This window comes from Streptomyces lonarensis (assembly GCF_012033735.1).
In the GTDB taxonomy this organism is placed as follows: Bacteria; Actinomycetota; Actinomycetes; order Streptomycetales; family Streptomycetaceae; genus Streptomyces; species Streptomyces lonarensis.
Genome location: NZ_JAAVJD010000016.1, coordinates 1 through 43,864 on the forward strand (window position 1 = coordinate 1; position 43,864 = coordinate 43,864).

Annotated in this window: 34 protein-coding genes and 2 tRNA genes; 13 read left to right on the forward strand and 23 right to left on the reverse strand. The window is 72.4% G+C overall.

Features of this window, described 5'->3' with window-relative positions; all coding sequences use genetic code 11:
• The first annotated feature begins 299 nt into the window (after window positions 1–299).
• The 6 genes from HCN56_RS04200 to era all read left to right on the forward strand — a co-directional run bounded on the left by HCN56_RS04200 (window position 300) and on the right by era (window position 7,066).
• Window positions 300–1,379: a PhoH family protein gene (locus HCN56_RS04200; RefSeq protein ID WP_167968104.1), complete on the forward strand. Its 1,080-nt coding sequence runs from the start codon at window positions 300–302 to the stop codon at window positions 1,377–1,379.
• A 15-nt stretch (window positions 1,380–1,394) separates the two neighbouring features.
• Window positions 1,395–1,889, forward strand: coding sequence for an rRNA maturation RNase YbeY (gene ybeY / locus HCN56_RS04205; RefSeq protein WP_167968105.1), 495 nt, complete (start codon window positions 1,395–1,397; stop codon window positions 1,887–1,889).
• A gap of 184 nt (window positions 1,890–2,073) precedes the next feature.
• Window positions 2,074–3,456: a hemolysin family protein gene (locus tag HCN56_RS04210; RefSeq protein ID WP_167968106.1), complete on the forward strand. Its 1,383-nt coding sequence runs from the start codon at window positions 2,074–2,076 to the stop codon at window positions 3,454–3,456.
• A 582-nt stretch (window positions 3,457–4,038) separates the two neighbouring features.
• On the forward strand, window positions 4,039–4,758 hold the full coding sequence (locus HCN56_RS04215; RefSeq protein WP_167968107.1) for a hypothetical protein: 720 nt from the start codon (window positions 4,039–4,041) through the stop codon (window positions 4,756–4,758).
• Window positions 4,759–5,205: 447 nt separating this feature from the next.
• Complete coding sequence (locus HCN56_RS04220) at window positions 5,206–5,553, forward strand: cytidine deaminase-like protein (protein WP_209312339.1); 348 nt, start codon at window positions 5,206–5,208, stop codon at window positions 5,551–5,553.
• Window positions 5,554–6,112: 559 nt separating this feature from the next.
• A complete protein-coding gene (gene era, locus HCN56_RS04225; protein WP_376770842.1) occupies window positions 6,113–7,066 on the forward strand; it encodes a GTPase Era in 954 nt (317 codons plus the stop codon).
• A gap of 372 nt (window positions 7,067–7,438) precedes the next feature.
• Here era and HCN56_RS26145 read toward each other — a convergent pair whose 3' ends face one another.
• The 3 genes from HCN56_RS26145 to HCN56_RS04245 all read right to left on the reverse strand — a co-directional run bounded on the left by HCN56_RS26145 (window position 7,439) and on the right by HCN56_RS04245 (window position 12,427).
• Window positions 7,439–8,491 carry a ribonuclease Z gene (locus tag HCN56_RS26145; RefSeq protein WP_312871041.1) on the reverse strand — a complete coding sequence of 351 codons (1,053 nt, stop codon included), beginning with the start codon at window positions 8,489–8,491 and terminating at the stop codon, window positions 7,439–7,441.
• A 12-nt stretch (window positions 8,492–8,503) separates the two neighbouring features.
• A complete protein-coding gene (locus HCN56_RS04240; RefSeq protein ID WP_167968109.1) occupies window positions 8,504–8,863 on the reverse strand; it encodes a histidine triad nucleotide-binding protein in 360 nt (119 codons plus the stop codon).
• Window positions 8,864–9,121: 258 nt separating this feature from the next.
• The gene (locus tag HCN56_RS04245; protein WP_167968110.1) at window positions 9,122–12,427 is read right to left on the reverse strand and encodes a S41 family peptidase; all 3,306 of its coding nucleotides are present in this window, start codon (window positions 12,425–12,427) and stop codon (window positions 9,122–9,124) included.
• A gap of 184 nt (window positions 12,428–12,611) precedes the next feature.
• Between HCN56_RS04245 and HCN56_RS04250 the strand changes: the two genes are divergently transcribed.
• Window positions 12,612–14,282: a sodium-dependent transporter gene (locus tag HCN56_RS04250; RefSeq protein ID WP_167968111.1), complete on the forward strand. Its 1,671-nt coding sequence runs from the start codon at window positions 12,612–12,614 to the stop codon at window positions 14,280–14,282.
• Window positions 14,282–14,416, forward strand: coding sequence for a methionine/alanine import family NSS transporter small subunit (locus HCN56_RS04255; RefSeq protein ID WP_167968112.1), 135 nt, complete (start codon window positions 14,282–14,284; stop codon window positions 14,414–14,416). Before HCN56_RS04250 ends, HCN56_RS04255 begins: the two co-directional genes overlap by 1 nt.
• A 348-nt stretch (window positions 14,417–14,764) precedes the next feature.
• Here the strand turns inward: HCN56_RS04255 and HCN56_RS04260 are convergent, their stop codons facing one another.
• The 3 genes from HCN56_RS04260 to hrcA form a co-directional block, all read right to left on the reverse strand.
• Complete coding sequence (locus HCN56_RS04260) at window positions 14,765–15,508, reverse strand: 16S rRNA (uracil(1498)-N(3))-methyltransferase (protein WP_167968113.1); 744 nt, start codon at window positions 15,506–15,508, stop codon at window positions 14,765–14,767.
• A 192-nt stretch (window positions 15,509–15,700) separates the two neighbouring features.
• Entirely contained in the window at window positions 15,701–16,828 is a 1,128-nt protein-coding gene (gene dnaJ, locus HCN56_RS04265; protein WP_167968114.1) for a molecular chaperone DnaJ, read from the reverse strand.
• A complete protein-coding gene (gene hrcA / locus HCN56_RS04270) occupies window positions 16,829–17,845 on the reverse strand; it encodes a heat-inducible transcriptional repressor HrcA (RefSeq protein WP_167968115.1) in 1,017 nt (338 codons plus the stop codon).
• Between the two features lie 221 nt (window positions 17,846–18,066).
• Between hrcA and HCN56_RS04275 the strand changes: the two genes are divergently transcribed.
• A complete protein-coding gene (locus tag HCN56_RS04275) occupies window positions 18,067–18,783 on the forward strand; it encodes an MBL fold metallo-hydrolase (protein ID WP_167968116.1) in 717 nt (238 codons plus the stop codon).
• Between the two features lie 54 nt (window positions 18,784–18,837).
• Window positions 18,838–19,665 carry a DUF3097 domain-containing protein gene (locus HCN56_RS04280; RefSeq protein ID WP_167968117.1) on the forward strand — a complete coding sequence of 276 codons (828 nt, stop codon included), beginning with the start codon at window positions 18,838–18,840 and terminating at the stop codon, window positions 19,663–19,665.
• Between the two features lie 175 nt (window positions 19,666–19,840).
• Here HCN56_RS04280 and hemW read toward each other — a convergent pair whose 3' ends face one another.
• From hemW to lepA, 3 genes are all read right to left on the reverse strand, one after another.
• Window positions 19,841–21,082 carry a radical SAM family heme chaperone HemW gene (gene hemW / locus HCN56_RS04285; protein WP_167968118.1) on the reverse strand — a complete coding sequence of 414 codons (1,242 nt, stop codon included), beginning with the start codon at window positions 21,080–21,082 and terminating at the stop codon, window positions 19,841–19,843.
• 204 nt (window positions 21,083–21,286) lie between these two features.
• Window positions 21,287–23,131, reverse strand: a complete 1,845-nt coding sequence (locus tag HCN56_RS04290) for an AMP-dependent synthetase/ligase (protein WP_167968133.1) — start codon at window positions 23,129–23,131, stop codon at window positions 21,287–21,289.
• 618 nt (window positions 23,132–23,749) lie between these two features.
• On the reverse strand, window positions 23,750–25,615 hold the full coding sequence (lepA, locus tag HCN56_RS04295; protein WP_167968119.1) for a translation elongation factor 4: 1,866 nt from the start codon (window positions 25,613–25,615) through the stop codon (window positions 23,750–23,752).
• Between the two features lie 287 nt (window positions 25,616–25,902).
• Between lepA and rpsT the strand changes: the two genes are divergently transcribed.
• Window positions 25,903–26,169, forward strand: coding sequence for a 30S ribosomal protein S20 (rpsT, locus tag HCN56_RS04300; protein ID WP_167968120.1), 267 nt, complete (start codon window positions 25,903–25,905; stop codon window positions 26,167–26,169).
• 336 nt (window positions 26,170–26,505) lie between these two features.
• On the opposite strand, the gene holA is transcribed toward rpsT, so the two are convergent.
• Window positions 26,506–27,513 carry a DNA polymerase III subunit delta gene (gene holA, locus HCN56_RS04305; protein ID WP_167968121.1) on the reverse strand — a complete coding sequence of 336 codons (1,008 nt, stop codon included), beginning with the start codon at window positions 27,511–27,513 and terminating at the stop codon, window positions 26,506–26,508.
• A gap of 46 nt (window positions 27,514–27,559) precedes the next feature.
• Here holA and HCN56_RS04310 point away from each other — a divergent pair, with 46 nt between their 5' ends.
• The gene (locus HCN56_RS04310; protein ID WP_167968122.1) at window positions 27,560–27,805 is read left to right on the forward strand and encodes a hypothetical protein; all 246 of its coding nucleotides are present in this window, start codon (window positions 27,560–27,562) and stop codon (window positions 27,803–27,805) included.
• Between the two features lie 131 nt (window positions 27,806–27,936).
• Here HCN56_RS04310 and HCN56_RS04315 read toward each other — a convergent pair whose 3' ends face one another.
• The 13 genes from HCN56_RS04315 to HCN56_RS04375 form a co-directional block, all read right to left on the reverse strand.
• Window positions 27,937–30,366, reverse strand: coding sequence for a ComEC/Rec2 family competence protein (locus HCN56_RS04315; protein ID WP_167968123.1), 2,430 nt, complete (start codon window positions 30,364–30,366; stop codon window positions 27,937–27,939).
• A 294-nt stretch (window positions 30,367–30,660) separates the two neighbouring features.
• The gene (locus tag HCN56_RS04320; RefSeq protein ID WP_209312340.1) at window positions 30,661–31,716 is read right to left on the reverse strand and encodes a ComEA family DNA-binding protein; all 1,056 of its coding nucleotides are present in this window, start codon (window positions 31,714–31,716) and stop codon (window positions 30,661–30,663) included.
• Window positions 31,717–31,931: 215 nt separating this feature from the next.
• Window positions 31,932–32,777, reverse strand: a complete 846-nt coding sequence (locus HCN56_RS04325; protein WP_167968124.1) for a DegV family protein — start codon at window positions 32,775–32,777, stop codon at window positions 31,932–31,934.
• A gap of 29 nt (window positions 32,778–32,806) precedes the next feature.
• Complete coding sequence (locus HCN56_RS04330) at window positions 32,807–33,439, reverse strand: hypothetical protein (RefSeq protein WP_209312341.1); 633 nt, start codon at window positions 33,437–33,439, stop codon at window positions 32,807–32,809.
• Between the two features lie 307 nt (window positions 33,440–33,746).
• Window positions 33,747–36,593 carry a leucine--tRNA ligase gene (gene leuS / locus HCN56_RS04335; protein WP_167968125.1) on the reverse strand — a complete coding sequence of 949 codons (2,847 nt, stop codon included), beginning with the start codon at window positions 36,591–36,593 and terminating at the stop codon, window positions 33,747–33,749.
• Window positions 36,594–36,833: 240 nt separating this feature from the next.
• Window positions 36,834–36,906, reverse strand: a tRNA-Ala gene (locus HCN56_RS04340).
• A gap of 39 nt (window positions 36,907–36,945) precedes the next feature.
• Window positions 36,946–37,018, reverse strand: a tRNA-Ala gene (locus HCN56_RS04345).
• A gap of 385 nt (window positions 37,019–37,403) precedes the next feature.
• The gene (locus HCN56_RS04350; RefSeq protein WP_167931795.1) at window positions 37,404–37,637 is read right to left on the reverse strand and encodes a hypothetical protein; all 234 of its coding nucleotides are present in this window, start codon (window positions 37,635–37,637) and stop codon (window positions 37,404–37,406) included.
• A gap of 480 nt (window positions 37,638–38,117) precedes the next feature.
• Window positions 38,118–38,765: a histidine phosphatase family protein gene (locus HCN56_RS04355; protein WP_167968135.1), complete on the reverse strand. Its 648-nt coding sequence runs from the start codon at window positions 38,763–38,765 to the stop codon at window positions 38,118–38,120.
• Window positions 38,762–39,220, reverse strand: a complete 459-nt coding sequence (gene rsfS / locus HCN56_RS04360) for a ribosome silencing factor (RefSeq protein ID WP_167968126.1) — start codon at window positions 39,218–39,220, stop codon at window positions 38,762–38,764. Before rsfS ends, HCN56_RS04355 begins: the two co-directional genes overlap by 4 nt.
• A 279-nt stretch (window positions 39,221–39,499) precedes the next feature.
• On the reverse strand, window positions 39,500–41,500 hold the full coding sequence (locus HCN56_RS27180) for a LytR C-terminal domain-containing protein (RefSeq protein ID WP_167968127.1): 2,001 nt from the start codon (window positions 41,498–41,500) through the stop codon (window positions 39,500–39,502).
• A 29-nt stretch (window positions 41,501–41,529) separates the two neighbouring features.
• Complete coding sequence (gene nadD, locus HCN56_RS04370) at window positions 41,530–42,168, reverse strand: nicotinate-nucleotide adenylyltransferase (protein WP_167968128.1); 639 nt, start codon at window positions 42,166–42,168, stop codon at window positions 41,530–41,532.
• A gap of 28 nt (window positions 42,169–42,196) precedes the next feature.
• Complete coding sequence (locus HCN56_RS04375; RefSeq protein ID WP_167968129.1) at window positions 42,197–42,349, reverse strand: hypothetical protein; 153 nt, start codon at window positions 42,347–42,349, stop codon at window positions 42,197–42,199.
• A gap of 131 nt (window positions 42,350–42,480) precedes the next feature.
• Here HCN56_RS04375 and HCN56_RS04380 point away from each other — a divergent pair, with 131 nt between their 5' ends.
• Entirely contained in the window at window positions 42,481–43,716 is a 1,236-nt protein-coding gene (locus HCN56_RS04380) for a M48 family metallopeptidase (protein ID WP_167968130.1), read from the forward strand.
• Window positions 43,717–43,864: the final 148 nt, after the last annotated feature.

A 43,864-nucleotide genomic window follows, 5' to 3' on the forward strand; every position in this document is an offset into this window, starting at 1 on the left:
GCCGTCAGCACGTCCTCCACGGCGCCGGCCCGCCGCCGGGCCGCCCCCACCCTCGGGTTCCGCTCCCGCGGCTGACCGGCCCCCGGCCCGCGCCGCGACCGTTCCCACCGCAGCGTCCGCCGCCCGCCTCCCCTGTCCCCGGCGGAGCGGCGGGTGAGCGGGCTCACCCGCCGCTCCCCGCCCGTCCCACGGAATCCGGCGCTATATTCCGATGGAACCGGCGCCGGGGCGTCGTAGTCTGGAGTCCAGTACCGGACACGACAGCGGAGAGGGATGACGAGGGCCGTCCGAGGCCGCCCATGACGCAAACATCCACACACCAGAACGCGGGGACCGACGGCAAGGCCACCGCTCGTTTCCAGGTGCCGGCGAAGCACCCGATGGTCACCGTTCTCGGCTCGGGCGACGCCCTGCTGCGCGTCATCGAGGCGGCCTTCCCGCGCACCGACATCCACGTACGCGGCAACGAGGTCCGCGCCACCGGCGACGCCGACGAGGTGGCGCTCGTCCAGCAGCTCTTCGACGAGATGATGCTGGTCCTGCGCACCGGCCAGCCCATGACGGAGGACGCCGTGGAGCGATCCATCGCGATGCTCCGCAGCGGCGAGGACGGCGGCAGCGAATCCCCGGCCGAGGTGCTCACCCAGAACATCCTCTCCAGCCGCGGCCGCACCATCCGCCCCAAGACGCTCAACCAGAAGCGCTACGTCGACGCCATCGACAGGCACACCGTGGTCTTCGGTATCGGCCCCGCCGGCACCGGCAAGACCTACCTGGCCATGGCCAAGGCCGTGCAGGCGCTGCAGGCGAAGCAGGTCAACCGCATCATCCTCACCCGCCCGGCCGTCGAGGCCGGCGAGCGGCTGGGCTTCCTGCCGGGGACCCTCTACGAGAAGATCGACCCGTACCTGCGGCCGCTGTACGACGCGCTCCACGACATGCTCGACCCGGACTCGATCCCCCGCCTGATGGCGGCCGGCACGATCGAGGTCGCCCCGCTCGCCTACATGCGCGGCCGGACCCTCAACGACGCCTTCATCATTCTCGACGAGGCCCAGAACACCAACCCCGAGCAGATGAAGATGTTCCTCACCCGCCTCGGGTTCGAGTCCAAGATCGTCATCACCGGTGACGTCACCCAGGTCGACCTGCCCGGCGGTACCAGGAGCGGCCTGCGACAGGTGCAGGACATCCTCGCCGACGTCCAGGACGTCCACTTCTCCCGGCTCGACAGCAGCGACGTGGTCCGCCACAAGCTCGTCGGCAGGATCGTGGACGCCTACGAGCGGTACGACGACCGCGAGGCGGCGACCGACGACAGGCGCGGCGGACGCGGCGGACGCCACGGCACCGACCGCGGCACTGGGCACGGAAAGTAGCTGAGCACCCCCACCATGGCCATCGAGGTCAACAACGAGTCCGGGATCGACATCGACGAGCGGGCGGTGCTCGACATCGCCCGCTACGCGCTCACCCGGATGCGCATCCACCCCCTGTCGGAACTGGCCGTCGTCGCGATCGACGCCGACGCCATGGAGCAGCTCCACCTCCAGTGGATGGACCTGCCCGGACCCACCGACGTGATGTCCTTCCCCATGGACGAGCTGCGGCCCGGCCGTGAGGACGAGGAGCCGCCCCAGGGCCTCCTCGGCGACATCGTGCTCTGCCCGGAGGTCGCCCGGCAGCAGGGCGCGGACGCGCCCACCGACCACTCCATGGACGAGGAGCTGCAACTGCTCACCGTCCACGGGGTCCTTCACCTCCTCGGGTACGACCACGAGGAGCCCGCCGAGAAGGCGGAGATGTTCGGCCTCCAGCAGGCCATCGTGGACGGCTGGCGCACGGAGCGGGGCCTCACCGGCCCCTCCCCGGCGCCGACCGTGACATGAGCGTCCTACCGAGGCGTGGCCCCGCCCAGCGGCGCGGCCACGCCTTGACCACCAGCCGGCGCACCCGCCCCAGGCGGCCCGTCCCCGACGGGTCGTCCCTTCGGCATGCCCCGAGACCGACCGGAGTTGACCAACCCACCATGACGCGACGACATCCCCACCCGAGTGTGCGAGTGCCGCTGCGATGACCACCTCTCTTCTGCTCGCCGTCGTCGGACTGGTCCTACTGGCCTGGCTGGCGTCCTGCGCCGAGGCCGGGCTCGCCCGCATCACCGCCTACCGCGCCGAGGAAGCCGTCCTGAACGGCCGCCGCGGCGCCGCCCTGCTGACCACGGTCGCCGCCGACCCGGTCCGCTACCTCAACCTGGCGCTGCTGCTGCGCGTCGCGGCCGAGAGCGCCGCGGCGGTCCTCGTCGCCTACACCTGCCTGGCGTACTTCGACAGCACCTGGCAGGCGCTGGCCGTCGCCTTCGCCGTGATGCTGCTCGTCTCCTTCGTCGCCGTCGGTGTCTCCCCCCGCACCATCGGCCGACAGCACCCGGTCAACACGACCACCGCCGCCGCCTACGTCCTGGTGCCGCTGGCACGGGTCCTCGGCCCGCTGACCCAGCTGCTGATCCTGCTGGGGAACGCCCTCACCCCGGGCAAGGGGTTCCGCAAGGGCCCGTTCGCCTCGGAGGCGGAGCTGCGCGCCATGGTCGACCTGGCCGAACGGCACCAGCTCATCGAGGACGACGAGCGCCGCATGGTCCACTCGGTCTTCGAGCTGGGCGACACCATGGTCCGCGAGGTCATGGTGCCCCGCACCGACCTGGTGTCGATCAGCCGCGAGAAGACCATCCGGCAGTCGCTGACGCTGGCGCTGCGCTCCGGCTTCTCCCGCATCCCGGTCACGGGGGAGAGCGACGACGACATCGTCGGCATCGTCTACCTCAAGGACCTCGCCGGCCGTGTCCACACCAGCCGCACCGCCGAGTCGGAGCTGGTGGAGGCGGCCATGCGTCCCGCGACCTTCGTGCCGGACACGAAGAACGCCGGTGACCTGCTGCGGGAGATGCAGCGGGACCACTCCCACGTCGCCGTCGTCATCGACGAGTACGGCGGCACCGCGGGCCTCATCACCATCGAGGACATCCTGGAGGAGATCGTCGGCGAGATCACCGACGAGTACGACCGGGAGCTGCCGCCCGTCGAGGAACTGGGCGAGGGCCGCTACCGGGTCACCGCCCGCCTGGACCTGGGCGACCTCGGCGAGCTCTTCGACATCACCCTGCACGACGAGGACGTCGAGACCGTCGGCGGCCTGCTCGCCAAGGAGCTCGGCCGGGTGCCGATCCCCGGCGCCACCGTCGAGGCACCGCTCGCGGAGGGCCCCGCCGACCAGGGGCTGCGGGCGCTGCGGTTGACGGCCGAGTCCCAGGCGGGCCGGCGGAACAAGATCATCACCATTCTGGTGGAGCCGCTGCTCCGGCCGCCGGCCGACACCGGGGACCCGGCGTCGGAGCACGGCCAGGACCGCCCGCGCGAGCACACCCCGCGTGCGGCGGACCACTCCGCCACCGACTGATCCGGCCCCCGCTCGGGCCCCGGGCACCGGGCCCCTGACCGCCGACACCGGCGTCAGGGGCCCGGTGCCTTTCGTGTCCCCCGCCCCCGTCGGGCCCCGGTCAGGGCGCCGCCGTCAGGGCCACGCCCGGTCAGGGCAGCGCCGGGTCAGGACACCGCCGGGTCAGGACACCGCCGGGTCAGGACACCGCCGGGTCAGGGCAGCGCCGGGTCAGGACACCGCCGTCACCGGTCGCTGCCCGGTGGTGTCCTTGCCCCTGCACCGCGGCAGCGGCGCACGGGCGAGCTGCCTGCTCCCGAGGAGCTCCGCGCGACACCGACCGGTGCCGGGCCCGCCTTGTCGCTGCGCGCCTCTCCCCCACGCTCGGCAGGCACGGGACGCCGCCGCCCGCTGTCCCCGGTTCTGGTTCCGGGGTCGGAGCAGAGAACCCGGATCGCCCCTCCGGGCCGTTTCCGCAGGTCCGTACGGCATCCGGCCCCCACGGCAGGCCCGCGCCCCACACCGCTCACGTCGACACGGCCTCCCGCGGAAGCGGTGGCGTTCCAAGTGGCGGGCCGGGGTGAGCAATGGTCCGATAGGGGGATGCGATGGCAACTGCGAGTAGTGATGGGCGCGGCCGGGGCGGCACTGCTGCTGCCGGGCGCCGGCGCCAGCGCCTCAGCGGAGTCGCTGGACGAGGAGCAGCTGCGAACTGCACTGCTGGACCACATGGACTTTCCCGAGGACTGGGCCCGCGACAGCGCGCAGGCGGAGGCCCAGCGAGGCATCGGCGTGCCGGCGCCGCAGGAGGCCAACTGCAAGGCTCTGTTCGACGGTGGCACGGACACAGCTGCCTCCACCGCGTTCGCCCGATCCTTCTCGGGCCCCTTCGTTCGGACCACGGCAGCAGCACACGGCGGGGAGGGTGCGGCGGAGGCCGCGCTGGAGGACTACCGGCGCACGGCCGAGGCGTGCAACTCGTTCGCCATCGTCGAAGGCGAGGGCCACGGACCGACCGAGATCAACGTGACCTACAACGGCGGCGGGGCGGAGGAGCCCTCCCTCAACGACTCGGCCGCCGACGAGGTCGCCGCCGTCCGCTTCCAGCGGGAGCCGGAGAGCGCCGAGGCACCGGAAGTGGTCGCGGAGGCCGCCATGGTCCGGGTCGGTGAGCACACCGTGCTGGTGGCGCAGGTCGGCAGGGACGACGCCGGCACCGGCGACCTCCAGCCGATGCTGGAACGGGCCGTCGAGAAGCTGCACGCGGTACAGGAGGGGCGCACTCCCGAGCCGCCCGAGGATCTCGACGGCACCGACCTCTGACCGCTCGCGGGACGGACCTGGGCCGCCCGGGCCCCCTGTGGTCGGCATCCCCGTGGGGGTGCCGACTCTCTCGACCGAACTCGGTCCACCCCGTTACCGTCCCGGGCCCGACGGCCCACGGGCGCGGCGCGCCCGCCCCGAGCCCCCCAGCTCCACGACACCGCAGGCCCCTACCCCCTCGGCCACGGCCATCCCTCGCTCACCTTGCACCGACGCCCGACACCGCGCAGCACACTCCCGACCTCCGCCCACCACGGTCCTGGCGTGCCCCGGTACAGGGCCCCGCCAGGGGGCCCGGAGTGCGACAGGGGCTGCAGCGCCCCGCCACCACGGAGCACGTCCCGCCCGCGAGGTACCCCGGGGCCGGCCCGAAGCAGCCCCGCGCCGCCGGACGGCCCGCCCCGCAGCCCCGATCGCCGGGGAGAACGGACGTCGTAAGCTCTGCGCATGAGCGACGCCGTGGACTCCGAGGACCGCAAGATCATCACCCTGGCGCGGAGCACCCGCGCACGGAATCGCGTTGCCGAGGGGGCGGCGGTCCGCGACGACATGGGCCGCACCTACGTCGCGGGCACCGTGAACCTGGACTCGCTCCGGCTGAGTGCCCTGCGGACCGCCGTGGCGATGGCCGTGGCCAGCGGGGCGACCTCGCTGGAGGCCGCGGCCGTCGTCTCGGAGGCCCCGGAGCTCCCGGCGGAGGACCTCGCCGCGGTGAAGGACCTCGGTGGACCGAGCACCCCCGTCCTGCTCGCAGGGGCGGACGGCGAGCTGCGCACCACTCGCCCCGCCGGCTGAGCCACTTCTGGCCGCCCCACCCGGCCTGGGGCGGCACCCGCCGCACCCCCGCTCTCGCCTGCGCTTCCCACGCCACTACCGGAACGGCGCCGACCACGCAGGAAGGGCGAGGCAACGAACCCGGCCGGCAGCGTGCCACCGTCGGGCTGAGGCTGTCCCTGGGCCCGGTGATGGCCGGCCGCCGGGGTGGACACCGGCCCTCACACCGGCCCCACGGCTGCCGCGCGGCAGGGTCGGCCGAGGTGGACGCTGCACGCTCCGCGACGGCCCCGTGGTCGCCCTCATCGAGGCCGCGGCCCCACGCGACCGCGGGTGCCCCCGGCCGGCGCGCCGGGTGACCGGATGAGCGCAGCGAAGGGCGTACCTGCCGGCTGCCGGCGGGCCCCGGCCTCCGGTTCGGTACGCGCTGCGCCGTGCACCGAACCGAATCGTTCGCCTGCGCACCGAGCGGCCCCGGCCGCCGACCGCCGACCGCCGACCGCCGACCGCCCTGGCATCACGCTCCTCCCGCTGCCCGCCCGCCCCGCCGCCGTCGGACCTCGGTTGTGGATCGGGGACAATGGCGCACATGAGTGCTCCCTCCCCCGCCGCCCCCGAGACCCCGCACCGCTCGGGGTTCGCCTGCTTCGTCGGCCGCCCCAACGCGGGTAAGTCGACCCTGACCAACGCGCTGGTGGGGACGAAGGTCGCGATCACCTCCAACCGTCCGCAGACCACCCGGCACACCGTGCGAGGCATCGTCCACCGCCCGGACGCACAGCTGATCCTGGTGGACACCCCCGGTCTCCACAAGCCGCGCACGCTGCTCGGTGAGCGGCTGAACGACGTCGTCCGCACCACCTGGGCAGAGGTCGACGTGATCGGGTTCTGCCTGCCGGCGGACCAGAAGCTCGGCCCGGGCGACAAGTTCATCGCCAAGGAACTCGCCTCCATCAAGCGCACCCCCAAGGTCGCCATCGTCACCAAGACCGACCTGGTGGACCCGCAGACGCTGGCCGAACAGTTGATCGCCGTGGACCGCCTCGGCCAGGAGCTCGGGATCGAGTGGGCTCAGATCGTTCCCGTCTCGGCCGTGGGCGACAAGCAGCTGTCGCTGCTGGCCGACCTCCTGGTCCCGCTGCTGCCCGAAGGCCCCCTCCTCTACCCGGAGGGCGATCTGACGGACGAGCCCGAGCAGGTCATGGTCGCCGAGCTGATCCGCGAGGCCGCCCTCGAAGGGGTCCGGGACGAGTTGCCGCACTCCATCGCCGTGGTGGTCGAGGAGATGCTCCCGAGAGAGGGGCGCCCGGCGGACCGCCCCCTGCTGGACATCCACGCGAACCTGTTCATCGAGCGGTCCAGTCAGAAGGGCATCGTCATCGGCCCGAAGGGCCGCAGGCTCAAGGAGGTCGGCACCACATCCCGCCGACACATCGAGGCGCTGCTCGGCACCCCGGTCTTCCTGGACCTGCATGTCAAGATCGCCAAGGACTGGCAGCGCGACCCCAAGCAGCTGCGCCGACTCGGATTCTGACCCGGCGGCGACCGGAGGAGCGGCGCCTCACCCGTTCCGCTCGGCTGAGCCGTGCTGCCCCGGCAGCCGGCTCAGCCGACGGTGCCCCTCTCCCCGGAGCCGTGCCCGGCGCGTCCCGAACCGGTCACTATGCGGTCCCGGTCCGACCACCCGGGCACAGCGTCGCCCCGGAAGCTCCCGCTTCCCGCCCGTTGGCGGTCCGCGTCGTTGGCGAGGCACCCTAGGGTGCCTCGCCGGCCCGCCGTCCCTCTCACTTCGCACCACCGCCCCACCGCACACACCCACTGCCGCACGTCTCACTGCCACACCCACCACATCGCAACACAGAGAGTAATCATGGCTACCCTCTGTGGTCAAGTGCTGGTAGTGTCGTCACCGGCGAGGAGGCAGCGCGACCCGGTCCAGGTCGCGTGCGATGGTGAGCCGGCCCGTGAATCCCGCGTCACGGGCCTGCCTGCCGAACTGGGTGGCGTCGGGATAGCGCTGGCTGAAGTGGGTCAGAACGAGGTGCCGTACGCCGGCCGACGCGGCGACCCTGCCCGCTTGGCCCGCGGTCAGGTGGCCGTGCTCCCGGGCGAGGGTGGCGTCCTCGTCGAGGAAGGTCGATTCGATGACGACCATGTCGCACCCGTCGGCCAGAGCGTGGACTCCCTCGCAGAGGCGGGTGTCCATCACGAAGGCGAAGCTCTGTCCGGGACGCCGCTCGCTCACGTCCCGCAGGTCGACGCCCCGCAGCGTGCCCTCGCGTTGCAACCGTCCGACGTCGGGGCCGCTGATCCCGGCAGCCGCGAGCCGTTCCGGAAGCATACGTACACCGGCCGGCTCGTCGATCCGGTAACCGACGGCGTCGACCGGATGCGACAACCGGGCGGCGCTGAGGACGAAGCCGTCCCCCGCCACCGACCATGCGGGACGCGCGCGGCTCCCGGGGCTCGGCTGCTCCGCCGCGCCCGGCTGCCCGGCCACCGGCCGCGGCCCCCCGGGCAGCTCACCGTCTGCCACGGTGGCTTCTCCGGTGGGCCCCCCGGCCTCCGCTCCCGGCGGGTCCACGGCGGGAGCGATGTCGACGGGCCGCTCGGCGATCCGCACCGTGCTGCGGTACGCGGTGGACCGGCGGAGCCGGTCGTAGAAGCGCTGACCCGAGGCCGGGTAGTGCGCTGTCACCGGATGCGGCACTCGATCGAGGTTGATCCGTTGGATGACTCCGGCCAGGCCCAGCGAGTGGTCGCCGTGGAAGTGGGTGACGCACAACCGGGTCAGGTCGTGTGCGCTGACACCCGCAAGCAGCATCTGACGCTGCGTTCCCTCACCCGGGTCGAAGAGCAGACCCTCTCGGTCCCACCGCAGGAAGTAGCCGTTGTGGTTGCGATGACGGGTCGGGACCTGGCTGGCCGTGCCGAGGACAACGAGCTCACGCGCTGACACGGTGCCGCCGCCTCAGCCGGGGGGCCAGTTCAAGCCGCGCCCGGCGAGCACGTGGGCGTGCGCATGGAAGACCGTCTGCCCGGCGCCCGCACCGGTGTTGAAAACGATGCGGTAGCCGCTCTCCACCGCGCCCTCCTGCTCGGCGACGCGGCCGGCAGCGCGCACGACGTCGGCCGCCACCGTGGGCTCGGCGTCGGTCAGGGCCGCGGCGTCGGCATAGTGAGCCCGGGGAATGACCAGCACGTGCGTGGGCGCCTGCGGGTTGATGTCGCGAAAGGCGAGGGTCGTCTCCGTCTCGTGCACCACCGTCGCGGGCACGTCACCGGCGACGATCTTGCAGAACAGGCAGTCCGCCTGGGGTTCTCCAGCCATGGACGGATCGTACCCGCACACCCCCGCTCGCTCTGGCCCCGCGCGCCGCCCCCGACCGGCGCGCGGGACGAGCGGGAACAGCGCGCCGGGCGACGCGGGTTGCGCAGTGACGGCGCGCATCGCCTCGACTCCCCCGGTCCGCGCGCCGCCCGCCCGCCACGCCCCTCCGCACTCCGGCGCCCGGTGAACTGCCGTAGGCACTGGGGACCGGGGCCGCGTCGGGGTGGTGCGTCGCCCGCACCACCCTCGACGCGGTGCTCACCCGATCCGGGGCGGCGCGGGCGGCGTCATGGTGCCGACGCGCTCCAGCTGGTCGAGCACGGTGCTCAGGGCCTCATCGAGCTGCGGGTCCCGGCCCGCGACCCAGTCCTGCGGGGAGACGGGAACCTCGACGTCGGGGTCGACACCGTAGTTCTCCACCTCCCAACCGGGGCCGTCCAGCCAGATCGCGTACTTGGGCTGAGTGGTGTGGGTGCCGTCGACGAGTGAGTAGCGTCCGTCGATGCCGACGACGCCACCCCAGGTGCGGGTCCCGATGACGGGGCCCAGCCCCAACTGCTTGAACGACGAGGTGACGATGTCCCCGTCGGAGCCCGAGAACTCGTCGCAGAGCGCGACCATCGGCCCCCGCGGGGCCTCGGCGGGGAAGGTGACCGGCCGGGCACCGCGGATGACGTCCCATCCGATGACGCGGCGGGACAGCTTCTCGATGATCAGCTGGGAGGTGTGGCCTCCGCGGTTCTCGCGGACGTCCACGACGAGGCCGTCGCGGTTGATCTCTGTCCGGAGGTCGCGGTGGAGCTGGGCCCAGCCCGCGCCGGTCATGTCGGGGACGTGCAGGTAGCCCAGGCGGCCGCCGGACCTGCGGTGCACCTCCTCGCGGCGGGACCGCACCAGGTCCTGGTAGCGCAGTGCCTCCTCGCTCCGCACCGGCACCACGACGACCTGTCGGCGCGGCCCGCCGTCGGCGGGCTCCACCGTCAGCTCGACGGCCTGGTCGGCGGTCCCCGCGAGCAGCGGGGCCACACCGGCCACCGGATCCACGGGGCGGCCGTCCACCGCCACGAGCGCGTCCCCCGCGCGGACCGCGACCCCGGGGGCCGTCAGCGGGGACCGGGCGTGCGGGTCCGAGCTCTCCGACGGCAGGACCCGGTCGACGCGCCACGCGCCGTCGTCGTGGCGGGAGATGTCGGCGCCGAGCAGTCCCTGGCGCCGCGACGCCGGGGTGTGGCGGCCCGCCGGAATGATGTAGGCGTGGGAGGTGTACAGCTCGCCGACGACCTCCCACAGCAGGTCGGTGAGGTCGTCGTGGGTGCCGACGGCCTCCACCAGGGGGCGGTACTCGGCGAGGACCGCGTCCCAGTCGACCCCGCCCATGTCCTCGCGCCAGAAGTTGTCGCGCATCAGACGGCCGCATTCGTCGAACATCTGCCGCCACTCCGCGGCGGGGTCGACGGTGACACGGACGCGGCCGAGGTCGATCCGCTGGTTGCGGTCGTCGTCGCCGTCGAGCTTGTCCGCGTCGGCGTCGGCGGGCACCGCCCGCAGCTTGCCGCCCGCCCGCAGCACCACCTGGCGGCCGTCGCCGGTCACCTCGTAGTCCTCCGCGCGCTCCGTGAGGGTGCCGGCCCGGCGCCGCGAGAGGTCGTAGCGCCGCAGTCTGGTCTCCGGGGTGTCCTCGGCGCCGGTGCCGAGGACACCGGAGACGGGGTGCTCCAACCACAGCACCCCGGTGGCGGAGGCGCGGAGCTGCGAGCAGGTGGCCGCGTCCACCGGGAACGGCACGACCCGGTCGGCGAGCCCCTCCAGATCGACACGGGTGGCGGGCGGGGCGTTCCGCGGCTTCGGGGCGTCGGGGCCCTCGGCGGCGTCCGCGTGCTCCGCAGCGGGCGCGTCCCCGTCCTGCGGGGTGTCCGACGTGGTCGCGGCCTGCTCCGCGCCGTCGTCGTCGGCCCCGTTGGGGCGGCCGTGGCGCTGGGGGCCGAAGGGCGACAGCGCGTCGGCGGCCAGCGTGAGCAGGTGGGGTCGGCCACCGGCGGAGAACCCGAGGTCGAAGACGTGCGCGTCGTAGACCGGGTCGAAGGTGCGCTCGGAGAGGAAGGCCAGGTGCTTGCCGTCGCGGGTGAAGGCGGGTGAGAAGTCCTTGAAGCGGGCGGGGGTCGCCTCGTGAACGGTTCGCTGCGTGAGGTCGGCCAGCTTGAGCTGCCGGAGCGGCTGCACAGCGGGGTGCGACCAGGCGAGCCAGCGCGAGTCCGGTGAGAAGGCGAGGCCGTCGACGTCGCCGTTGTCGGAGCGGTCGAGCTCGGTGATCTCGCCCTCCGCGAGGTCCACCAGCAGCAGGCGGCCGTCGTGCGAGGCCACGGCGGCCGTGGCCCCGTCGGGCGAGACGCGGAGTTCGAGCACCCGGCCGAGGCCGCCGGACGCCAGAAGGCGCGGCCCCGCGTCGTCGGGGTCGGGCGCGGCCGGCGCCAGCGCGAGCGCGTCGTCGCCCTCGGCGTCGGTGACCCACAGCACCTGGTCGGTGTCGTCGGCGCGGAAGGCCTGGGGCAGTCGTGCGCGGACCCCCGGTTCGGCGGCGAGGGCCCGGACGGGGCCGTCGCGGTGGGTGACCCAGTGGACCGTGCCGCGCGTCTCCACGGCCGTCGCGCGACCGGTGTGGTCGGGGGCGAACCCCCCGAGGTTCTGCGCGGCGCTGACCGGCCGCGGCTGCCGGTCGGTCCGCGGGCCCGCGAAGCGGAAGTCGGGCCGGGCCGGTGCCGCGCCGGCGAGGTCCGCAAGAATCCACAGTTCGCCCCTGCGTGCGTAGACCACGCGGCGGCCGTCGGTAGCGGCCTGCCGTGCGTAGCCGCCGTCGAGCGGCGTGTGACGCCGCAGGTCGGAGCCGTCCGGGAGGGAGGAGTAGACGGCGCCGGTGCCCTCATGGTCGGAGAGGAAGGCGATGCGGTCGCCGACCCGCATCGGGCATTCCAGGTTGCCGTCGAGGTCGGCGTGGACGCGGCTGAACTCACCGTCACCGTCCGCGTCGATCCACAGCTTGCCTGCGGTACCGCCGCGGTACCGCTTCCAGCGGGCGGCGTCCCTGCCGCGGCTCTGACCCGCCGAGACGAGCAGGGTCGAGCCATCGGGCCCGGGCGCGACCCCGCCGGTCTGGCCGTAGGGCAGCAGCCGGGCCGGGGAGCCGTCGATGGGGACGGCGTGCGCCCACGGCCGCAGGACGGAGGGGCGGCCGTGCGCGGTGAGCGCGAGGATCTCGTCGGGGGCGCCGTCCGCGCCAGGCAGCCAGTCGACGACCCGTGTGGCCGGGTTGCCCCAGTACGTGAGGCGGCGGGAGGGCCCGCCGTCCACCGAGGCCACGTGAACCTCGGGCTCACCGTCCCGGGTGGACGTCCACGCCACCCGGGCTCCGTCGGGCGAGATCCGGGGATTGGCGGCCGGCACCCGGTCCGCGCTGATCCGCCACGCGCGGCCGCCGTCGAGAGGAGCGGCCCAGACGTCGTCCTCGGCGACAAAAGTGATCACGTCGCCCCGCAGGTGGGGGTGGCGAAGGTAGGAAGGTGAGTTCATCCCACCGACCCTATGAGCGCGACACGCCGGAACCAAGGGGCTTCCGGTGATCCGACTGGACGTTCGGTTCATCATGCGGAAGGACGGAGGATTCGCGCCGGTGCGCTGTTAGCGTGCGCGGGTCGCGCGGCGAGGGCGTCGCCGCGCGTCTGCTCATCGGAAGAACCATGAAGGGTCTGGTGTCATGTCCACACAGCCCCGGGAGCAGTGGAGCACCCGCGCGGGCTTCCTGTTCGCCGCGATCGGGTCGGCCGTCGGCCTGGGGAACATCTGGCGTTTCCCGGCCGTCGCCTACGAGGCGGGCGGCGGCGCGTTCCTGCTGCCGTACCTCATCGCGCTGCTGACTGCGGGCATCCCGCTGCTGATCCTGGAGTACACGATCGGCCGCCGGTACCGCGCCTCGGCGCCCGGGTCGTTCCGCCGCATGTGGCGCCCGGCCGAGGCATTGGGTTGGTGGCAGGTGGCCATCTGCTTCGTCATCGCCGCCTACTACGCGGTCATCCTGGCCTGGGCGGTCCGCTACGTCGGCTTCTCCGTCAACCTCAGCTGGGGAGACGACCCGGACGGGTACTTCTTCAACGACTTCCTGCGGGTCGGTGACGAGCCCGGCGCCATCACCTCGTTCGTCCCCGGCGTCGCATGGACGCTGCTGGCTGTCTGGCTGGTGACGCTCGTCGTCCTCTGGCTCGGGGTGCGGCGCGGGATCGAGTGGTGCAACCGCATCTTCATCCCACTGCTCATCGTCTTCTTCCTCGTCCTGGTGGCCCGGGCCCTGACCCTGGAGGGCGCACTCGACGGGCTCGACGCCTTCTTCCGGCCCGACTGGAGCGCGCTCACCGACAGCAGCGTGTGGATCGCCGCCTACGGTCAGATCTTCTTCTCCCTCTCCGTCGGCTTCGGCGTCATGATCACCTACGCCTCCTACCTGAAGCGGAAGGTCGACCTCTCCGGATCGGCGCTCGCCGTCAGCTTCTCCAACTGCTCGTTCGAGCTGCTCGCCGGGATCGGGGTCTTCGCCGTCCTCGGCTTCATGGCGGCACAGTCCGGCGTTCCCGTGGACGAGGTGGTCAGCGAGGGCATCGGGCTCGCCTTCGTGGCGTTCCCGCAGATCGTCTCCCAGATGCCGGCCGGCGCCTTCTTCGGCGTGCTGTTCTTCGCCTCCCTGGTGGCAGCAGGCCTGACCTCGCTCATCAGCATCGTGCAGGTCATCGTCTCCGCGGTGCAGGAGCACACCGGCATCAGCCGCACCCGCGCGGTGCTGATCATCGGCGGCGCGCTCGCCGTCACCTCCACCGGCCTGTTCGCCACCGACGGCGGCCTCTACCTCCTCGACGCGGCCGACCACTTCATCAACAGCTACGGCGTCACCCTGGCCGCGCTGGCCGTGCTGATCATCGTCTCCTGGTACCTGCGGAAGCTGCCGCAGCAGCAGGCCGAGGCGGACAGCAGCTCCAGCGTGCGGCTCGGCGTCTGGTGGCGGCTGTGCCTCGGCGTCATCACCCCGGCTGTGCTCGGCTGGATGATGGTGGACAGCCTCATCGGCGAGTTCCAGGAGAACTACGGCGACTTCCCCACCTCGTTCCTGCTGTGGGCCGGATGGGGAGTCGCCGCCGGTGCGCTGCTCGTCGGCGTCGTGATGTCGCTGCTTCCCTGGCGGCGGGACGACCCGCATGCCCCGGAGAACGAGCCGGTGCCCGCCACCGCCGCGGGCGGGGCAGCGGGCGCCACCGGCGCCACTCCCCCCGGGACGGGCGCCCGGCCCGTCGAACCCGGCACGACCGGGGCGCCCCCCGCACCGGGCCCGGGACGCGAGCCCGGTGCCGACGACGACGGCACCACGGAAGGAAGCCGCTGATGTCCACCAGCGCCATCGTCATGATGGTCGTCTCGATGACCCTGCTCTGGGGCGGCATGATCGCCGCCATGATCAACGTGCACCGCCGGCCCGACATGCAGCGCGAGTCCGCCGAGGAGACCTCCCGGGAGTGACGGGCCGTGCCGCGACACCGCGTCCCGGCACGACGCACACCCCCACATCGGCCGGTGATGCCCGGTGCCCGACCGGGCGCCGGGCATCACGCGCGAGAAGCGACGTGGCGGACTCCACCGGCACGGCAGCGCACGGAGCAGCGGAAGAGCGGCGGGGCCGACGAACCGTGCCCTCGGTGCAGCAGACGGCCGGCCACGGAGAACAGCACTCCCGACAGCCGGCCGACACCCCCGCGCCCCGAGGTGGACACCTCCCGCCAGCCGCGTACCGTTCGCGCACCCGACGCACGCGACGGCCACAGACAAACCGCAGGTAAGCGCAGGCGCAGCAGCGGGCTCAGCAGTGGCTCAGCCCCAGCGCCCCGTGCGGGCCAGCAGCACCGCCGCGGCCGCGGTCCCCGCGGTGGAGGTACGCAGCACGCTGCGGCCCAACCGCCTCGGCACGGCACCCGCAGCGGCCAGCTCTGCCAGCTCCTCCGGCGCGACACCCCCTTCGGGGCCGACGACGACCAGGATCCGCCCGGTGCCGGGCAGTTCGGTGGTGGCGAGCGGCAGGTCGCCCTCCTCGTGCAGCACCACAGCGAGATCGGCCGCTGCCACCAGGGCGGCCAGCTGCCGTGTCGTCACCGGATCGGTGATCTCCGGGAACCGCAGCCGTCGCGCCTGCTTCCCGGCCTCCCGTGCGGTGGAACGCCACTTCGCCAACGCCTTCGCGCCGCGCTCCTCCCGCCAGCGGGTCACGCAGCGGGCCGCGGCCCACGGGACGACGGCGTCGACCCCGGTCTCCGTCATGGTCTCGACCGCGACCTCGCCCCGGTCACCCTTGGGCAGCGCCTGGACCACGGTGAGCCACGGCTCGGGCAGCGGCTCCCTCAACGGTTCCACCACCTCGGCCAGCAACCGGTCCTTGCCCACGGTCTCGACGACCGTCGCCGACGCCCCCGCGCCCGCCCCGTCCGTGAGGGTCAGCGCCTCACCGGGGCGCAACCGCTTCACCGACACCGCATGACGCCCCTCCGGGCCGTCGAGCGTCAGGCGGGCTCCGGCGGCCGCCTCGGCGGCGTTGGGATGGAGGAACACCGGGGCCGTCATGAGCGGAAGGAACTCCGTGGGTGGGTGGGATGGACCGGACGTGCCGGGCCGCGCGAACCGGCGGACACAGGCGGGTCGCCGCGGGGACCGCGTCCGTACGACCGGCACCGGGGTCGCCGCGCGCGGTGGCCGGCAGGGGGGCGGCGCAGCCGCGCCGGGGCCGTCACCGTGTGCCGGCCCCGGCGCAGCCCGTCAGCGACCGTTGAACGCGTCCTTCAGCCTGCTGAAGAGGCCCTGCTGGCCGGGCTGGAACTGTCCGGAGGGGCGCTCCTCGTCCCGCAGCTCGGCGAGCTTCCGCAGCAGTTCCTCCTGCTCCGCGTCGAGCTTCTGCGGGGTCTGCACCTCGACGTGCACGATGAGGTCGCCGCGCCCGTTGCCCCGCAGATGCGTCACGCCGTGGCCGTGCAGCGGGATCGACTGCCCGGACTGCGTGCCGGGACGGATGTCGACCTCCTGCATGCCGTCCAGCGTCTCCAGCGGTACCTGCGTGCCGAGCGCAGCCGCGGTCATCGGAACCGTCACCGTGCAGTGCAGGTCGTCGCCGCGCCGCTGGAACATGTCGTGCTGCTTCTCGCGGATCTCCACGAAGAGATCGCCGGGCGGGCCGCCACCGGGGCCGACCTCGCCCTCACCGGCGAGCTGAATCCGGGTGCCGTTGTCCACACCTGCGGGGATCTTCACCGTCAGCGTCCGCCGGGAACGCACCCGACCGTCGCCCGCGCACTCCGGGCAGGGCGTCGGCACCACGGTGCCGAACCCCTGGCACTGCGGGCAGGGCCGCGAGGTCATGACCTGGCCGAGGAACGACCGCGTGACCTGCGACACCTCGCCGCGCCCGCGGCACATGTCGCACGTCTGTGCCGAGGTCCCCGGAGCGGCACCTTCGCCGTCGCAGGTCTTGCAGATGGTGGCCGTGTCGACCTGGATCTCCTTCGTGGTCCCGAAGGTCGCCTCCTTGAGGTCGATCTCCAGGCGGATCATGGCGTCCTGACCACGACGGGTCCGCGACTTCGGGCCGCGCTGCGCGGCGGTCCCGAAGAACGCGTCCATGATGTCGGAGAAGTTCCCGAAGTTGCCGCCGAACCCGGCCTGCCCGGCCGCGCCCCCCATGGGGTCGCCGCCGAGGTCGTACATCTGCTTCTTCTGCGGGTCGGAGAGCACCTCGTACGCGGTGTTGATCTCCTTGAAGCGCTCCTGCGTCTTCGGGTCGGGGTTCACGTCCGGGTGCAGCTCACGCGCCAGCCGGCGGAACGCCTTCTTGATCTCGTCCTGTGAGGCGTCCCGCTGCACGCCAAGGACCGCGTAGTAGTCAGTCGCCACTTATTTCTCCGCGAGAATCTGTCCGACGTACCGTGCCACCGCGCGCACGGCTCCCATCGTTCCGGGGTAATCCATCCTGGTCGGTCCGACCACGCCGAGCTTCGCCACGGCCTCGTCCCCAGAACCGTAGCCGACGGTCACGATCGACGTGGAGGTCAGCCCCTCGTGGGCGTTCTCCCGGCCGATGCTCACCGTCATCTCGGGGTCGTTGGCCTCACCCATGAGCCGGAGCATGACCACCTGCTCCTCCAGCGCCTCCAGCACCGGCCGGATCGTCAGCGGGAAGTCGTGGCCGAAGCGCGTCAGGTTGGCGGTACCGCCGATCATCAGTCGCTCCTCCGTCTCCTCCACCAGTGTCTCCAGCAGTGTGGACAACACCGTCTGGACCAGGCCACGGTCGTCGGTGTCGAACGACTCCGGGAGGTCCAGCACCAGACGCGGAACCTCGGTGAAGCGCTGCCCCGCCACCCGGGCGTTCAACCGTGCCCGCAGCTCCGCGAGCGAGGTGTCACCGAACGGCGCGGGACAATCCACCACCCGCTGCTCCACGCGACCGGTGTCGGTGATCAGCACCAGCATCACCCGTGCGGGCGCCAGGGAGAGCAGTTCGACGTGGCGAACCGTCGAGCGGGACAGCGACGGGTACTGGACGACGGCGACCTGCCGCGTCAGCTGCGCCAGCAGCCGTACCGTCCTACCGACGACGTCGTCCAGGTCGACCGCGCCGTCCAGGAAGTTCTGGATCGCGCGGCGCTCCGGCACGGAGAGCGGCTTGACGTCGGCCAGTTTGTCGACGAAGAGCCGGTAGCCCTTGTCGGTGGGCACCCGGCCGGCGCTGGTGTGGGGCTGCGCGATGTAGCCCTCGTCCTCCAGTACCGCCATGTCGTTGCGCACCGTGGCGGGCGAGACCCGCAGGTCGTGCCGTTGTGTGAGCGCCTTGGAACCCACCGGCTCCTCGGTCCCCACGTAGTCCTGGACGATCGCCCGCAGCACCTCAAGCCTGCGTTCACTCAGCATGCCGCGCACCTCCCGTCCGGCGTCTCCGCTCGATATCCTGGCACTCGCGGGGCACGAGTGCCAGGTCTCTGGATCAGTGTACGGCCGGGCGGCGCCATCGGGTAAAGGGCTGCCCGGAGTTCTGGGACGTTCCCGGGCCGCGGCCGCCCTCCCCGCCGCCGGCATGGCCGCGCTGCGCCCCGCGGTGCCGCGCCGTCACGCCCTGAGGCTACTGTCCCCGCATGGAGCGCAGCTGGGAAGAGCCGGCACCGGGAGTGGTACGCACGCGGCTGCCGGGGTGGGACGAGACGGTCGGCGTCGTCGTCGGGACCGAGGCGGCCCTGATGGTCGACGCCGGCCCGGACACGGCGACCGCCGCCGCGCTGCTGCGGGAGGTGGCGGCGCGATTCGCGCGGCCCGTCCGGCACCTCGCCCTCACCCACCTCCACTTCGACCACGTCCTGGGAGCTTCCGCCGTCCCGGCCGCGACCCGGTACGCGGCGACCGGCGCCCGCGGCCTCCTCACTCCGGCGGGGCTCGCCGCCCTCGTCGCCGACGCGACCGCCCACGGCGCCGGCGGCGAACGGGCCCGGCGCGACGCCGCCGCCCTCGCGTCCGCCGGGGTCGACGTCGAGGTCGACGGAGCGCTCACCGTCGACCTCGGCGGACGCAGCGTCGTCCTGGCAGCGGCCGGCCCGGGACACACCGGTTCCGACCTCGTCGTCCACGTACCCGATGCCGGCCTCGTCTTCTGCGGCGACCTCGTCGAGGAGTCCGGCGACCCCCAGGCGGGCCCCGACGCCCATCCCGCCCGCTGGCCCGCCGCGCTCGACGGGCTCCTCGCGCTCGGCGGCCCCTCGGCACGCTACGTGCCGGGGCACGGCGCCATCGTGGACGCCGCCTTCGTCCGCACCCAACGCGACTCCCTGGCACGGCGCTTCGGCGCCGACACGCGGTGATGCGGGCTCGGCGGAAAGCCCCTCGTGCGGTCGGCGGCCAGTAAGCTCTGGCCGGTGCGCAGCAGACAGTACGGCCCCGACCTGACACCGCCGTGGAAGCGGAAGAGGCCGCCGGCGCCCGAGGTGCCGGCCGACCCCGACCTCGTCGTCGAGGAGGTCGTCACCGGTTTCTGCGGCGCGGTGGTGCGGTGCGAGAAGACCGCGCAGGGCCCAACCGTCACGCTGGAGGACCGCTTCGGCAAGCACCGGGCGTTCCCAATGGAACCGCGCGGGTTCCTGCTCGACGGCACCCCGGTGACACTCGTGCGGCCCGCGACCCGGCCGAGCGCCACGGGGCCGGCGCGCACCGCCTCCGGTTCGGTCGCCGTCCCCGGAGCACGTGCCCGCGTCGCACGGGCAGGCCGCATCTACGTCGAAGGGCGCCACGACGCCGAACTCGTCGAACGGGTCTGGGGCGACGACCTCCGCATCGAGGGCGTCGTCGTCGAGTACCTGGAGGGCGTGGACGACCTGCCGGCCATCGTCGAGGCGTTCGGGCCCGGGCCGGACGCCCGACTGGGCGTGCTCGTCGACCACCTGGTGCCGGGGTCGAAGGAGTCGCGCATCGCCGCGCAGGTCACCGATGTCCACACCCTGGTGGTCGGACACCCCTACATCGACATCTGGGAGGCGGTGAAACCCGCCTCGGTCGGCATCGACGCCTGGCCCCGCGTCCCCCGCGGCCAGGACTGGAAACGCGGAGTGTGCCGGACACTCGGCTGGCCCGACAACACCGGCGCCGCCTGGCAGCGGATCCTCGGATCGGTCCACTCGTACAAGGACCTGGAGCCGGCCCTGCTGGGGCGGGTCGAAGAACTCATCGACCACGTGACCGCGCCCTGACCGGCCCCGCGGCAGCAGGACGCGGGACGGCCCGGCACCGGCAGCGCAGCGGGGCCCCTCGAACCCGAGCGGCAGCTGGCCCTCGCCGCCGCGCGGCACGGCAGACGCCCCGGCGACCCGCCGGGGGCGGGCGGCGCACCGGCGGGGAGGCGGAGATCCGCGGCACGCCGAAGCGTCAGTCGACCATGTCCCGTACCAGGGCGTCGGCGAGGAGACGGCCCCGCAACGTCAGCACCGCCCGGCCCCGCCGGTGGTCGGCCTCCGCCAACAGCCCCTCCCCCACCGCCCGCCGGGCGACAGCCGCGCCGGCGGGCTTCAGCAGGTCGAGCGGACAGCCGCCCGCGAGCCGCAGTTCGAGCATGATCCGCTCGACCCGGCGGTCCTCCGCGGAGAGCACCTCACGTCCCACCCCCGGTGACCTGCCCTCCCCCAGGGAGCGGGCGTACGCGGCGGGATGCTTGCCGTTCCACCACCGCACCCCGCCCACGTGGCTGTGCGCCCCGGGGCCCGCACCCCACCAGTCGGCGCCCCGCCAGTACAGGTCGTTGTGGCGACAGCGGGCCGCGTCGGACGTGGCCCAGTTCGACACCTCGTACCAGGAGAAGCCCGCGGCGGACAGCGCGTCCTCGGCCAGCAGGTAGCGGTCGGCGTGCTGGTCGTCGTCGGTCGGCTCGATCTCGCCGCGCCGGATGCGTCGCGCCAGCCCCGTGCCGTCCTCCACGATCAGGGCATACGCGGAGATGTGGTCCGGCCCGGCGCCGAGGGCCGCGTCCAACGTCGCGCGCCAGTCGTCGTCGCTCTCCCCCGGCGTGCCGTAGATGAGGTCCAGGTTGACGTGGTCGAACCCCGCGGCGTGGGCCTCCGCGACGCAGGCCTCCGGGCGGCCGGGGGTGTGGGTCCGGTCGAGGACCTGCAGGACATGGGGTCGGGCCGACTGCATCCCGAACGAGACGCGGGTGAAGCCTCCGGCGCGCAGTTCCGCCAGGTAGGCGGGGTCCACCGAGTCCGGGTTGGCCTCGGTGGTCACCTCAGCCCCGTCGGCGAGCCCGAACTCGTCCCTGATCGCGGCAACCGCCTTCACGAGATCGGCGGCGGGCAGCAGCGTCGGGGTCCCGCCGCCGACGAAGACGGTCTCGACCGGCCGGGGGTCCTCGCCGAGCACGGTGCGCGCCAGCCGCACCTCGGCGACCAGGTTGTCGGCGTAGCTGTCACGGGAGGCCAGCACGGCATCGGCACCGGAGCCGATGCGGAGCTCGGACGCCGTGTAGGTGTTGAAATCGCAGTACCCGCACCTGCTGGCGCAGTAGGGGACGTGCAGGTAGAAGCCGAGGGGGCGGTCGGCGCTGTGCTGCAGGGCGTGGGACGGGAGGGAACCGTCGGCAGGCACGGCTTCGCCGTCGGGCAGAGCGGAGGGCATGGCGTCCATTGTCCCGCATCCCGTCGCTGCGCCGACGGGATGCAGCCGGGAGGGGCTGCCCGGCGGGCGCGGCGGGGCGGGCGCGGCAGCGCCCGGGACGGTGCGGCAGGTCGGTCGGGCTGCGGGTCGGTGCGGCTGCGGGAACCGGGCGGATGTCGTCCGGCACGCCTCTGGTCCCACGGGCGGCAGTCCGTGCCCGGGCGGTCAGGCGCTCCTGCTGCCTTTGTACATCCCGTCGATCAGGTCGCGGTACTCCCGCTCCACCACCGGGCGCTTGAGCTTGAGGCTCGCGGTCAGCTCGCCGTGCTCCACGTCGAGGTCGCGCGGCAGCAGGCGGAACCGCTTGATCGTCTGCCACTTTTGCAGGCCGGCGTTGAGCTGCGTGACGTACCCGTCGACCATGGCGACGGTGCGCGGGTCGGCCACGACGGACGCGTAGGAGCGCCCCGCCATGCCGTTCTCAGCGGCCCAGGCCGAGATCGACGGCTCGTCCAGGGCGATCAGCGCCGAGCAGAAGTTCCGGCTCGCGCCGATCACCAGCACGTTCGACACGTAGGGGCAGACGGCCTTGAAACGCCCCTCGATCGCCGTGGGCGCGACGTACTTCCCCCCGGAGGTCTTGAAGAGGTCCTTCTTGCGGTCCGTGATGCGCAGGTACCCGTCGTCGGAGAGTTCGCCGATGTCCCCGGTGTGGAGCCAGCCGTCCGCCTCCAGCGCCTCGGCCGTCCGCTCCGGCAGGTTGTGGTAGCCCTCCATGATCCCGGGCCCCCGCAGCAGCACCTCGCCGTCCTCCGCGATCCGCACCTCCAGGCCGGGCAGCGCCTTCCCGACGGTGCCTGTCCGGTTGGCGCCCACGGGGTTGACGAAGTTCGCCGCGCTGGACTCCGTCAGCCCGTACCCCTCGAAGATGTGGATGCCCGCGCCGGAGAAGAAGTAGCCGATCTCCGGCGCCAGCGCCGCCGACCCGGAGATACAGCCGCGCATCCGCCCACCGAAGCGCTCCCGCAGCTTGGCGTAGACCAGCTTGTCGGCGACGGCGTGTTTGACGCGCAGCGCGGCGGGCGCATGGGCGACCCCGGTACGTCGGAGGCTCTCCTGAGTGACGCGGCCGTACTCCTTCGCGACCTCCGCCGCCCAGAGGAATACCCTGTGCTTGGCGCCGCCCGCCTCCTCGGCCTTGTTCGCGGCACCGTTGTAGACCTTCTCGAAGATGCGCGGCACGGCGGCCATGTAGGTGGGGCGCACCACGGGCAGGTTCTCGATGATCCGGTCGACACGGCCATCCACGGCCGAGGTGTGCCCCACCGTGAGCTGACCCGCCAGCAGTACCTTGCCGAAGACGTGGGCGAGCGGCAGCCACAGGTACTGGACGTCGTCGGCGCGCAGCAACCGCACACCGTCGATGGCATACCCCATGTAGGACCACGCGTCGTGACGCAGCCGCACGCCCTTGGGCCGGCCGGTGGTGCCGGAGGTGTAGATCAGGGTCGCGAGCTGGTCGGGCGCCAGTGAGGCGACGGAGTCCCGGATGCTCGCCGGGTGGTCGGCCAGGTGACTCCGCCCCCGGGCGAGGAGGGCGTCCAGCGACAGCACCCAGCCGTCCGGATCGCCGTCGGCGGGGACCGCGTCCTGCGCCTCGAGTACCACCACGTGCGCAAGGCCCGGCAGTTCACGGCGATGTGCGCGGACCTTCGCGAGCTGGGTGGCGTCCTCGGCTATCAGGACTTGGCTGTCGGAGTCCCCCAGAATGAAGGCGGCCTCCTTCGCGTCGGTCTGCGGGTAGACCGTGGTCGTCGCGCCTCCGGCACAGAGGACTGCCAGGTCGCACAGGATCCAGTCCACCCGGGTGCTGGAGGCGATGGCGACACGTTCCTCGGCGCGCAGCCCGAGCGCCAGGAGCCCTGCGGCGATCGCGTACACCCGGTCGGCCGCCTCGGCCCAGGTGTAGCTCCGCCACATGTCGGGACCCCCGTCCGGCGCAGGCACCGGGTAGCGATAGGCCTCCTTCTCCGGTGTCGCCTCCACCCGTTCGAGAAACAGATGCGCCATCGAGGGCGGTCGGTTCTCGATCGAGTGATGCTGCTCGCTCACGACGTCCTCCTGCTCGGCGCCCCACAGGTGCTGCTCTGCAGGTGACTGCAGGTGGCGCTCACCTTAGAGCGCGCCGGAGCCGGGCGTAAGGGTGTGAACGTCGAGAGATCACGGCGTGGTGCGCCGGTGTCACCGGGACACCCCGACCTCGCCACGACCGCCGGTCGGGTGGCTGGTTGTGGTCCTCATCGCGGAGTGCTGAGCACTCGGTGCCGGCGGAGCGGCCCGAGTGGGGTGGGCGGGCCGGGGTGAACGGTGCGGGGCCAGGCGGGGTGTAAGGGGCGCACACCCGGCGTGTGCCGAGCCCCGCGGGGCCGTCTGCGACCCCGTCGGCATGCTCACGGGTAAGCACGCTCACGGGTAAGGGGAGGCGAGGGGCCGCGTCACCTCACGGCCTGCCGCGGCGGTGCGCCCGGCATTGGGGGCGTTCTCGGGGCGACGGATACGGTCGGCGTCCGCCCCGGGGCCGCGCCGCCGTGTGCCAGGGCTGAGGGCGCGGGCGCTCCGTCGGGCACACCAGCGGGCCGACCCCCGGCGCGGCGGCCCCGTCGGCACAGGGGCCGCCACCGGCTGACGCTACTTCTTGCCCTTGGACTCCGACGGTCCGTCGGAGTCCGAGGAGAGCGCGGCGATGAACGCTTCCTGGGGGACCTCGACCCGGCCCACGACCTTCATCCGCTTCTTGCCTTCCTTCTGCTTCTCCAGCAGCTTCCGCTTGCGGGAGATGTCACCGCCGTAGCACTTGGAGAGCACGTCCTTGCGGATGGCCCGCACCGTCTCCCGCGCGATGACCCGCGAACCGACGGCCGCCTGGATCGGCACCTCGAACTGCTGCCGGGGAATGAGCTCGCGGAGCTTGGTGGCCATGCGCACTCCGTAGGCGTACGCCTTGTCCTTGTGGACGATCGCGGAAAAGGCGTCGACTTTGTCACCGTGGAGGAGGATGTCCACCTTGACCAGGTCCGCCGCCTGCTCGCCCGTGGGCTCGTAGTCCAGTGACGCGTAGCCGCGGGTCTTGGACTTCAGGGCGTCGAAGAAGTCGAAGACGATCTCGGCGAGCGGCAGGCTGTACCGCAGCTCCACGCGGTCCTCGGAGAGGTAGTCCATGCCCTGCAGGGAACCGCGTCGCGTCTGGCAGAGCTCCATGATCGCGCCGATGAACTCGCTCGGGGCGATCAGCGTGGCGCGGACCACCGGCTCCCGGACCTCGTCGATCTTGCCCGAGGGGAACTCGCTGGGGTTGGTGACGGTGTGCTCGGTGCCGTCCTCCATGGTCACGCCGTAGACGACGTTCGGCGCGGTCGCGATCAGGTCCAGACCGAACTCACGCTCCAGCCGCTCACGCACCACCTCGAGATGCAGCAGGCCGAGGAAGCCGACGCGGAACCCGAAGCCCAGCGCTGCCGAGGTCTCCGGCTCGTAGGAGAGCGCGGCATCGTTGAGCTGCAGCTTGTCGAGCGCGTCCCGCAGGTCCGGGTAGTCCGAGCCGTCCAGCGGGTACAGCCCGGAGAAGACCATGGGCTTCGGGTCCTTGTAGCCGCCGAGCGCCTCGGTGGCCCCGCCCTTCATGAGCGTGATGGTGTCGCCGACCCGGGACTGCCGGACGTCCTTGACGCCGGTGATCAGGTAGCCCACCTCGCCCACGGCGAGGCCGGCGGCGGCGGTCATCTCCGGCGAGTTGGTACCGATCTCCAGCAGCTCGTGGGTGGCGCCGCTGGACATCATCTGGATGCGCTCCCGCTTGCCCAGACGCCCGTCGACGACCTTCACGTAGGTGACGACCCCCCGGTAGGAGTCGTAGACCGAGTCGAAGATCATCGCCCGCGCCGGGGCTTCCGCGACACCGACGGGCGCCGGCACCTTGCGGACGACCTCGTCCAGCAGCTCGGCGACACCCTCGCCGGTCTTGGCGGACACCTTCAGGACGTCCGAGACGTCGCACCCGATGAGGTGCGCGAGCTCCGCGGCGAACTTCTCCGGCTGCGCAGCCGGAAGGTCGATCTTGTTCAGCACCGGGATGATCGTGAGGTCGTTCTCCATCGCCAGGTACAGGTTGGCGAGAGTCTGCGCCTCGATACCCTGCGCGGCGTCTACGAGAAGGACGCACCCTTCGCAGGCGGCCAGGGACCGCGAGACCTCGTAGGTGAAGTCGACGTGCCCCGGGGTGTCGATCATGTTGAGGATGTGCGAGGTGTCGTCGAGATCCCACGGCAGCCGCACGGCCTGGGACTTGATCGTGATGCCGCGTTCCCGCTCGATGTCCATCCGGTCGAGGTACTGGGCACGCATCTGGCGCTGCTCGACCACCTCGGTCAGTTGCAGCATCCGGTCGGCAAGCGTGGACTTGCCGTGGTCGATGTGCGCGATGATGCAGAAGTTACGGATAACGGCCGGGTCGGTGCGGCTCGGCTCCGGCGCATTCGAAAGGGTCGTCGCGGGCACGCGGGGTCCTGTCCGGTGAAGGCTCGATGATTCGGGGCACTGGCGTTGAGTGGCCCCATCGTCCCATGCCGCGCGGACAACGGTCCGCCGGGGAAGCGGCGCCCGGGCCGCCGGAACACCTGCCGTACGGCCGATTGTGACCGGCACCCTGCCCGCTGGTAGTCTGACCGACTGTGCTGCCGACCGTTCCGGCCGGGCGCACGGGCGGACAGTGAGTCGGAAAAGATCGACACCGACGCGCAGGTCCACCACCCCAGTAACTCTTCCGAACCTGAAAAGGCTCATTCGTGGCGAACATCAAGTCCCAGATCAAGCGGATCAAGACCAACGAGAAGGCCCGCCTGCGCAACAAGGCGGTCAAGTCCGAGCTGAAGACCGCCGTGCGCGCCACCCGTGAGGCCATCGCCTCCGGTGACGCCGACAAGGCCGCCGCCGCCGCGCGCATCGCCGGCCAGAAGCTCGACAAGGCCGTCAGCAAGGGTGTTCTGCACAAGAACAACGCCGCCAACAAGAAGTCGGCGCTGGACTCGCAGGTCGCCGCGCTCAAGGCCTGACACACCGCTTGTCCGTCGGCCCGGACCCAGCGGCCCCTCTCTCCGCTCCGGTCGGCAATCCCCGCACCGCACACGCCCGACGTTCGCCACGTGGGTGCGGTGCGACACAGCAGAAGTGCTTCGAGCCCCGTACCACTCCACCCCGAGCGGTACGGGGCTCTCGGCTGTTCAGACAGCGGGCGCGGCCCCAGGCGGAGGCCAACCGGGGCTGCGCCCGCCGGTTACAAGACACGGCCTCGGGGAGACGCCCACCACCCTTTGCGGTCGTCCGGGACGCGGTGGGTCACGGGGCCGGCGGCTCGGGACCGTTTCCTCCGGCTGCGGAGCTGCGCCGGTTCAGCCCCGGGGGACGCCTGTGGATCGGGCGGTGGCAATGGTCACGACGGCCTTTTCCAGCGCGTAGGCGGGATCGTCACCGCCACCCTTGACGGCCGCGTCCGCCTCTGCGACGGCTCGGATGGCGGCCGCGACTCCGTCGGGCGTCCATCCGCGCAGCTGCTGGCGTACCCGGTCGATCTTCCACGGCGGCATACCGAGCTCGCGAGCGAGTTCACCGGGAGACAACCGAGGTGCGGCGGCGAGCTTGCCGATGGCTCGGACACCTTGGGACAGGGCGCTGGTCACGAGGACCGGCGCCACTCCGGTCGCCAGCGACCACCGCAGCGCTTCGAGGGCTTCCGCGGTCTTCCCTTCCACCGCCCTGTCGGCGACGGTGAAGCTGGACGCCTCCGCTCGCCCGGTGTAGTACCGGGCCACGACGGCTTCGTCGATGGCTCCGTCGATGTCGGCCCCGAGCTGACTGCAGGCTGAGGCGAGCTCACGGAGATCGCTGCCGATCGCGTCCACCAACGCCTGGCACGCGCCGGGGGTGGCACTTCGGCCGGCGCTGCGGAACTCGTTGCGGACGAACGCGAGGCGGTCCGCCGGCTTGGTCATCTTCGGGCAGGCGACCTCTCGCGCGCCGGCTTTGCGCGCGGCGTCGAGAAGGCCTTTGCCCTTGGCCCCGCCGGCATGCAGGAGAACCAGCGAGATGTCCTCTACGGGTGCCGAAAGGTAGCTCTTGACGTCCTTGACGGTGTCCGCTCCAAGATCCTGCGCCTGACGCACGACGACGACCTTGCGCTCCGCGAAAAGGGAGGGGCTGATGACCTCGGTCAGCACTCCGGGTTGCAGGGCGCCCGGGGGAAGGTCCCGGACATCCGTGTCGGGGTCGGTCGTGCGGGCGGCATCGACGACTTCTCGTACCGCGCGGTCCAGCAGCAGTTCCTCCTGTCCGACCGCCACTGTCACCGCGGCGAGCGGATCGTCACTGCGTTTGCCTGTGGTCTGCTTCTTTCCTGCCATCGGGGCCAGCATCCCATGGCCCCACGACAGTGGGGACAATGAGCGGGTGACCGACCTACGACACATCCTGGTGCTGCCGGACAGGGAGACCGCCGAAACAGTGGCCGAACAGTGCACCGAGTTCTTGCGCGCCGGCGGTGAGCCGGAACTGCACCGTGAGGCGCTCGCCGGCGAGGACGACGCGGAGGACGCCCAGTGGCTCGTCGTTCTCGAGGAGCCTCGCGAAGGCCTCGACGAGGAGGGGCTCGCCGCGCTTGCCGAGGCCCACGGCGGCTGGTTGGAGCGGGACTGACCCACCGGGTGCCCGCAGAGCCGCGGTCGGCCGTGGCCGACCGCCGGAGGCCACGGCTGGCGCGGGCGCAGGTGCATGCGGTGCAGGTCCCGCCCCGCCCCGCGCCGGGCGACCCGCGAGCATGCGGATGGTCACCTTGTGGAGATCGTCGCGGCGCCGTCCGTCGTGATCGCGAGAGAGCCGTGCAGGTCCGTTCGAAGAACGGTGGCTCCGGCCTGCTCCAACGTCGCCAGTGTGCGCGGATCGGGGTGGCCGTACGAGTTGTCCGCGCCTGCCGACACGATCGCCCAGCGGGGTCTCAGCAGCCGAAGGAGGTCGTCCTCCTGGTAGGCGGACCCGTGGTGGGGCACCTTGAGGACGTCGACCGTGGGAAGCGCGGGGTGAGCGGCGATCAGTCGTTGCTGCGCCGCGGGCTCCAGGTCGCCCGGCAGCAGCACGGTGAGGCCGGCTGTGCGAACGAGGAGCGTCACACTGGCGTCGTTGGCGTTCGCCATCGTCTCGTGGGGCGGGGGCCACAGCACCTCCCATGCGAGGTCGTGGCCCACCGCTCCCTGGTCCCCCGCTGTCGCTGCCTGCACGGGGACGCCGAACTTCGCGGCCGTCGACTCGACCTCGCGGACCTGCGACTCCGGTTGTCGGGTCGCCGTCGTGTGGATGACGCCGACCGACCTCCCGTCCAGGACCCCCGGCAGCCCGGCGACGTGATCGGCGTGGAAGTGGCTGAGGACGACCACGGGGATGTGTCGTACCCCCAGTGCTCTCAGGCAGTCGTCCATCGCTCGCGGGTCGGGCCCGGCGTCCACGACGACGGCCCGTCCCGGTCCCGCCGCCAGCACCGTGGCGTCGCCTTGGCCCACGTCGCACGCCACTACGCGCCAGCCCTGTGGTGGCCAGCCGGTGAGCCACTGTTCCAGAGGTTGGGGGCGCAGTGCCGCCAAGAGCAGCAGCAGGGCGCAGATTGCCGCGGTCCACGGTCGGTGGCGCAGCCTGCGGACGAGCACGATGAGGGCGACGCTCAGAACGGTCAGGAGTGCCGCGCCCCACCACCCGTCCGGCCAGCGAAACTCCGCGCCAGGCAGCGACGCTCCCGTTCGAGCGACGGTGGCGATCCACCGTGCGGGCCAGGAGGCCAGCCACGCGAGCGCCTGGGCGAGGGGCAGGGCGACGGGCGCCGCCATCATCGCCGCCCAGCCGAGTACCAGCACCGGGGCGAAGGCCAGCTCGGCCAGCAGGTTGGCCGGCACCGCCACCAGACTGACGCGCGCGGAGAACACGGCCACCACCGGCGCACACACCAGCTGCGCGGCCAGCGCCACCGCCAGCCCCTCGGCGAGCCGGGGCGGTGCGCCCCTGCGCTGCAGCGCGAGGCTCCATTTCGGGGCGATGATCAGGAGAGCTGCTGTCGCCAGCACCGACAGCAGGAAGCCGAAGGACTGGGCGTGCGTCGGGTCGTACAGGATGAGGAGCAGCGCGGCGGCTGCGAGCGCCGGCAACAGGGACCTGCGGCGTCCGGTCGCCACCGCCAGGAGTGCGATCGCCCCGCAGACCGCGGCCCTCAGCACGCTGGGGCCCGGTCGGCAGAGGATGACGAATCCGATCACCACGGCGCCGCCGATCACCGCCGTGGCGCGCAGTGGGAGTCCGAGCCTCGCCACGATCCCGCCGCGTTCCGCGCGGGACGCCGTGGTCGGAGTTCCGATCACCACTGCGAGAAGCAACGACAAGTGCGCACCCGAGACGACGATCATGTGCGTCAGATCGGTCGCCCGCACGGCTTCGTCGAGGTCGTCCGGCACCTGGGACGCGTCCCCGACGATCAGCGCGGGGAGCAGGCCCTTCGGGTCGTCCGGGAGGCCGGCGACGGCCATCCGGAGTCGTTCGCGGAGCGCCCCCGCCAGCCGCTGGACCGTTGTCGGGTCGCCGATCGTCTGGGGCGGGGCCGCTCCCCGGACGAAGAGCACCGCGGCGATGTCCGCGCCGCTGCCGGTCGGTGGTGCCGCCCGGGCCGTGAGCTTCAGCCGGGTCGTCGGCAGGAGGCGCTGCCAGGCCTCGTCCGGTTGGGAGACGATCAGCAGGGTCGGGGTACGGATTTCCGTGGAACCCTCCTCGGCGGTGGTCAGGAGGTCCGCTGTCGCCGTGATCAGGAGCGGTCGGGTCCAGGCGCCCGGCTTCGGTCGTGCCATCCGCGGGTCGCCGGTGACGGTCACCTCCACCTCGACGAGCGCTTCCCGTTCCGCCAGGAGCGGGAGGGGGCCCGAGCGCGCCGCGGCCGAGTGGAGTGCGGCGGAGGTCCCCCCGGCCGCCGCGGCCAGCATGGCCAGGGTGGCCGTGACGGTGAGCGCCCGTCTCGTCCTCAGGGCCGGGACCGCGAGAGCGAGCACTCCGAGCCACGTCGCCACGACCAGGAGCGTCGTGCTCCCGGTGGGGAGTTCGAGGCCCAGGGCCGCTGCCACCCATGCGGAGATCGCCGGTGGCACGAGTCGAAGGTCGAGCGCCTGAGGCTCCCGGGACTTCGGGAACGCCCCCTGCTCGGCGTGGTGCGGGCCTCGCGTGTCGTCCATGGGCGGTCGTTCCGGTGGGAGTGGTGGGAGTGACTGCGGCTGTCCGGAGTGCCGCAAGACGCCCCGCCTGCCGGCGGGCTCGGGGAGGCTCGTCGCGGCCCGAGGGCGGAGGTGAGGTCGCCGCGATGGTGACGGTGACCGTCACCGAGAGAAGGGCGGCGGCCCGAGTGGGAGGCTGAAGGAGTGGCCCGCCCCGGGGTGCAGCGGGACGAGGCCGCCCGTGGCGCTTCCGGCGCCTCCGCTTCGGGTGGTCGCTCCTGGGCGAGAGCGGCTCGTCCGAGGTCAGGTGGCCGGTCACAGCACCACCCGGTCGCGCAGGTCGGCGAGGCGGGTCTCGCCGATGCCGGATACCGCGATCAGCTGCTCCACGGAGGTGAACTGCCCGTGCTGCTCACGGTGGGCGACGATGTTGCCTGCCAGGACAGGGCCGACTCCGGGCAGTTCTTCGAGGTCGGATGCGTTTGCCGTGTTGAGTCGGACCTTTCCCTGGCTGTCGAAGCCCTGGTGCGGGGCGGCCGCCGTCGGACCACCGCCCGGCGGGAGATCGCCGCCCACGACGACATGCTCGCCGTCCGTGAGCGGCCGGGCCCGGTTGATGAGGGCGGTATCCGCGCCTGGTACCGGACCACCTGCGGCGTCGATGGCATCGCCCACCCGGGACCCCGGTGGGAGGGTCCGGAGTCCGGGCTCCACGACGTCTCCGGCCACATCGACGACCAGGGAGGCTTCCGACGCCGCGCCCTGCTGGTCGGCCGTTTCGGACATCGGAGAGGTGGTGGGCCCGGTCGCGGGTGCGGCCTCAGGGGCTGCGGCGGCGGCGACCGCTCCCCCGGCCGGGTCGACGCCCTGGGGCCGTCCCGTCCAGTAGTGGTGGACGGCGAAGCCGACAGCGATCGCGACGACGACGCCCGCAGCCGCCAGGGTGCGGGGTTCGACCCGGCAGCGAGGCAGCACCCACCCGCTCAGGGCGTCCTGGCAGGCCAGCCTCGCCCTCAGCGCGACAGGGAGCCGGTTCTTCTGAGGCTCGCGGTCGCCCGTGAGGTCGGGCTCCTTGAGGGGAGGTGAGGTGCTCGGGGGCTGCTGTGGGGTGACCGCCGCGGGATCTGCGAGTTCGGCCACCTCGCTCGGGGCGTCCATGATCGCGTGTGCGGGGCGACTCGTGGTGCCGGGTGGCTCGGCCGGGGTCGGTTCAGCCGCTCGACCGGCGCTCACGCGGGCGAGCGTCGAGTTCTCGGGGTTGGGCAGAAGGGCGGAGGCCCGGGTGCGGGCGCGCGCCAGTTGCATGTCGGCCCGGCGGCGCCTGCCGCCTCGCCCCGGGCCACGCGTCTCGAAGGGAGTGCGAGATGTCATGACGCGAGACCCTAGAGATCCCGGCGCTACCGAGGGTGATCATGCGCTGTCCCTGTGGACAAGTCAGTGGGTGTGGATAACTCGGCCACCCTTTCGGGTGACTTGCCCGCGTCGAGCGCCGACTGCGTGCAGTATGGAGAACGAGAGGCGAAACGGCGTCGGCGCCCCGGCGCCCATGCGCCCCGAACGAGAAGCTTGCCCCACCGCACCGACGGTCACCGCGGTGCGGTGATGACTCCCACCAGCCCCGGCCCCGTGTGGGCCCCCAGCACGGCACCGACCTCACCGATGTGAAGCGAGGCCAGCCCGGGCAGCCTCCGACGGAGCCGCTCGGCGAGCTCATTCGCCCGGTCGTCTGCCGCGAGGTGCTGCACGGCCACCTCTACCTCCGCCGAGCCCGCATGCTCGACGACCAGCTCCTCAAGGCGGGCGAGCGCCCGGCCGGCCGTCCGCACCTTCTCTCGCAGCTCGATCCGTCCGTCCCGCATCTCCAGGAGGGGCTTCACCGCGAGAGCGGAACCGAACAGTGCTTGGGCGGCGTTGATGCGGCCGCCACGGCGAAGGTGGTCGAGTGTGTCGACGTAGAAGTGGGCGCGGGTGGCGGCTGCCCGGCGGCGGGCCGCCTCGGCGGCCTCCTCGGCTCCGGCTCCGGCCTCCACGGCGGTGGCCGCGGCGAGCACACCGAAGCCGAGCGCCGCGGCAATGGTCCCGCTGTCGATGACGTGGACCGGTACGGGCGCCCGCTCCGCCGCGACCACGGCGGCGTCCCAGGTCCCCGAGATCTCCGAGGAGAGGTGCACGGACACGATGGCGGATGCCCCGTGCTCGGCTGCGGCACGGTAGGCCCGGGCGAACATCTCGGGGCCGGGCCGGGAGGTGGTGACCGCCAGACGCGCGCGCAGCGCCGGCACCAGGGCCGCTGCCGCCTCAGGCGTGCCGTCCTCGATGGGCGAGCCGTCCACCACGACGGTCAGGGGTACCGAAACGATTCCATGGCGCTCCACGTCGACCCGCTCCAGGTAGGCGGTGGAGTCGGTGATGACGGCGACAGAACGGCACATGGAACCGGAGGATACGGCAGGGCCGGATGTCACTCCGCCCCGGTCTCGCGGCCTGTTCCTCTCCGGCGGAACAGCTGGCGGCGTTCCGGCTCGGGATCGAGCTCGCGCTCGGGTTCCCCGTCCGACGAGGCCGGCGACCAGTGGCGCAACGCGCTCGCTTCGATCTCGATCTGCTGATGCAGGGAGTCGAGTTCGCCTCGGTCGTAGTGGTGGGCCCGGTCGAGGGCGGCGTTGCGGAGGGCGTCGGCCGAACCCCTGATGCGCGCGCTTCGTTCGCGCAGGTCGGGAAGACGCGCTGCGATGCGTGCCCGGTCGGGCTCGCCCTGCATCAGGTCACCCAGTTCGGTGTCGAGGTGACGCGCGTGGCCGTGCAGCTGGGCCAAGAGGTCCAGCGCCTCGCGCAGCGAAGGGTCCTCCTGCGAGCCGGCTTCGAGTGCACCGCGTGTCGAGTCGATCGATCCGCGCAGTTCCCTGCGGAGGCGGGCCAGTTCTCCGATCGCGCCCGGCTGTGCGGCGCGGGCCTTGAGTGTCGCCTCGCCCAGAGTGCGGCGCGCGTGGACCCCGGCGCGCTCGATCCCCCGCTTGGTGGCGCGTACCGCGGCCACCGCCAGGAAAACGAACAGCAGAAAGGACACCACCAGCACGCCGAGCACGATCTCCATGACTGCCCCTCCGGTACCTTCCCTCGTCTGTCGCGCACGGCACCGACCGCGTTGTCCGCGGTCGGTGCCGCCGACAAGCCTGCCCGGCCCGTCTCGCGTCCTGTCCAGGGTAGGCGCACGGGGCGTCTTCCCGCCGAGGGCGGGGGCGGCAGATGCTGTCGACGCGGAAGTGAGCTGCCCGCGTGCGGCTGAGCCGACTCCGGGCAGCCCTCCGCCTCCGCACGGTGGCTGCCGGCGGGCCGGACACGCGGGCGGGTGCCCGGGCCCGCCAGCCGGCGGCGGTGGGCCCGGGTACGGGGCGCGGGTCTCAGCCCGGCACGATGTTGACCAGCTTGGGTGCGCGGACGATGACCTTGCGTACGGATGCCCCGTCGAGTGCGCGGATCACCGCGGGCTCGGCCAGAGCGGCGGCCTCCAGGTCGGCGTCGCTGATGGACGGCGCGACGTCGAGACGTGCCTTGACCTTGCCCTTGATCTGGACGACGCAAGTGACGCTCTCGTCGGCGGCGAGGGCGGGGTCGGCGACGGGGAACGGGTGGTACACCACGGAGTCGCTGTGCCCCAGACGCTGCCAAAGCTCCTCGGCGACGTGGGGCGCGAGCGGTGCGATCAGCAGCACCAGTGTCTCGGCGGTCTCCCGCGACACCGGGGTGCCGGAGACAGCCGCCTTCGTGACGAGGTTGTTCAGCTCGGTGATCTTGGCGATGGCGGTGTTGAACCGCAGCGCCTCGAGGTCTCGGCCGACCCCGTCGATCGCCTTGTGCAGCGCGCGCAGAGTCGGCTCGTCGGGCGCTGCGTCGACGACGGTGACCTGGCCGGTCTCCTCGTCCAGCACGTTGCGCCACAGCCGCTGGAGCAGACGGAACTGTCCGACGACGGCACGGGTGTCCCAGGGCCGGGAGACGTCGAGCGGGCCCATCGCCATCTCGTAGAGCCGGAGGGTGTCCGCCCCGTACTCGGCGCAGACCTCGTCGGGCGAGACCGCGTTCTTCAGGGACTTGCCCATCTTGCCCAGTTCACGACGGACCGGCTTGCCGTCGTGAACGTACCCGCCGTCGCGCTCCTCGACCTCGGCCGCCGGGACCGGGAAGCCGCGTTCGTCGCGGTACACGTACGCCTGGATCATGCCCTGGTTGTACAGCTTGTGGAACGGCTCCACAGCGGAGACGTGTCCCAGGTCGTACAGGACCTTCGACCAGAAGCGGGCGTACAGCAGGTGGAGAACGGCGTGCTCGGCACCTCCGATGTAGAGGTCGACGCCGCCGTGCGGGCGGTCGGCTCGCGGGCCCATCCAGTGCTCTTCGATCCCGCGGTCGACCGGGGCGCTGTCGTTGTGCGGGTCGAGGTAGCGCATCTCGTACCAGCAGCTGCCGGCCCAGTTGGGCATGGTGTTGGTCTCGCGGCGGTACCGGCGTACGCCGCGGCCGTCGCCGAGGTCCAGGTCGACGTGGACCCACGCGTCGTTGCGGGACAGCGGGGTCTCGGGCTCGGTGTCGGCGTCGTCCGGTTCGAACGTCCGCGGGGAGTAGTCGTCGACCTCGGGCAGTTCCAGCGGCAGCATCGACTCGGGCAGCGCGTGGGCGATGCCGTCCTCGTCGTAGACGATCGGGAAGGGCTCGCCCCAGTAGCGCTGCCGGCTGAAGAGCCAGTCACGGAGCCGGTAGTTGATGGTGCCTTCACCGAGGCCGGCGGTCTCGAGGTGGGCGATGACGGTGCGCTTGGCCTCTTCCACACCCATGCCGTCGAGATCGATACCGGGGCCCGAGGAGTTGATGGCGGGCCCGTCGCCCGTGTAGGCGCCGCCGTCGAAGTCCGCGGGGGGCTGGACGGTCCGCACGATCGGGAGGTCGAAGACGGTGGCGAAATCCCAGTCCCGCGGGTCCTGGCCGGGGACCGCCATGATGGCACCGGTGCCGTAGCCCATCAGGACGTAGTCCGCGACGAAGACGGGCACCGATTCGCCGTTCACCGGGTTGACGGCGAAGGCGCCGGTGAAGACACCGGTCTTCTCCCGGGACTCCGCCTGCCGCTCGACGTCGGACTTGGCCGCGGCCTGGGCGCGGTACGCGGCGACGGCCTCGGCTGGCGTCGCGTGGCCGCCGGTCCACGGCTCGCGGGTCGCCTGGGGCCACGCGGCTGGGACGATCCGGTCGACGAGGGGGTGCTCGGGGGCCAGGACCATGTAGGTGGCGCCGAACAGGGTGTCGGGCCGGGTGGTGAAGACCGTCACGGTCTCCTCGGCGCCGTCGGCAGCGGTCGTCGGGAAGTCGACGCGGGCTCCCTCGCTGCGGCCGATCCAGTTCCGCTGCTGCAGTTTGATCGCCTCGGGCCAGTCCAGCGCGTCGAGGTCGTCGATCAGTCGGTCGGCATAGGCGGTGATGCGCATGTTCCACTGGCGCAGCTTCGCCTTGAAGACGGGGAAGTTGCCGCGTTCGGAGCGCCCGTCGGCGGTGACCTCCTCGTTCGCGAGGACCGTCCCGAGTCCGGGGCACCAGTTGACGGGCGCGTCGGAGGCGTAGGCGAGTCGGTAGCCGCCCAGGACGTCGGCGCGCTCCCGTTCGGTCAGCTCCGCCCAGGCCCGGTCGCCGGGCACGGAGCGCCGACCCTGCTCGAACTCCTCGACCAGGTCGGCGATGGGGCGGGCCCGCCGCGCGGCTTCGTCGTACCAGGAGTTGAAGGTCTGCAGGAAGATCCACTGGGTCCACTTGTAGTAGCCCGGATCGATCGTCTCGAAGGAGCGGCGCTTGTCGTGGCCCAGCCCGAGTCGCCGCAGCTGCGCCTTCATGTTGGCGATGTTGGCCTCGGTCGACACCCGGGGGTGGGTGCCGGTCTGCACGGCGTACTGCTCGGCGGGCAGGCCGAAGGCGTCGAAGCCGAGGGTGTAGAGCACGTTGTGCCCGGTCATGCGCATGAAGCGGGAGTAGACGTCGGTGGCGATGTAGCCCAGCGGGTGGCCGACGTGAAGGCCCGCACCCGAGGGGTACGGGAACATGTCCATCACGAACTTGGTGGGGCGGGCGGCGAGTTCCGGGTCACCGGCGAGGTCGCCGAACGGGTTGGGCGTCTCGTACGTGCCGTGCTTCTCCCAGTAGTCCTGCCAGCGTGCCTCGATGTCCGCCGCCAGCTCGGCTCCGTACTTGTGGATCTGGGTCATCGTTGTGTGGCTCCATCGTTGTGTCTGCCCCGGACAGCAAAAAGCCCCCCGCTCAGGAGGGGACGCCGCGCTGATGCCGCCGGCCCGCCGATCTCGTGGCGGGTGGTGCGGTGCTCTGTCAGCGCGGCCCGGTAAGCAGGAGGCGTACGGCACGCATGCCGTCAGCCTAGCGCACCGCCCAAGACGCCGGGCACAGCGAGGCGGGCCGCCCGATTCCTCGGACGGCCCGCCTCGATCCTGTGGAGCTAAGGAGAATCGAACTCCTGACCTCTTGCATGCCATGCAAGCGCTCTACCAACTGAGCTATAGCCCCTTGCCTGACTCACCCACATCGTTCCCTGTGGGAAGTCCGTGGAGCTAAGGAGAATCGAACTCCTGACCTCTTGCATGCCATGCAAGCGCTCTACCAACTGAGCTATAGCCCCGGATCTGGTCCGCCTCGCCGACCTCTGGTTTCCCGGGGTCCGCGCTGCGGCGTCGCCTACTGTACACGGCTCTCGGGGTCCCATGCCAAATCCTTGATCCCCGCCGTTCCGCACCCCGTCCGGGCCTCGTCGACCACGCTCTGTCGCCCGCCACGACGGCCCCCAGGAGGCTGGTCGACCGCCGCGGCCGCGCCGCGGGGCCGGCAGCCGGGCACACGACGGGCCGCCGGCCGGGAAGGGACGGCGTCGGGGTGGGTCGGCACACGGCGCTCACGGACAGCCGCGGCGAGCACCCCGCCGACGGCACCGCCCGCCGCCCCGATGCGGGGTACGGCGGGCGGGTGAGAGCGGCGGGGCGTGTGCGCCCCGGCGCCGGGGGCAGGTGTCAGGCGCTGGCGAAGGAGTAGAAGCGCTTGAGCGCGCAGTGTTCGTCCAGCAGGCGTCCGTAGATCGGCTCACCCTCGAGCTCGCGGTAGACCTCGATGGGGTCGCCCTTGATGATCAGCGCTCGCGCGCACTCGACGCACCAGTACTGGTAGGAGTCGTTCACGGGTTCGAGATCGCGGACGATCGGGGTCCCGCTGCCGCACCAATCGCACTTCCGGCTGTGTGCACCCATGTCACCGATCAGCTCCGGACTCGGTCGCGGACCATGCGCACGTGGCAGCCTCCGTCATCGTCGTGAGGTCGTCGCGAGGCGTCGCCGGGTCCCCCTCCCGGTCGGCCTGGTGGAGCCTTTGCGATTCTGCCATGGCAAGCGCCGCCCGATAAGCCGGGAATCCCGCGCGAGTTGCATGGAGACGCGATCGATACAACCGCGGACACACCGCTTCGGCAGGGCCGGGGCGAGTGGCGAGCCGGTTCCGGTCGCGCCGAGCACGCCTCGCAACGCCGCCGGGGCGGCGAATCACGGGCCCCGCGATTCGCCCCCGCCGGGAGCGGCTGACCGCCCGACCACCTACGACCGGGTCGGCAGCACGCGTCGACTCCTGCCACTTCTTCACTCGTTGGAGGGCGTGGCGCGATCCGCATTGACGGAGGACGTGCACGGCGGGGGCCGACCGATGAGTGTGCTCGTCGGCCGTGCCCCGCCCGGGCGTCAGGTGTCGTCGCCGATGACGGGCTCGGGGAGACTGCCGGCGTTGTGCTCCAGCAACCGCCACCCGCGCTCGTGCTCACCGAGCACGGACCAGCTGCAGTTGGCGAGCCCGCCGAGCGCCTCCCAGCTGCCGGGGGCGAGGCCGATCATCCGGCCGATCGTGGTGCGGATCGTGCCGCCGTGGCTCACCACGATCAGCGTGCCGTTCTCCGGAAGGCGTGCCAGCGCCTGCTCCACGGCGGGCGCTGCGCGGTCGGCAACCTCGGTCTCGAGCTCGCCACCGCCGCGCCTGACCGGCTCGCCGCGCTTCCAGGCGGCGTACTGCTCGCCGTACTTCTCGAGGATCTCCTCGTGGGTGAGTCCCTGCCACACCCCGGCGTACGTCTCGCGCAGCGCTTCGTCGTGGCTGACCTCCAGCCCGGTCACGGCCGCCAGTTCCGCGGCGGTGTCGGCGGTGCGGCAGAGGTCGGAGGAGATGATGGCGTCGGGCCGCAGTCGCGCCAGCACGACGGCGGCACGGCGCGCCTGCGCCACGCCCTCCGCCGTCAGCGCGATGTCCGTCGTGCCCTGGAAGCGGCGCTCCAGGTTCCACGCGGTCTGGCCGTGGCGCCAGAGGACGACGCGGCGGCCGGCGGGGTCGCTGCTCAGTTCAGCTCACCGCCCGGCTGTCCCTCGTCGTCGGCGGTGGCCGCGGAGTCGTCGGCGTTCTCCGCGTCGGCTCCCCGGCCGCGCGTGGCGAGGGCGTCGGACGGCAGCGGCAGCTCCGGGCAGTCCTTCCACAGCCGCTCCAGGGCGTAGAAGACCCGCTCCTCGGAGTGCTGGACGTGGACGACGATGTCCGAGTAGTCGAGGAGGACCCAGCGGCCCTCGCGCTCCCCCTCGCGGCGCAGCGGCTTGACGCCGAGCTGCTCCTGGAGCTGCTCCTCGATGCCGTCGACGATCGACTTGACCTGTCGGTCGTTGGGTGCGGACGCCAGCAGGAAGGCGTCGGTGATCGCCAGGACGTCGCTGACGTCGTAGGCGATGATGTCGTGCGCCAGCTTGTCGGCCGCCGCCTGGGCGGCGACGGTGATCAGCTCGGTGGCGTGGTCGGTGGCGGTCACGGGTCAGCAGTCTCCACGGTCGATCGGGTACCGATCCAGGGTCTCATGCCCCGCTGCCCCGTTTCCGGGCGCTCCTGCCCGGCCCGGGGCCACCGCGCGGCGTGGTTCGGGTCCGGGAGGGCGGGACGGCGGGAGCCCGCCGGGGCAACGACCCGGCACGTGCCGTACGGCAGGTTCACCGGGCGTACCTCCGGGCCCACTCCAAGCGGCGTCCTCCCGCCGGTGTCCTCGGCGCGGTGTCCCCCGGCGGGACGGGCCCGGGTCGGTGCCGACCACGGATCAGTCGGGGAAGTCCTCGCCGATGACGACCAGGACGTCGGCGTTGCCGGGGGTGTCCGCCTGGCTCACCTGCTCCTCGGGGATACCGAGGGTGCGGGCGACCTCCAGTGCGGCGCCGGCTGCCGCCTCGGAGCCGTGGCGCACCTCGCTCTCCTCCACCGGCTCGGCGGGCTTGGTGTCGACGATGACCCACCCGCCGTTGACGAGTCTGACCGTGGCGCTCTCGCCCGCGCCGTCGTCGCCGCTGGCGTCCCGCAGGGCGACCCGCGGGCTGTCGGAGACGTCGGCGTTGCTGACGGACCCGCCCAGGACGGTGGCGACGACGGCGTCGGCGACCTGGTCGCTGATGGTGCCGTCCTCCTCGACGACGAGCAGGGTGTCGGTGTGGTCCCCTGCCTGGGCCATCTCGGCGAGCTTGGCGAGGCTGGCGCCGAGTTCACCCTCCGACAGCGACGGGTCGGCGATCTGGGCAAGGTTCTCGACAACCTGCCGGGCGCCGTTCTCGCCGGTCGGCAGCTTCTGCAGCACACCCGTCATGACCTGGCCGAATCGCTGGAGCTGGGCGTCCTGCGGTTCGTCGTCGGCGCGGTGGACGGCGTAGGTGACGGCGCTGCGGCCGTCGAGGGTCTGCTCGCCGGCGTCGACCGTCGGTTCGTCGGCGTCCGGGGGCACGGGGGTGGGCGAGTCGACCACCACCCCGCCGACGAGGTCGACGAGGTTCTCCAGGTAGGGGGTGTCCAGCCGCCAGGTGCCTTTGATGTCCGCGCCGAGCAGCGCACCGACCGCCTCGCGCACCGAGGCGGCGCCTTCGTCGAGCACGGCCTGCCCCAGGGTGGTGGTACCGGCGTCGGGTGAGACCGACAGGGCGTTGGGCAGCAGGAGTGTCGTGGCCTCTCCGGTGGTCTCGTTGGCGACGAGCAGCACGGTGGAGGTGGTCTCGCCGCCGGTCTCCCGCAGATGCAGGATGATCACGTCGCGGGATTCCGCGACGTCGGCGGTTCCCTCTTCCACGGTGGGGCCGGTGAGGAACGGCACGCGGTCGGTGGCCCAGAGGAAGCCCGCGCCGCCGATGACCGCGAGGACGAGGCCGATGACGAGCAGGTTGCGGCGGCTCCGGCCGCGTCGTTTGGTCTCCTCGCGGCGTTCGGTGCGGCTCTCGGTGAACTTCAGCCAGTCGATGACTTCTTCGGAGTCGTCGTTGTCCTCCTCGACGAAGGCGAACTCGTCGTCAGCCGGCGCAGCGTTCTTCTGCGGGCGGTCGCGGCGGCCCTTGCCGGGGGTGCCGGCGCGTGGGCCGGGGACGGTTCCCGAGCCCGCGTCGACCGCGGGCTGTTCGGCGGTGCCGCCCGCCGCGGCCCGCCCGTGCGTCCCGCCCGCGGCGGAGGCAGCCGTGTCGTGCACGCCGGGCGCCTCGCCCGCGGGGTCTCCCTCCGGCGGACGGGAGTAGTCGTACTGCTGCGGCACTCCGGGGGCGCCGGGGCCGTGGTGCCCCGTGCCGGGCGGCGGGCCGGCGGGGCCCTGGTGGCGGGTCGGGTCGTCGTAGCCCGGGGTCGGGCCGTAGCCGCCGGCCGGGTCGGCGTAGCCGGTCGCCGCCTGCGGGGCATCGTAGCCGGTGCCTGGTTGGTAGTAGCCCTGGCCCTCGGGCGGCCCGAAGGTGTCGGGGCCCGGGCCGTAGCCGCCGTGATGGCCGCCGGTGGCACCGTGGCCGGGGTGCTGCGGGGCTCCGTGGCCCCCGGGGTCGCCGTACCCTGCCGTGGGGCTGCCGTACCCCGTTCCGTCCGTCGCATAGGGGTTCAGCCCGGCGTGCGGGGGCTGTTGCGCGCCCCCGGGGTGGCCCCCGGGGTGCCCGCCGGGGTCGGCGGGGGCCGACGGGGCGTCCGACTGCCCCGGGCCGGTGTAGGAGCCGTAGTCGTAGCCGGCCCCGTCCGGCTGGCGGTACAGCGGGCGGCCGTACTCGTCGTAGCCGTACACCTCGCCGTACGGGTGCTGTCGGTCGTTCACCGCTTCGCCCTCTCGCCCTCGCGGCCGGGTCAGCTCGTCTGGACCGGCGGGGTCCGGTAGAGCTCACGCTTGTTGATGTAGCGCACCACTCCGTCGGGCACCAGGTACCAGACCGGCTCCCCGGCGGCGACGCGGTCGCGGCAGTCGGTGGAGGAGATGGCGAGGGCGGGCACCTCGACCAGGGAGACCCCGCCGTCGGGAAGACCCGGGTCGGTCAGGGGGTGCCCGGGCCGGGTGACGCCGATGAAGTGCGCCAGGGCGAAGAGTTCGCCGGCGTCACGCCATGTCAGGATCTGGCCCAGTGCGTCGGCGCCGGTGATGAAGAACAGGTCCGCCTCCGGGTGCTGCTGGCGCAGCTCCCGGAGCGTGTCGGTGGTGTAGGTCTTGCCCGGCCGGTCGATGTCGGCGCGGCTGACCGAGAACTGCGGGTTGGACGCGGTCGCGATGACCGTCATCAGGTAGCGGTCCTCGGGCGGCGTCACGTCACGGTGACTCTTCTGCCACGGCTGGCCGGTCGGGACGAACACCACCTCGTCGAGGTGGAAGCGCGACGCCACCTCGCTGGCGGCGACCAGGTGGCCGTGGTGGATGGGATCGAAGGTTCCGCCCATCACCCCGAGCCGGCGCCTCCGGTGCACCGACGCTATGTGGTCCGTGTGGTCTCCCATGCGCAGACCCTAGCTGCTTCCGGCGGGTTCAGCGGTCCCGGTTGAGCAGCATCGTGATGAACAGCAGCACGAGGAGCGCGACGAGGACGAGCCCACCGACCATGTACGGGTTGAGTGAGCTGTTCGGGCCGTCACCCTCCGCGAGGGTGGTGGCGGCGACGACGGCACTGCTGAGGATCATGCGACGACCAATCGGGATGAGGGTGGCCAGGAACGTAGGGTCATCGTAAGCGCAGCCGATCTCGGCGACCTCTTGCCCCCACCGCTGCGGATGGGGTGCAGTGGACGCGACGGACGAACGAGGGGGACCCGATGAGCGAGCAGCAACCCGCAGGGGGCGGCGTGGACGAGACGGGTGAGGGCGGGGCGGCCGGCGGCAGCGGCCCCGCGGGGGCCGCGGACGGGGGCGGTGGGGCGGTCGGCGGGCCGGAGGGCGACGCGGCGCGGGTCCGCCGCCGCTACCCGGGCATCTCCTCACGGGCGTACGAGCACCCGGCCGATCGGCCCGCCCTGGTCTCCCTGCGGAAACTGACCGGATTCGAGACGGTCTTCAAGGTCCTCAGCGGCATGATCCCGGAACGCAGTCTGCGGCTGCTGTTCCTCTCCGACTCGGTGCGCGTGGACGAGAACCAGTTCGTCCACCTGCACCACATGCTGGTCGACGCCTGCGAGATCCTCGACCTGGAGCGCGTCCCGCCGTTCTACGTGACGCAGGACCCGCAGCCCAACGCGATGTGCATCGGGCTGGACCAGCCGATCATCGTGGTGACGACGGGCCTCGTGCAGCTGCTGGACGAGGAGGAGATGCGGGCGGTCATCGGCCACGAGGTGGGCCACGCCCTCTCGGGCCACGCGGTGTACCGGACCATCCTGCTGTTCCTCACCAGCATGGCGGTCCGGGTCGCGTGGATACCGCTGGGGAACATAGCGATCATGGCCATCGTCTCGGCGCTGCGCGAGTGGTTCCGCAAGTCGGAGCTCTCCGCGGACCGGGCCGGGCTGCTGGTGGGTCAGGACCTCGACGCGTCGCTGCGCGGGTTGATGAAGCTGGCCGGTGGCAACAACCTGCACCAGATGAACGTCGACGCCTTCCTGAAGCAGGCGGAGGAGTACGAGAGGGGTGGCGACGTCCGCGACTCCGTCCTGAAGATCCTGACGGTGATGCCGCGGACCCACCCGTTCGCCGCGGTGCGGGCCGCCGAGCTGAACCGGTGGGCGCAGACCCGCGACTACCAGCGGCTCTGCCACGGGCACTACCCGCGGCGCGGCGACGACCAGGAGTCCCGCATCACGGACTCGGTCAAGGAGTCGGCGGCTCATTACGCGGGGGCCGCGCGCAACAGCAAGGACCCGCTGATGCGGCTGGTCACCGACGTGGCCTCCGGCGCGGGCGAATTCGGCGGGAAGCTGCGGGACTTCGCGCGCGGTACCGGGCGGCCGCGTCCCGGGGAGCAGCGCGGCGGGTCGGCGGGCAAGGACGGCCGTCGGGACGGCGACCGGCCGGGCAGCGACCGGCCCGAGGGCGAGGGTCCGGCCGCCGGCAGCTGACGCCGCCGAGCTCCCGGGCGGCGCGGCACCCGCCGCGACCTCGGTCGCCGGCGAGCCGGCCGACGGAGAAGCGGCCCCGGGCGGGAACGGGCCGGTCGGCCGAACGGGGGCGGGCCCGGGGCTCGACCCACTGGGGCTCCCCGCTGCC

Excerpts from the sequence above, each read along its gene's own strand:
- leuS (WP_167968125.1), bottom strand. The coding sequence starts at position 36,593 with ATGACCCAGATCCACAAGTACGGAGCCGAGCTGGCGGCGGACATCGAG.
- HCN56_RS04210 (WP_167968106.1), top strand. The coding sequence starts at position 2,074 with ATGACCACCTCTCTTCTGCTCGCCGTCGTCGGACTGGTCCTACTGGCC.
- HCN56_RS04255 (WP_167968112.1), top strand. The coding sequence starts at position 14,282 with ATGTCCACCAGCGCCATCGTCATGATGGTCGTCTCGATGACCCTGCTC.
- hemW (WP_167968118.1), bottom strand. The coding sequence starts at position 21,082 with ATGCCCTCCGCTCTGCCCGACGGCGAAGCCGTGCCTGCCGACGGTTCC.
- HCN56_RS04325 (WP_167968124.1), bottom strand. The coding sequence starts at position 32,777 with ATGTGCCGTTCTGTCGCCGTCATCACCGACTCCACCGCCTACCTGGAG.
- HCN56_RS04275 (WP_167968116.1), top strand. The coding sequence starts at position 18,067 with ATGGAGCGCAGCTGGGAAGAGCCGGCACCGGGAGTGGTACGCACGCGG.
- HCN56_RS04330 (WP_209312341.1), bottom strand. The coding sequence starts at position 33,439 with ATGGAGATCGTGCTCGGCGTGCTGGTGGTGTCCTTTCTGCTGTTCGTT.
- HCN56_RS04290 (WP_167968133.1), bottom strand. The coding sequence starts at position 23,131 with ATGGCGCATCTGTTTCTCGAACGGGTGGAGGCGACACCGGAGAAGGAG.
- HCN56_RS04245 (WP_167968110.1), bottom strand. The coding sequence starts at position 12,427 with ATGAACTCACCTTCCTACCTTCGCCACCCCCACCTGCGGGGCGACGTG.
- era (WP_376770842.1), top strand. The coding sequence starts at position 6,113 with ATGGCGCACATGAGTGCTCCCTCCCCCGCCGCCCCCGAGACCCCGCAC.
- HCN56_RS04315 (WP_167968123.1), bottom strand. The coding sequence starts at position 30,366 with ATGGACGACACGCGAGGCCCGCACCACGCCGAGCAGGGGGCGTTCCCG.
- HCN56_RS04215 (WP_167968107.1), top strand. The coding sequence starts at position 4,039 with ATGCGATGGCAACTGCGAGTAGTGATGGGCGCGGCCGGGGCGGCACTG.
- HCN56_RS04320 (WP_209312340.1), bottom strand. The coding sequence starts at position 31,716 with ATGACATCTCGCACTCCCTTCGAGACGCGTGGCCCGGGGCGAGGCGGC.
- holA (WP_167968121.1), bottom strand. The coding sequence starts at position 27,513 with ATGGCAGGAAAGAAGCAGACCACAGGCAAACGCAGTGACGATCCGCTC.
- HCN56_RS04200 (WP_167968104.1), top strand. The coding sequence starts at position 300 with ATGACGCAAACATCCACACACCAGAACGCGGGGACCGACGGCAAGGCC.
- HCN56_RS04220 (WP_209312339.1), top strand. The coding sequence starts at position 5,206 with ATGAGCGACGCCGTGGACTCCGAGGACCGCAAGATCATCACCCTGGCG.
- HCN56_RS04240 (WP_167968109.1), bottom strand. The coding sequence starts at position 8,863 with ATGGCTGGAGAACCCCAGGCGGACTGCCTGTTCTGCAAGATCGTCGCC.
- ybeY (WP_167968105.1), top strand. The coding sequence starts at position 1,395 with ATGGCCATCGAGGTCAACAACGAGTCCGGGATCGACATCGACGAGCGG.
- HCN56_RS04250 (WP_167968111.1), top strand. The coding sequence starts at position 12,612 with ATGTCCACACAGCCCCGGGAGCAGTGGAGCACCCGCGCGGGCTTCCTG.
- HCN56_RS04375 (WP_167968129.1), bottom strand. The coding sequence starts at position 42,349 with ATGATCCTCAGCAGTGCCGTCGTCGCCGCCACCACCCTCGCGGAGGGT.
- HCN56_RS04380 (WP_167968130.1), top strand. The coding sequence starts at position 42,481 with ATGAGCGAGCAGCAACCCGCAGGGGGCGGCGTGGACGAGACGGGTGAG.
- HCN56_RS04350 (WP_167931795.1), bottom strand. The coding sequence starts at position 37,637 with ATGGGTGCACACAGCCGGAAGTGCGATTGGTGCGGCAGCGGGACCCCG.
- nadD (WP_167968128.1), bottom strand. The coding sequence starts at position 42,168 with ATGGGAGACCACACGGACCACATAGCGTCGGTGCACCGGAGGCGCCGG.
- HCN56_RS04260 (WP_167968113.1), bottom strand. The coding sequence starts at position 15,508 with ATGACGGCCCCGGTGTTCCTCCATCCCAACGCCGCCGAGGCGGCCGCC.
- hrcA (WP_167968115.1), bottom strand. The coding sequence starts at position 17,845 with ATGCTGAGTGAACGCAGGCTTGAGGTGCTGCGGGCGATCGTCCAGGAC.